We start from the raw sequence: 45,343 nt of genomic DNA, 5'->3' as shown, positions 1-45,343 counted from the left end.
TGATGGAATCGATCAACGGGCTGTACAAGACCGAGTGCATCGGCTCCCGGATCTTCACCCCGGAGCGCTTGGAGTCGATCGTGGACGTGGAGCTGGCGACCATGTCGTGGGTGCAGTGGTACAACACCCGTCGACTGCACTCCACCCTCGGGATGGTCCCACCCGCGGAGCACGAGGAGACCTACTGGGCCGGGCACGCTACAATCACCGAGTCACCTGAGAGGGTGGCTCAGCCAATCTAACGGTGGCAACAAAACCGTGACGGTTCAACTTACTGACCCTCACCTGCGCGACTTCCAAACGCGCATTAACTCATAAAAGGAGAAACCATGCCTGAGAACATCCTTCTAGAAACACGCAACAACGTCGGGTACATCACCCTTAACCGCCCGAAAGCACTCAACGCGCTCAATGATCAAACAATGCGCGAAGTCGTCGACGCAGCACAATCCTATGACAACGATCCAGACGTGAAATGCATCGTCATCACCGGATCTGAAAAAGCATTCGCTGCAGGCGCCGATATCAAAGAAATGGCCAACAAGACCGCCACCGAAATGTACAACGCGGACTGGTTCGCCGGGTGGGACGGTTTAACTCGGGTCCGAATTCCCGTCATCGCTGCCGTGTCAGGCTTTGCTCTAGGCGGTGGGTGTGAGCTGGCTATGATGTGCGACTTCATCATTGCTTCCGATACAGCGAAGTTTGGCCAACCCGAAGTAAACCTTGGCGTGCTCCCAGGCATGGGAGGATCCCAGCGGTTGACTCGCGCCGTCGGTAAAGCGAAAGCCATGGAAATGTGTCTTACGGGACGACACATGGGTGCCGAGGAAGCTGAAAGAGCCGGCCTCGTCTCGCGCGTTGTGCCAGCAGGAGACCTCCTCAACGAAGTGACCAAGGTTGCTGAGACGATAGCCTCAAAATCTCGTGTAGCACTGCAGATGAATAAAGAAGTTGTCAACGCAGCGTTTGATACGACTCTCCAGCAAGGCGTGATGTACGAGCGCCGGGTCTTCCACTCTGTGTTCGCCTCCGCGGATCAGAAGGAGGGCATGACGGCCTTTGCGGAAAAGCGAACCCCTGATTTCCGTGATCAGTAATCGCTTAACGACGAATAGCCCGCTGCCGTGAAGATCTAATAAGTCTTCACAGCAACGGGCTGTTGTCGACTGGATGATTCAACATCACCGAAGTGCGACGATGGGGAGATCATGATTCAGGGCCCAATGATCCCAATAAGAACCTGGATGAGCGGCAAAGAAGTCTGCGAGGCTCTGTTTTTGTTCGGCCTCGGACGCGGTGGGTGAAATGCCTACGTGCTCGCGTAGGGCCGTTGAAAACTTCGGCTCTAGGCAGGCGACGGCGATCCACGTGCTGTCTGCTGCTTGATACATGCCGTAGTAAGCCGAGTTGCCGCCGAGTATCCCGGAGGGACCAGTCAGACCAAATCGGTATGCGGTATTTGTCCACGCAGCGCGCTCTGCCAGAGAGACTTCGAAGAAGGAGCCCTGTCCGGTGTGAGCGTTGTGATAAATCGCCGCAAGAGCAAAGGAAGTGGCTCGTTGAGCACCCGCGAAATCAGCTACGAGCTGCCGGGGAAGTACGCCTGGGACCAATGCTGAAGCTTCCGCCTGATATGTCAGGTCATGTCCCGGAATATTTGCCTCGTCGCCATTGTGGCCTACGATAGCCACATAACCTATGTGCTGATGCCTAGCATGAACCTCGTCAGGGCTGAGCCCGAGCCTTTTCAATGAGTCGGTGCGTGATGAGGTAATAAGAACGTCCGCATCGTCGAGAAGCTGATGCAGGCGGCCGAGACCGGCACGCAAATCGATAGTGATAATCTCCTGCCCCTCGTTGAGCCACTGATAAAACTCCGGACTGTAAGACTGCATCGGATCACCGGCAGGGGATTCAACCTTGATGACGCGTGCGCCGAGCATACGAAGCTCACGTGCTGCTGCGGGGCCAGGCAAATTGGGGGCGATGCTAACGACCGTCTTCCCCCGGAGAATTGTGTCATTCATAAGGAACCTTTCTAAGAAAATGCAGAAGAGGTTGCACAGCTAGGAGCCATGCAACCTCTCTATCACGGGGCTACTAACCCTTCAGGGATGGAAAATCAGTGTCTGCGTATTCATTTTCTGCCTTGGTGGCGCCCTCGTCGGCTGCGTGAATCTCCTGCTCGCGTTTGCGCAGATCAACACGACGGATTTTGCCCGAGATTGTCTTCGGCAGCTCGTAAAACTCCAGGCGGCGGATGCGCTTATACGGTGCCAAGGCGTTGCGGCAATGGCGCAGGATATCTTCCGCTACTTCATCCGATGGCTCTACCCCTGCTACTAGGGCAACGTAGGCTTTGGGAACAGCAAGGCGTACTGGGTCTGGTGATGGGACCACCGCCACCTCAGCGACATGAGGGTGCTCGATGACAGCAGACTCCAACTCGAATGGGGACAGCCGATAATCGGAGGCCTTGAACACATCGTCGTTGCGTCCTACGTAAGTGATATAGCCTTCTTCATCCATTGAGGCGATATCGCCGGTGTGATAGAGGCCGTCGCGGAACGTCTCTGCGTTCTTCTCGTCCTCCCGGTAGTAGCCAGGAGTGAGGCCCACTGGATTGTTGTCTAGCTTCAGGCAGATTTCTCCCTCGGCCGCTGGCTGTTCTGTGACTGGATCGATCAGAACAATGTTCTGGCCCGGTAAGGCTCGACCGACAGCACCTGGCTTCACCTCTTGGCCAGGGGTGTTGGCGATTGCCAAGGTCAGTTCAGTCTGGCCGTACCCGTCGCGAACCGTCGTTCCCCAATGCTTTTCCACCAGCGCAATCATTTCTGGGTTAAGCGGCTCGCCCGCGGAAAGAATCTTCGTGGGTGGAGTCTTGATGTGGTCGAGATCTGCACGAGCCAACATGCGCCACACGGTTGGCGGCGCGCAAAAGCTTGTCACGCCTTCTCGCTCCATATTGTCCATCAAATCGGTGGCAACGAAACGCGAGTAGTTGTACACAAAGATTGTGGCCCAAGCAATCCACGGTGCAAAGAAGTTCGACCACGCGTGCTTCGCCCAGCCTGGAGCCGCCACATTCAGGTGAACATCATCCGCGTTAAGCCCGATCCAGTACATGGTGGTCAGATGGCCTACTGGATATGAAGTATGCGTATGCACGACCAATTTGGCGCGTGAAGTGGTGCCCGATGTGAAGTACATGAGCAGCGTCTCATCTGCCTGAGTTTCCTGTTTCGCTACGTAGACCTCGTCGGCATCGAAGGAGTCAGAATAGTACTGGGTAGGGTGTGCGCTTTGCGCGGGAGTGCCGTGCTCGTCGATTTGGATAACGGTGAAATCACCGGTGACGCCATCAAACTTGGCGGCATCCTCGGAGTTAGCAATGACCCAAGAAATCTCTGCACGTGAGGTACGGTCTTGTAGATCCTCCTCGCCGAGCATTGCTGTTGCTGGATTCAACACAAATCCGCCCTTAATACAGGCCAGCATGGATTCCCAAAGCTCAACTTGGTTGTTCAGCATGAGCATGACACGCTGGCCGCGCTGAACTCCGATGCTTTCCAACCAGTTTGCCAACTGAGCGGATCGACGTGACATCTCGGCAAAGGTCCGCGAGGTACGAGTTCCATCGACTTCGCTAATTACCAAAGCCTCGCGGTCACGTGATTCAGGTGAGGCGCCCAGATAGTCAAACCATTCTAAGGCCCAGTTGAACGTGTCGAAACGAGGCCATTCGAATTCAGCCTTGGCGGTGTCGTAGTCATCGCTGTGCTCGACCAGGAACTGGCGGGCTTCCTGGAATTTGGTGGTGTTTGCTGTGGGGAGGTCATAGGTAATTCCCGAACTTTGTGTGCTCATTGTGGTCCTCCATAGTCGTGGGCGTGACTTTTCTAGTGGCTTGAGACCCATCTCGAAAAGAGTGTGATGTGTATCTCATTGTGGGTTCGATGCTAAATGGAGTGACGGTGAAAATGCGAGCATCTTGGGAAAGTTCGGGCACCGCTGGGGTGAATGCCGTTCTACTAAGGCTGGATTGGAGGAAGGGAAATGCCAGTTAGGAGCATCTTTCCGAGCTCTCTGTACGCCTCGGGGGTAGGGGTTGAGGCTGGGGTCCGTTGCTGTTGAATTGCTTCGAGAGCCGTGCTGACCATGGAGGCGGTGAACTGGGGGTCAAGGCCGCGGAACTCTCCTTCACGAACGCCAACCTCAATCGTGCGAGCCAATTTAACTGCCGCGGCCTGCGTGTTAGTGGAGTAGATTTCGCGTGAAACTTCCTCAGCAGCCATGTCGCGCCAGAAGGTGGCGGAGGCGATGGCCGTGGATTGTGCAATAGCGTCAAAGTATCGTCTGATCGCATCTGTTGGTCCCGTCCCGGAGGCAAGCGCCTCATCGGTGTGCTGAGTGATTTCGCGAAAATATGACACGATCGCACGTTTTACGACATCGTCGCGCGTTGCGCCAAGCGCATACAGGGTGGCTTTAGAGCAGCGGTAGGTGCGCGTTGCGCCGTCGATAGTGAAGCCGGAGAAGCCATGCTCAAGGAAGTCGGAGCGGATTTTGAGTAGTAGTGATTCTTGTCGCGGGGTAAGCATGGGGTCTCCGTGGGGATGGGAAGGGGGTGAATGGCATTCTAGCGCTTAACTTTTGGCGAAACCTATTGTGTTCTAGGTCACGAGCAGTACACTTGGTCATTAAATCGTACAGGTGCTGCGGTGCAGAGATCGCGAGCAAGGAATAGCTGAGAAAGGCGCGTCTATGATTACCCCACAGATGACCAACCAAGACATACTGAGCGACATCACCTTCCCAAACGCGGACATTCTTGAGATGGTCGATCAGCTCGATCCAGTTGAGAGGGAGGAATTTCTCGAGGTTCGTGAATTTCTGCGGACCGAAATTCGACCCCATGTTGGTGAGTATTGGGACCGTGAAGAGCTTCCCTTTGACCTCCTGCCGAAACTGGCGGAACACGGCCTGGGCAACATTGCCTTGTCAGGGCATACAAAACTTTTTAATGGTCTGGTGTACGCGGAGGTCACGCGCGCCGACGTGTCACTTTCTGCCCTCGTGGGTATCCACAATGAGTTAATCGTCGAGCTTATCCATGAGTTGGGGTCTCAAAAGCAAAAAGACACGTGGCTCGACGGCCTGAGCAATTTCACCAAGGTCGGCTGCTTCGGCCTCACAGAGGCAGACCACGGTTCCGACATCGCGGGAGGACTTTCTACCACCGCTGAAAAGACTCCTGATGGATGGGTCATTAATGGCGATAAACGCTGGATCGGCGCGGGTACCTTCGCAGATTTCTGCATTCTTTTTGCTCGCGATGTCGAAGACAACGAAATCAAAGGCTTCTTAGTCGAGCTGGATCGCGAGGGTGTAACCAAGGAGAAAATCAGCCGCAAGATGGGCCTGCGTATTATGCAAAACGCTAACCTCATCTTCGACAATGTGCTCATCCCAGAAGACAGCCTGATTCCTGGCGCAGCATCGTTCAAAGCCACAAACCTTTTTCTGAAGAATTCTCGGGCCTGGGTGGGTTGGCAGGGTGCTGGCGTTCAGCTTGCCATTTTCGATGCGGCACGTGCCTACGCGGTCACTCGAGACCAGTTTGGCCGCAAGATTGCGAAATTCCAACTAGTGCAGGAACCTCTTTCACGCATCTTGGGTAACGCGACAGCATCTCTCGGCCTCATGTGCCAGATCGCGCGTCTGCAGGAAGAAGGCCGTATGGAGATGGTGCACGCCGCTTTGGCAAAATCGACAACAACCAGACTGGCGCGAGAGTCTGCGGCTGCAGGCCGCGGTGTTCTCGGTGGAAATGGCATTCTTACAGACTTTGAGGCGTCCAAACTCATGGCGGATGCGGAAGTGCTGTTTACCTATGAGGGAACTTATGAGGTTAATTCGCTCATCGTTGGTCGTGCCGTTACCGGTCAATCTGCATTCGTTTAAACGACTGCGCCCACGTGACATTTGTACTTAATTAACTTGCACATATTTGAAGGACATCGTTATGACACTTTTTGAAACAAACCCAGTTGCCATCGTGACAGGCGGAGCCTCAGGCCTCGGCGCTGCTACAGCTACCGCATTGAAGAACCGTGGAGCTACCGTCGTCGTTTTTGATCTGCAGGGCAGCATCGATCGAGCCCGGGAGGAAGGTACTGCTGAGGAAGGGATCACCTACCGCGCGGTCGACGTCACCGATTCGGGCCAAGTAGCGGAGGCAGTCGCAGAAGCAGCAGAGCTTGGAGAGTTGCGCATCGTCGTTGCATGCGCAGGAATTTGCCCTTCGATGCGTATTGTCGGCAGAAAGGGAACACACTCGCCGGATGTGTTTGCCACCACCATGAATGTCAACGTGATGGGTACTTTCCATGTCCTCACGGAAGCGGCGGGGCACATGGCCCAGCTCGAGCCACTCGACAGTGGCGAGCGCGGTCTCGTTGTCATGACTGCGTCGGTGGCTGCATTTGAAGGCCAAGTAGGCCAATCGGCATATGCGGCATCGAAGGGAGCGATTCATTCGCTGACCATTACGGCCGCTCGCGACTTGGGCAGTTTGGGTATCCGGGTGAATGCTGTGGCCCCTGGCATCGTCGAAACGCCCATGATGGCTGGGATCAGCGAAGAATACCGGACGGAGCTCGAGGCCAACGTGATTTTCCCTAAGCGAATGGCGCGGCCAGCGGAGTTCGCGCAGCTCGTTGAGGCGATTGCTGAAAACACCTATCTCAACGGTGAAACGATCCGCCTCGACGGTGCATTGCGGATGCCACCGCGTTAAATCCTACCCATAGGGATTTAAACCCCAATAGGGGAAAACGGCCTTCGATGTAGCTTGTAGCGCTATGTCGGGGGCCGTAACTGTCATCTTCCCGGCTTGGTAGTTCGCAAGTGAAGCGTCGGCACCGGCGTCGCCAAATGTGGATGACCCCGCTACACCGATGGTGTCGTCCCAATCGTCGGGCATACGTTCTGAAAGGCCGAGATCAATATCAGCGACAGTTGCCACTACTTGTGTCCAAATCCTAGCAACGGAATCTGGATCATATCCGCCGCCGCCCAAGGCTACCCATTTACCTGAACCGTACTTATCAACCCAACGTGCAAGCGAATCTAACGCAACCTTTTCCGCATCGACGGAGATATTCAGGTGGCTTAGCGGGTCTCGGGCGTGGGGATCGGAACCGTGCTGGCTAATGACTATCTCAGGTTTAAAACTCCGCAAAACCTGAGGCACAATTCCGTGTATTGCATCCAGCCACTCTACGTCTGTGACCTCAGGTGGTAAGGCCACATTCACTGCTGTTCCCAGGGCGTTTGGGCCACCAATCTCATGAGCAAATCCAGTATTAGGGAAAAGATAGATGCCGGACTCATGGACGGAAATGGTAAGGACGCGGGGGTCGTCCCAAAAAATCGCCTCCACTCCATCGCCGTGGTGCGCATCAAAATCGACATATGCAACGCGCTTCGCGCCCTGCTCGAGTAACCAAGTGATGGCAATCGCTGCATCATTGAAGACACAAAACCCTGATTGTTGAGATGGAAAAGCATGGTGGTGCCCGCCAGCCAAATTTACGGCTCGATGGGTCTCGCCCTCCCAGACCAGGCGGGCTGCTTCCACGGTGGTGGAAGAAATAAGCGCGGATGTGGCGGCCAAATCAGGGCGTAGTGGATGGTCTACAGTGCCAATCCCAAAATCTAGCGCCACCTCATTGCGCTGCAGCGCATCCATGTATTCCCTAGAGTGCACAGCCGCCACCAGCTCAGGATCAACGACACCATGGCTACGCATCTCCACAGACTGATCGATACCAAAATGGTGGATTAGCGCCATCGCGTGCTTCAAACGATTGGGCCGCATGGGGTGTTGTGGGCCAAAGTGATATTCATTGAGCGCGGCGTCCCAAAACAAGATCGGGGCCATGGCTTTTCCTCCTAAGAGATAGTTCGGGCCAGCGGGTCACGGTTCGTTGGGAGAGGAGCAATCCGCATTTTCGCTCCAACCACCTCGGTATGATGACTCCCCGCGATTAGCGGTGACAGTTCCACTTCTGCAATGGCGGGGTTATCGTCGTTAAGCGCACTCAAAGCAACAAGGACGTCGCATACCGCGGCCTTGTCCACGCCGGTGACACCGCGATAACCATTGAGCAGCTCCGCAGCTTTCAAACCATCCAGCATTTCTGACGCCTGAGCACGAGTGAGTGGGGGAGTGCGCCAGGTCAGATCCCCCAGCATTTCGGAAGCGATCCCCGTGATCCCCACTGACATCAGAGGCCCAATCGCGCGGTCTTCGAATGCGCGGACAGTCAGAGATGTCCCCGACGGAACATTTTTCTGCACCACAGGGTCTAGGGCGGAGGGGTCTGGACCTAAGCCCAATTCTTTGCTTGTCGACGATAATTGCTCCCAGGCCTCTTGCATCTCGCGACCGTTACGGATGTGCCGAATGACAACTGGGAGTTCAGTCCGGGCTCGGACTTTGGGATTTACACACTTCAGAACAACATCCCACCCCAGCTCTTCACCTGCTGAGCAGGCTTGCTCCATGCTGCTTGCAGCTCTCCACGGCAGAAGCGTGATGCCGTAACACGCCAAGATTTGGGCACATTCATCATCGGTTGCCCAACGACCTTGGGGAGCGTCAGCAACAATGCCTTCGATGATCTCACGCGCAGAAGCTATCGAATCGGAATGATCTGCTGGGGCAGGATCGTCTCCCTCTAAACAGTCAGTGGCAGCATTCGCTTGTCGACGAGCAATCGCCTTCCACACCAACGACAGAGCTTCTAGGGCTTCGGCGTAGGTGTCATAAATGGGCAATTCTCCGCGTGCTTCTGTCCCAGCGGCGTGAGAAGTAGGGATATCAAAGCCAACAAAGCTGGCGGCTAGAGGAACAGTGGTCTCCCGAGCCGTTAACGCAAGGGCCTCGTGTATTTCGTTAAGGGCATTACCGAGTTCGACAGCAGTCACCACAACAGCCCCGATCTTCGGATCATCTAAAGCTGCGTGAACGGCATTCATGATGGCGGGTAGGGAATCGTCGTCAAGCGCTTCGTAGATGACCCCGCGAAGTCCGAAGCGCTGTGCGGACTGCTCCATCTGCTGGGTTAGTCCTGGAGAGTTCGAAATGATAGCGACGGTATCGCTTGTCGGCTCCGGCTGGCGGGCGAGGATTTGCGCAACATCGAACATAGTCTCGCGCCGATTCACAACAATGGCGCCAGCATGCTGAATGACTTCATCCAGTGCAGTCGGCGAGGCCGTATGCAGCGATGGATCAGCGTAGTGCTGAGAAAAGCGCATTGCCCGCGAAGGCATGAAGATGATGACATGTTTCTCTCCTGAGAGACGCCGCAGGATACGGAAAAACTTTCGCGGATTACCGATGGAATCAATCGAGAGCAAACAAACATCTGTGGCATCGTCAACGCTCCAGAACTGCAACGTGTCATTGACTGTGATGTCGGAAAAAGGGCCAGTAGAGATGAAAGTGCTGAGCCCGATCTTGCGCTCAACAGCACGTGAAAGCATGAGCGTTGCCACACCAGCAGTTTGAGCAAAAATCCCGATGCGGCCGTACCTGGGCATCACATGAGGAGAGAGGTTGACGCGTACTCCGGGATGGGTATTGATGAACCCTAAAGACGACGGCCCGAGCATCCGCATCCCTGCGTCACGCACTGTGGAGACGATAGCTCGCGATTCAGCTGGGGTGAGATCTCGATAACGGCCGTCAGTGGCAAACAGCACCCCGTTGGCGCCTTTACTTTTGGCGACACTGACGAGGTCGTCGAAAAGCTCTGAATCATAATCAGAAACGACGAGGTTCACAGGCCCAGCGATTTTTTCTAAGGCCGATAATCGTTCACGGGGGTTGTCTCCCCGGAGCGTATGAATGCTACCTGCAAAGTCATTGTTTTTAAAAGCTGCTGAAGCCAATGCTGAGTGACCGGCTACCGCAATGACTTTCGGAGTGACTAGTCGACGGATTGAATTCGATTCTGAACGAAGCTCGCGCCGCTCCATTTCGCGAGCGGATGAACTACTAGGGGCAATGGGAAAATCAACCGTGATGAAACCATCCTCCAACTGCGGATTCACTTGATAACCTGCGGAGACGAAGACCCACTTCATTTGGCGATTTTGAGTGAGCATTTCTGCCGTAAATCTGTCGATTCCACGCTCACGGCCCACCTCGGCCAAGTGTTCCAACAGAAGAATCCCCACACCGCGACCTTGTTCCTTATCTTGGACGAGGAAAGACACCTCTCCTACTCGCGACGGTAGCAGCGCAGGGATTAATGAATAGCTAGCTACAGCGATAATGTCACCGGCTTCTTCGGCGACCAAAGTGACCTTGTCGTGCCCATCGACGTCAAGCCAGTCAGCAAGATCTTCGTCGGAAAGCTCTGGGTGAGCGGAGAAGAAACGAAAGTACTTCGACTGGTCAGATACTCGCGAATAGAACGCGACCAATTCGTTCTTATCGTCGGGGGTGACGGGGCGGATTGTTGCAACGCTACCGTCATTCAACAAGATGTCAGCTTCCCAGTGGCTGCGAGTACTCATCTGGTCTGTCTCCTCGATAGTCGGGTGGGCGCGAAAGAGATTGCTGGAAAGCTTAGTTAAGTGTCGCGCATGTGGGCAGGGTGAATGCCATTTACCCGCAGGATGTTCTTGCCCTGGTGGAGCTGATGCAGGTAGATAATTTTCATTTAGGAAACGGAGGGGGTGAATTGTGTTTTAGATCAAAGGAGTCATTGCAATGTGATCTGGATTACTGCGATCCTGAGGGTGTTGCAGAAATACCTAACCGAGGTTTATTCCGAGATAGGAGATCATCATGGCCACTATTAATCACTTCCTGGACGGCGCATCCTGGGAAGGCACGTCCAATGAAACCCAAGCAGTGCTCAATCCCTCCACGGGAGCGACACAGGCAGAAGTCCGTCTGGCAAATACCGAGGATGTTAACGCAGTCATTGAGTCGGCCCGAAAGGCACAACCTGCCTGGGCTGCGTATAACCCACAGAAGCGTATTCGCATCATTATGAAGTGGATCCAACTCATCCATGATAACGCGGACGAGCTGGCACGCACCCTGTCGCTAGAGCACGGGAAGACCTTCGCGGATGCAAAGGGGGATATCTCCCGAGGTGTCGACGTACTCGAATTTTCATTGGGCGCCCCGCATCAGCTCAAAGGCGAATACTCCACAGAGGTCGGAACTGGCATCGATACCTACTCATTGCGCCAGCCTCTAGGGGTGGTTGCGGGGATCACTCCGTTTAATTTCCCAGCGATGATCCCGCTATGGAAGGCGGGGCCAGCACTCGCGGCAGGAAATGCGTTTGTGCTTAAGCCGTCGGAGCGAGATCCTTCCGTGCCAGTGCGCTTGGCAGAGCTGTTCCTCGAAGCAGGCGGCCCAGCTGGTGTCTTTAACGTAGTGCACGGCGACAAAGAAGCTGTAGATGCGATATTGCAGTCTCCGGTAATTAAAGCAGTTGGCTTTGTTGGCTCGACCCCGATTGCTCAGTACATCTACGAACAGTGCGCATCGACAGGGAAACGTGCTCAATGTTTCGGTGGTGCCAAGAACCACGCGATCGTGCTACCAGACGCAGATATCGAAGCCACCGCGGACGCCATCGTCGGTGCAGCTTTTGGGTCTGCCGGTGAGCGTTGCATGGCGCTCTCCGTCGCGGTGCCTGTTGGCCAGAAAACCGCGGATAAACTCCGCGAAGCAGTAACTCGGAAAGCGAAAGAACTCACAGTTGGCCATAGCTTGGACCCACAAGCTGACTACGGCCCTCTTGTCACTGGTGAGGCGAGGGAACGTGTTCATTCCCTGATCCAAAGTGGCATCGATGCCGGTGCAGACCTAGTCCTTGATGGACGCGACATCGACATGTCGGAAGCTTCTTATGACGGTGAATCGCTGTCCGATGGCTTCTACTCTGGTCCTACTTTCTTTGACCACGCGACCCGTGACATGGACATCTACACCCAAGAAATCTTTGGCCCGGTGCTGACCATGGTGCGTGTGGACACCCTCGAGGAAGCGATCACTTTGGTGAATGATCACGAATACGGCAACGGCGTCGCAATCTTTACTCAGAATGGCGGGGCGGCTCGTGAATTTGTGAAGAATATAGAAGTTGGCATGGTTGGTGTAAACGTGGCGATTCCTGTTCCGATCGCCTACCACACTTTTGGCGGCTGGAAGCGATCTGGTTTTGGAGACCTCAATCAGCACGGCCCCGATTCTTTCCGCTTCTACACAAAGACTAAAACCGTGACGTCACGTTGGCCTGATGACTCTGATGCAGGTCCGCAGTTCACGATGCCTGTGATGAACTAAAAGATGAACCCCCGGCCTGGGCTTTAACGCCTCAGGCCGCCAATAACGAGAGGAATGACAATGACGACTGTAGCTTTTGTTGGTCTCGGAAATATGGGCGGCCCAATGGCCGCAAACTTAGTAGATGCCGGCTATGCAGTACGCGGGTTCGACGTTGTGGACCAAGCAATTGTCGCAGCACGAGAAGCTGGAATCACTACTTGCTCAACTGCGGCTGATGCCAGTGCAGGTGCCGACATCTTAATCACGATGTTGCCCAACGGCGGGCTAGTCAAACAGACCCACGAAGAGATTCTCCGAGAAAACGGGGAGATTCCAGGTTTAGTCATCGACAGCTCCACCATTGCTGTATCAGAAGCGCGAGACTTGGCTGAAGAGGTAGAAAAAGCCGGTTCTGCATTCATTGACGCGCCTGTCTCTGGTGGTGTGACGGGATCTAAAGCTGGGACTCTTGCATTCATGGTCGGGGGTGATGTTGAAGCGTTTGATCGAGCAAAACCGCTTCTAGATGTGATGGGCCGTTCAGTCACCCACTGCGGCGAGGTCGGCACCGGTCAGGCCGTTAAGGCGTGTAACAACATGATTCTGGCCGTGCACCAGATCGTTTTAGCAGAGGCCATTGTCATGGGCGAGCGCCTTGGGCTGGATCACCAAGCCTTTTTCGATGTCGTCTCGAATGCTACGGGAAACTCTTGGGCGCTGTCTGTCAACGCACCTGTTCCTGGCGTGGTTCCGGACAGCCCAGCGAACAATGAGTTCAGACCAGGTTTTTCCGCAGCACTGATGCTCAAGGACCTCAAACTGGCGATGAACTCCGCTGCCGAAACAGGAACGGAGACTCCGCTGGGGGTGATTGCTGCACAGCAATATGAGCAGTTTGTCGAAGCAGGCAATGGTGGGCTGGACTTCTCCGCCATCATCAACGAAGTGCGGAACTAATTTGGCTCACCATCGACAATGCGCTGAAACTTTGCTCCGTAAAAATCGAGTAAGGATTCAGCGCTGAAAGATGCCAGCATCTCTGGGTCGAGGCGTCGCATAAAAGAAAGCCCAATCAATAACGAAATACCTGCATGCGCGCGAAGTTCCGGAGAAGGATCCGAGAAAGGTGCCTCATCGCGGATTCGTTGCGCAAGCAGCGTATGCAGATCGCTGCGGATCTGCTGCCCAATCGCAGTGAGACTTTCTTGATCTCCACTAGCAATGGAAATGGTTCGTGCCATTGAATAAGGCGCGTTATGCGGCGCATCTAAAGTCTCGGCAACGGCAGTTCGGCCAAGATCAGAAAATTCACCGGAAAAAAGGTTCTGCGCGGAGACAGAGAAATCTAGCGTCTCTACGAATAGAGCACCTTTACTTCCGAAGTGTTTCACGATCAATGCGACGCTGACATCTGCGGCGACAGCAATGTCTTTGAGCGAAACCTTTGCGTAGGACTCTTGGCTAAAGAGTTCCCGTGAGCATTCAAGGATCCGCTGCTTGGTGGCAGATACTCCTGGACGAGAACTGGTGGACATAGACCCAAGGATACTCATTCAGCACTCGTCGAAAGTGTGGATCTGCGTAAAAGGTCTAGAACAGTGTGACAAATCAAGAAGTAATAAATGAAAATGGAAGGTAAACAACGTGGTCATCGCATTTATAGGGGTGGTGGTTTCCCTACTTTTCCTCGTGATTTTTGCGTATAGAGGTCATTCAGTTGTCGTCGTGGCTCCTCTTGCCGCATTAATCGCTGCACTTGCGTCGGGTGCTCCATTGCTGGGAACCTATACGCAAGTCTTCATGCCGGCTCTGGGGAACTTTGTTGTTAAATATTTCCCACTGTTTCTTCTTGGCGCTATTTTCGGCTACCTGATGACATCCACCGGATTGGCTCGCTATCTCGCACGTGGGATTACTGCACTTTTCGGCCCGAAACGAGCGTTGCTATCGACGGTAATCGCTACCGCCTTGCTGACTTACGGCGGCGTGTCCGCGTGGGTCGTGGCTTTCACCATTGTTCCCATCGCAACAGCGTTGTTTCAAGAAGCCGACATCCCTAAACGGCTGATGCCAGCCGCGATTGCTTTTGGCACCATCACGTTCGCGCTTGCCTCCCTGCCAGGCTCTCCGCAGATCCACAATGCTATTCCGACGAGTTACTTCGGCACAAACGTGTATGCGGCCCCTATCTTTGGTGTGGTCGCAGCAGCAATCATGCTGGTGTTGGGGATGGCGTGGCTGGAATTTAGGGTGAGAGCTCTGCATCGCAAAGGCGAACGTTTCGACCCGATTGACGCTGAGGGCAATATCATCGAGCTCCCCCGGGACAGTGGAGCAGCGATGGGGGAGACAGAAGCTGACATCGGTGGTGAAACTTTCAAAGCCGAGGGGACAGTAGATACGGCTGTTGAGCCAAACGTAAAGATTCAAGGCCTGCTCGGCCTGTTGCCCATCGCCGTGGTCATCATCACTAATTTCCTTATGGTCTATGTGGTCGCCGACCTACTGGATGCGGATTACCTTGCAGAAGAGAAGTATGGGGCAACCTCCATTGATGGTGTGATCGGCGTGTGGTCGCCGGTTGTGGCTCTATCGGTCGGTGTACTTGTCATTGTGGCCACGAATCCGCGACGCTTTAGGGAGTCCATCGCAGATTTGTCTGAAGGCGCGAAGAACGCGATTCTGCCGTGTTTCACAACAGCTAGTGAGGTTGGATACGGCGCTGTTGTCGCCTCGCTGGCAGTTTTTGCAACGGTGAAGAACTCCATGTTTGGGATCAGCGATAACGCTTTAGTAATTTCCACGGTGTCCACCGCGGTGATCTCAGGAATTACGGGATCGTCGTCAGGCGGTCTCAGTATTACGATGGAAACCTTGGGTACTCAACTAGCGCAACTCGCCGCTGAACAAGAAATCAGTCCTGAACTGATGCACCGAGTTACTGCAATGGCGTCTGTGAGCTTTGACTCGTTCCCGCACAACGGCGCAATTTTGACCATGCTTATCGTCTGTGGCATGACCCACCGCTTGGCGTATAAAGATATTTTCGTTGTGACGGTGGTTGTCCCGTTAGTAACTCTCGTGGCAATGCTGGGAGTCAATGCCGTAATTCCGCTAGCTTAGGTTCGCTTCAGCGCTCCGCACCGGCGCGTACCATTGAGTGGTGCTTGTTACTGTTCTTTTGTCCATCACCTTCGCCTGCGGGTTGATCATCGCGGGCCTGCACGTGATCAATCGGCTGTTCATCGCGCCGGTTTATGATGTCGTGCTCAACCTGGCCGCGTTCGGGGCGGCCACAGCGTCGAATGCGCTGCTGGGCCAGCCGGTCCCGGCGATTCTGTCCGGCTGCGCGGTCGTGGCGTGGCTCTGGCTGGGTCTGCGCACGTACCGCGCGATCCGCAATGGTCTGGTCGCCGGAGGGGTCCGCGCTTAACGACGAGGCGCCGATAACCCGCCGGGCTAACACTTCCCGGCGCGTTGCTCTACGATGTTCCAAGTGATTGACGCTGGAATTTTGGATCGTGACCCGTACCTGCTGCTACACGCCGACACGCACCTCGTCGACGTCGTCCTACCCACCTTGGCCGCCGACCACGGCCTGAGCGAGCCGACCTGGACCGTCGAGCAGACATTCGCGGACGGCTCCACCCGGACGCGCACGTACCCCGCGCCCACCGGCGACGACTACCCCGTGCGCGTGGGGATCCCCGCCGCATTCACCGGCATTTCCGTGGCGTTGCGCGACGGCGAGGAGGTGCATCACGGCCCCGTCACGTTCCGCGGGCTTAACGACGATTACCCCTTCCTTCTGCTCCATGACGGGGAACGCAGCGTTGACCCGGCCGGTGGGATCCTGCAGCTGAACTACACACTGTTGGCACCGAAGGGCACCACGGTGGACGGCGCTGCGGCAACCCATGAGCATCCGGTGGGGCCGTGGGCGGGGTGGTCGTCGATAAGCGTGGATGCCCACGGCGTGGAGGGACTGACCGTGCACGTGCCGGGTGGGGAACCGATCGAGGTCGCCGTGGCCGGACACCCGGTGTATGAGTGGGACTTTTCGGTGACCACGCTGCCGAACGCCGAGACCGAGGACCGCGAACCGGTGTACACCACCTCCCCGAATATCAACATCTTCGGCGCGGGCCAATGGTTCCTCGAGCTCACCTACGCCCCGCTGGGCGGCGAGCAGGAACTAGTGCACGAAGCCGAGCTGGAACAAGGCGGGCTCTACGAGGTCTTTCCAGCCGATGCTTACGACGAGGCCTGGGTGGGCCGCTACAAGGTGGTGCTCTACAGCGGGGATGATGTCGTCGATACGCGATTCCTGTCGATCGCCGAGGGCCTGCACATGCGCGCCAAGAATGAGGGCCCGAAGGGGACTGACTTCCGCTTCATCGACATCACGGGCGCGCTGTCGCCATTCAGCTATGTGCTGGCGGGCACCAAGGCCAAGCCCATCGGAATTGAGGGCGGCCAGAAGCGCTTCTCCTCCACGGAGACCTCGCGCGTAGAGACCGTCACCAGCGACTCCGGCTACGAACTCACCTTCGTCGTCGTACCCGAAACCCTGCGCACCCGCGTAATCTACGAGGGCGCCGAACCCGCCGAATTCCGCGAAAAGATCACCATCCCCGCCGCGTGCCTTGCCGCCGGGGAAAAGTTCACCGTGTACTCGCCCCGCCCGCTGCCACTGGCCAAGCTGGTCACGCTCGACCCGCTGCAGGGCGTGAAGAACTTGGTCAACACACTAGGCACTGACGAAGCCGTGGTCTCAGTCAGCGTGACGAACAAGGCGCTGGCGCGCACCGTGCGCGAGAAGCCTTCGTGCGAGCTCTACTTGCTGTGGAGCGAAGTCACTTACGACGAATACCTCGACGGGCTGGGGGAGAAGGCGCGGGCGGTGCACCTGAAGCGCTCCCAGGAACACCGCGTGATGGAATACGAGGCGGAGGCCTCCCAGCACCTCATCTATGCGGCCCTGGCCACGGTGGAAGCGGGCGAGGAGGAGTAATCGTCGCTAAGCGCCGTGCTGGGAAACGCGCGCGACCGGGCGGATCGAGACCAAGCACACCAGGATGCCGGCGCCCAGCACCCACGCGTAGGCGTGCGGCCCGGCAAGACCGGTGGTGGCGGACAGGGCGGACACGGCCAGCGAGATCATGAACGGGATGAAGAAGCCGACATAGGCCAGCGAATAGAAGATGCCGACGACCGCGCCGAACTGGCCGGGCGGCGCAATCTTCTCCGCCTCGATCAGCCCGCCGACCATCATGATGCCGTAGGAACCGCCCATCACCGCGGCGGCCAGCCACATCACCCACGCCGAAGCCGTGAGCGCTGCCGCGATGCTCACGATGAGCCCGAGGATCGCGATGCTTAATCCCAGCACCGCCAGCGGACGCGTACCACCTGCGCTGACGCGCGTGGCCAGCGGCTGGATCAGCACGCCCGCGGCCATGCCGGTGCCGGCGAGCAGGCCGAGGAAGGCGGTGGGCCAGCTCAGCGCGACAGGCACGTTGCTGGGGGTGGCGGTGAAGGCGGTGGTGGCCACGCCGAAGGTCCAGGGCGCCCAGGCGGCGATCGTCCAGAAGAACCGGCGCGTGCCGACGATCGGCGGAAACACTTGGTGCGGCCCCTCACCCGAGGTCTGCGTTTCCGGAACCCGCCACGCCAATATAAGGGCGAGGCAGGCTAAGACAATGTGGACCACGTAGGGCGTGAGCTCCGGGGCAGGGGCGAACTGGGCGACCAGGCCCGAAAACGCGGGGCCCAGACCGAAACCTGCGGACACCGCGATCGTCGCCCGGCGCGGGCCGGCCGCCGCATTGCCCGCCGACAGTTCCTTAATCCACGCCGAGCCCGAAGCCATCCCCATCCCCACGGCGACACCAATGATGATGCGCCCAACAAACAACGGCCACGACCACCCCAGCGCGCCCAATGCCAGGATCACCGACCCGACCACGGAGATCATCAGCCCGGGCAGCAGAATGGGGCGCCGCCCGAGCGAATCGGACCGCGCCCCGAAAAAGAGCAGCGCCGGGATCAAGCCCACCGCATACACGCCCATCATGGCGGTCAGCGTGGACTCCGGGCTGCCGTGCTGCTCACGGTAGACCTGCAGCATCGGCACGAAGAGGTTCGCGCCGAAGCCCAGGCTGAACATGGCGAAGCCGATGCGCATCCAGGCACGCGGAGGGAACTTTAGGGGCGTCTCCATGCGTAGAGCCTACAAAGAATCCGCCCCGGTTGTGCGGGATTAGAGCGGGATGTTGCCGTGCTTGCGCGCCGGGCGGGTGACGTTCTTGTCCGCGTACAGGCGCAGGTTGCGTGCGATCACGCCGCGGGTCTCCGAAGGCAGGATCACGGCGTCGATTAGCCCGCGCTCGGCGGCGAGGTACGGGTTGAGCATGAAGTCCTCGTACTCGCGCTCGAAGCTCTTGGCCAGCTCGTCGACGTCGAGGCCCTTCTCGCGCGCCTCGGCCAGCTCCTTGCGGTAGATGAATCCGACGGCGCCGGCGGCACCCATGACGGCGATCTGGGCGGTCGGCCACGCCAGGTTCACGTCGGCGCCCAGGCCCTTTGAGCCCATCACGCAGTACGCGCCGCCGTAGGCCTTGCGCATGGTCACGGTAATCTTCGGCACGGTCGCCTCACCGTAGGCGTAGAGCAGTTTCGCTCCACGACGAAGGATGCCGCCGTATTCTTGGCCGGCACCAGGCAGGAAGCCGGGGACGTCGACAAGCATGACGATCGGGATGTTGAAGGCGTCGCAGGTGCGCACGAAGCGGGCGGCCTTCTCCGAGGAGTCGATGTCCAGGCAGCCGGCGTAGACGCTGGGCTGGTTGGCGACGAAGCCGACGGACTGGCCCTCGATGCGGCCGAACGCGATAACGACGTTCTCGGCGCGCTGCTCCATGATCTCGAGGTATTCGCCGTCGTCGGTCAGCTTCTCGATGACCTCGCGCACGTCATAGGGCTGGGTGGGGGAGTCGGGGATGATCTCGTCCAGTGCCAGGTCGTCGGCGGTGATGTTCTCCTCGACCGCGCCCTCGTCCTTGGAGTGCTGCTCCAGGGGTGCCTTCGCGCGGTTATTGGAGGGCAGGAAGCCGACCAGGTCGGCCACGTAGTCGAGGGCGTCCTCGTCGTTCTGCGCAACATAGTGGCAGTTGCCGGCGGTGGTCATGTGCGTCATCGCGCCGCCGAGCTCTTCCTGGGTGATTTCTTCGCCGGTGACGGTCTTGATCACGTCAGGGCCGGTGACGAACATCTTGGACTTCTGGTCCACCATCACCACGAAGTCGGTCAGCGCAGGCGAGTACGCGTTGCCGCCGGCGCAGGCGCCCATGATCACGGAGATCTGCGGCACGACCCCGGAGGCCTTGATGTTCTGGTAGAAGGTCTGGGCGATCCAGTCCAGCGACACCGCGCCGTCCTGAATACGCGCGCCGGCGCCTTCGTACAGGCCGATCAGCGGGCGGCCGGTGGTGATGGCCAGCTCCATGATCTTGACCATCTTCTCGCCGTAGACTTCGCCGAGCGCGCCGCCGAAGACGGTGCCGTCCTGGGAGAAGATGCACACCTCGCGGCCGTCGATGGTGCCCCAGCCGGTGACGATGCCGTCGGTCACCGGGCGCTTGGCCTGCATGTTGAAGTCGTGCGTACGGTGGCGTGCCAGCTGATCCGTTTCGACGAAGGACCCCTCGTCGAGCAGGTAGTCGAGGCGCTCGCGGGCGGTGAGCTTGCCTTTGTCGTGGACTTTCTCAATGGCTTTCGCGCCCATGGGCCGGTGGGCTTCCGCGCGGCGCTTTTTCAGGTCCGCGATTTTGCCGGCGGTGGTGGAGGTGTCGGCAATGTTCTCGAGATCCGTGAAACTTGAGGAAACTGTCATGTTTTGGGAGTGTAATCACTTTTGAGGTGAAAAGCCATCGCCACGCCGGTGTGTTTTGCATCACTAGGGTGCGGTGCGGGGGTGGGGCAGAAGAATTCGTCGAAAAGCGCCCGCGCGGGCGACGCCGTATATTAGCGTCACTTCCTAACGGCACGGGGTGCCCCTCGCACAACGCGAGGCGCTGAGATTACACCCGTTGAACCTGATTCTAGTTAGTACTAGCGAAGGGATTGTCCCATGCAACATGTGCATCATTGCCCTGCGCGCGCCAGCATTCCGCGCGTTCTGTCCATCGCCGGCACCGACCCCACCGGAGGGGCCGGCATCCAGGCCGATATCAAGGCGATCACCACCGCCGGCGGCTTCCCCTATAGCGTGGTCACCTCGCTGGTGGCGCAGAACACGTGCGGGGTCCGCGAGATCCACACCCCGCCGCTGGAGTTTTTGCGCTCCCAGCTGGACGCCGTCTTCGATGACGTGGCGGTGGACGCGATCAAGATCGGCATGCTGGGTTCGGCGGAGATCGCGGAGCTGGTCGCGGAGCTCGTCGCCACGCGCGAGTGCCCGGTGATCCTCGATCCGGTGATGGTGGCGTCGTTTGGCGATCACTTGCTTGCCGACGATGCCACCGCCGCACTCATTGCCCTGGCGCAACACGCCGACGTGCTCACCCCGAACCTGCCGGAACTTGCGGTGCTTATCGACGATCACCCCGCCACCACCATGGACGCCGCCATCGAACAGGCCCGCATCCTTGCGGCGAACACTGGGGCCGTGGTGGTGGCCAAGGGCGGGCACCTGCAGGGACCCCAAGCCGATAATGCCGTGGTCACCCCGGCTGGCGAGGTTACCCGCATCGCGGTGCCGCGGGTGGACACGCGCAACACACACGGCACGGGCTGCTCGCTGTCCTCGGCGATCGCCACCCGCCTGGCCTGGGGACACGGCCCCGTAGACGCCGTGCGCTGGGCCACCCGCTGGCTCCACGAATCCATTCGCGCCGCCGACGCCCTGCAGATCGGCAAGGGTAACGGGCCCGTCGACCCACTCACACACGGCCCGCCGCCTGCAAGAAGTGGCCCGGGCAAGCACCACGTGGTCGTCGACAAGCGAACCGGCTCGCGCGCGGATCGCCCCCGTCGGCCCGCACACCGAGGCCCTGTGGGAGGTTGCCGCGCCGTGGATGACCGATATTCTGGCGCTGCCGTTCATCCGCGACCTTGCCGACGGCACCCTGCCCGCCGAGGATTTCCGCTTCTACCTGGGACAAGACGCCCCCTACCTGGTCAGGTACGCCGCCGCGCTCACTGCGCTGGGCGGGGCCTGGGCGGAGGACGCGCGCGGGGCGATCGCCGACGAGCAACTCATGCAACGCACCTGGCTTGCCGACGAACCGCCCGCCCAACCCTCGACCGTCACGCAGGCGTACACCGACTTCCTGCTGGCCAGCGTCCACAGCCAGCCCGCCGCGGTGGGGCAGGCCGCGGTGCTGCCGTGCTACTGGCTCTACGCCGAGGTCGGCGTGCGCCTGGCCGAGGCCAACCACCCCGACCACCCCTACCACGGCTGGCTGGCCACGTACGCCGGCGATGATTTCACCGAGGCGACCACCGCGGCCCTGCACCGGGTCGAAGCCACGCTGGCCGCTGATCCTTCGCTTGCCGACGAGGCCGCCCGCGCTTGCCGCATCGCATCGCGCTACGAACTGGACTTTTTCGCCCAGGCCGACCGCGCCTGGACCGCCACCCCCGACGAAAGGGCCGCCCATGAGCGCTAAACCGCCCCTTGACCTGCGCTGCTACGTCATCACTGCGGACCCGGCGCGCGCCGCCGAAGTCGCCGCTGCCGCCGCCCGTGGGGGTGCAGGGGTGGTGCAGGTGCGCAGCAAGCCGATCTCGGCGCGCGATCTGACGGACCTGGCGGCGTCGGTGGCCGATGCCGTGTGTGCCGCGAATCCCGCCACGCGTGTGCTTATCGACGACCGCGTGGATGTTGCCGCAGCGCTCATGCCCACCCACCATATTCATGGCGTTCATATTGGGCAGGATGATCTGGACCCGCGGTTGGCGCGCGCGGTGCTGGGCCCGGAGGCGATCATTGGGTTGACCACGGGCACGCTCGAGTTGGTGCGCGCCGCTAACGCCTATGCGGGTGTGATTGATTATGTGGGTGCCGGCCCGTTTCGGCCCACCCCGACGAAGGATTCCGGCCGCCCGCCCCTTGGTGTGGAGGGCTACCCGGCGCTGGTGCGGGATTCAGAGGTACCTGTGGTGGCGATCGGCGATGTGCGTGTCGACGACGTCCCCGCCCTTGCCGCCACCGGGGTTGCGGGGGTGGCGGTGGTCCGGGAGATCGGCAGCGCGGCCGACCCGGAGGCGGTGGCGCGTCGCATCGTAGAGGGGATGGGGCCTCGTGGCTGAACATGTGATCGTCGGGGCGGGCATCATCGGCCTGACCACCGCCTTCGAGCTTGTCGACGCCGGCGTGGACCCCGCGGCGGTGACGATCATTGATCCGGACCCGATCAGCGGGGCCACCTGGGCGGCCGGCGGCATGCTCGCCCCGATCGCGGAAGTGCAGTACAAGCAGGAACCGCTCTACCCGCTGATGGTGGAGGCCGGGCGCATCTTCCCGGACCTGATTCGCCGCCTCACCGCCGCCGGCGCGGGCCCGCTGGGGTATCGGACCGAGCCCACCTTCGTCGTGGGTGCCGACCGCGCCGACGCCCACCACCTCACCGACTTGACCCAGCATCAGCACGCCCACGGCATGGAGGTAAACCGGTTGACGGTGCGCCAGGCCCGCCGCCTCGAGCCCGGCCTGCACCCGCGCATCGCCGGGGCGGTGGAGATTCCCACCGATCACCAGATCAACCCGCGGATGTATACGCGCAGCCTCTTTGACCTGCTCCTCGACCGCGGGGTACGCCATCTTCCGGTGGCCGTCGACACGCTTGTCATGGACGGCTCCCACTGCGTGCGTGTGCAGGCGGGCGAGGGCATCGTCGTCAAGCAAGCAACCGTGTACCTGGCCAACGGGCTGGGCGCGGCACAGCTTGCCCCGTGCCGGCTGGAGCTGCGCCCGGTGCGCGGCGACATGCTGCGGCTGTGCGTCCCCGACGGCCAGGAAGCGCCGGTGGGCCGGGTCGTGCGCGCTTTCGTGGAGGATCGGCCGGTGTACATCATTCCGCGCACTGACGGCACCATCGCCGTGGGGGCGACCTCGCGCGAAGACGGGCGCACGCTGCCCGCCGTCGACGGGGTCTTCGCCCTGCTGCGCGATGCCATCCGCATCGTGCCTGGTCTGGAGGACTGCGAGCTACTCGACGCGACCGTCGGCGCCCGCCCCGGCACGCCCGACGACCTGCCCTACCTGGGGCGCGTCGGCGAGAACCTGATTATCAGCACCGGCTATTTCCGCCACGGCATCCTGCTGTCCGCGCTGGCCGGGGAGGTCGGCGCGCGGCTGGGCACCGGTGGCGCGGCCGGCTTCGACATCTCAGCCTGCGACCCACTACGACACACCTAAGGAGACAGTATGAACATCACCCTCAACGGACAGATCCACCAGACGGACGCGGCGGACGTCGGCACGCTCGTCGCGGAAGTCACCGGCGGCTCGACCGGCATCGCCGTGGCCGTTAACGGTCAGGTCGTGCCCGCCAGCGACTGGTCGCGCCCGCTTGCCGACGAGGACCGCGTCGACATCCTCACCGCCGTCCAAGGAGGCTAAACGTGCTCACCATCGCAGACCGCACCTATGACTCCCACCTGATCATGGGCACCGGCGGGGCCAGCAGCCATGCGCTGCTGGAAGAATCGCTGCGCGCCAGCGGCACCCAGTTGACCACCGTGGCGATGCGCCGCTACACCGCGGCCACCAGCACCGGCGGCGAATCGATCTTCGAGCTGCTGCGCCGCCTGAACATCGACCCGCTGCCGAACACCGCCGGCTGCCACACCGCCCACGACGCCGTGATCACCGCCCGCCTGGCCCGCGAAGCGCTGGGCACCAACTGGATCAAGGTGGAGGTGATCGCCGACGACCACACCCTGCTGCCCGACACCACCGAACTGATCGACGCGTGTGAGCAGCTCGTCGCCGAAGACTTCGTCGTCCTGGCCTACACATCCAACGACCCGATCGTGGCCACCCACCTGGAAAACGTGGGCGTGCACGCGGTGATGCCGCTGGGCTCGCCGATCGGCACCGGGCTGGGCATCTTGAACCCGCACAACCTCGAGCTGATCTGTGCGCGCGCCACCGTGCCCGTGCTTCTCGACGCCGGGGTGGGCACCGCCGGCCGCATTCCCCGCCGCACCCACGCCGACCAGGTGCTGTAGCCATGAGTGAACGCCAGATCCTCCTGCCCGGCTTCGGCCCCACCGGGCAAAGTAAGCTCCGCGACGCCCACGTGCTCGTCATCGGCGCCGGCGGCCTCGGCTGCCCGGCTCTGCAGACGATGGTGGCCACGGGCATCGGCACGATCACGCTTATCGACGATGACGTGGTCGCTTCCTCCAACCTCCACCGCCAAATCCTGTTCACTCCCGAAGATGTGGGCCAGCTCAAAGTTGAGGCGGCCGCCCGTCGCCTCAAAGCGATGCAGCCCGAGCTCACGATCCACGCCATAGAGGGCCGGGTGCATCGTCGAAACGCGATCGAACTGTTCGCGGGCGTGGACGTGGTCGTCGACGGGTCCGATACCTTCGCCACCAAATACCTGTCCGCCGACGCCGCCGAAATCACCGCCACGCCCCTGGTCTGGGGGACCGTGCTGCGCTACGGCGGGCAGCTGGCCGTGTGGCGCTCCGGGGCCGGCGAGCGCGGGGTGGGGCTGCGCGACCTCTATCCCGACGCGCCCGACCCGGCCGACGCCCCCGACTGCGCCACCGCCGGCGTCCTCGGCGTGACCACAAGTGTGATGGGCAGCCTCATGGCCACCGAGACCGTTAAATATATTGCGGGGCTGGAACCGGCCTCCCAGCAGGTGGGCCGCCTGCTCACCTACGACGCGCTCACCTCCAGCGTGACCAGCTTCACCGTCGCCGTCGACCCCGCCCGGGCGCTCGCAACGGCGTTGCCGGAACCAGAAGGCGCCGACACCTTGCGCACCGCCCTGGCCGAGGGCTGGCAGCTACTCGACGTGCGCGAGCCCGAAGAGAAAGCCGCCCGCGACCTGCCCGCGCAGTCGCCGACGCTGCACTATCCGGCGTCGCGCTGGGACAAGGATTCTCCGCCGGCCGGGCTGGACGACACCGTGCTTGTGTACTGCGCCTCGGGTCAGCGCTCCGCCCGCTTCATCGACCGCTTCGGCCCGCGCGCCGCCGCCAAAGGGGTGCGCCTAGTCAATCTCCCCGGCGGCACCAATGCGCACGGCGAGGCGCGCTAGACTTTCGGCATGACCATCGACATCCAGCGTCTCCGCGCGGCCACCGGATTCAGCATTGAGTACGTGCCGACGACCGGCTCTACCAACGCCGACCTGCTCGCCCACGGCACCCCCGGCACCGTGCTGATCGCCGGCACCCAAACCGCCGGCCGGGGGCGCTTGGGGCGACAGTGGTCCTCACCGGAAGGGGCGTCCATTGCGCTGTCGGTGCTTATCGACGAGCCCCCCGTCGACCGCCTCGGCCTGCTGCCCTTGGCGATGGGCCTGGCCGCCTGCGACGCGATTACCGGCACCCAGCTGAAGTGGCCCAATGACGTGCTGGTGGGGGAGAAGAAGCTGGCCGGCATCCTCGCCCAGGCCGACTTCAATGAGGCGCCGCGGGTGGTCGTGGGCATCGGCATCAACGTCAGCCTCACCGCCGACCAGCTCCCCGTCCCACACGCCACCTCCTTAGCACTGGAAGGCATGGAGGCAGACCCCACCGCGGTGGTGGAGAAGCTATTGGGCGCGTTCGATCGTCGACAAGCACAATGGAAAGCCGGGGACGCGCAGCTTCTCGACGACTACCGCGCAGCCTGCGTGACCATCGGCCAAGAGGTGCGCCTGGACGCGCCGGGCGGGGAGATCACCGGGCGCGCCGACGGGGTGAGCGAGCGCGGCGAAATCATCGTCGACGGCACCGCCTACTCCGCCGGCGACGTCACACACCTGCGGACGGTACAATAACGGCCCATGGCACGGTTTCAACTAGGAAGAGGCGAATACGCGCGCGCCGACATGTGCGCGCCGCTAGGCACCCTGGTGTTCCCGTTTCTGGAATTGCTGCTGATCACGGGGGTGGCGTGGATCGTCATCGGGTTCATGGACCAGCCGGGGACATACGTTAACGTGCAGCTGCGCAACGCCGTGGTTCTTGTGTGGGCGGCGCTGGGGGTGTGGCGCTTCGTACTGCCGCTGATTCGCTCGCGCAGGCAACGCTTCGTCGTGACGAATAAGCGGATCCTTGCGCGTTCCGGGGAACTGCGGCCGCGCGTCGATTCGATCCCGCTGGGCCAGATCCACTCCGTGCGGCGCCACAAAGGCGGCATTTCCGTGGCGATCTACGGCTTCGACCGTCCCGTCTACTTCCCGCACGTGGGCCGGGCGAAGCGCGTCGAACAGATTCTGCGCCGGCCCCCGCGCTACTAGCCCTTTATTCTTTGACCTCGGTGGAATGGATCTGCTCGTCCAGGTCATCCGGGGCCAGATTGCCACGGGCGAACTCGGCGGTCAGCGGCAGGCGCAGATCCAGGTCGGTGCCAGGGCACAGCTCGATCGTCGCCTCGCGCACCGTGTAATCCAGCACATGCCCGCCGGCGCTGCGCTCATCGTCGACGAAGTGCACGTGGCAGCCCGGCACGCCGATGCCCTTCTCATAGATCGGGGTGCGGAACCCGCCGATCACCCCGCGCACGTTGCGGAAATGCAGCTCCGCGTCATCGCCCACGGCCTCCGTCATGGGTTTATAGGGCTTTTCCTGGCGGGTCACGGTGCGGGTGGTCACGTCGTCGAAAAGCCCGCTGATGCGCACCGCATACATGTAGTTGGCGGAAGGCTCCAGCTCGTCGATGAATGCGGATAGTGCGTCACGACGCATCCCGCGCGGCGCCTCCGCCGTGATCCTTGGGACGAAGTTGGTGGCCACCGCAAACGGGCTTTTGTCGCCGAGTTCAGCGATGGTGGCGGTGCCGTCGCCGCGCAGCCGGTAGCAGACGCCGTCGAGGATCATCATCTCGCCGTCGAGGGCGTTGAACGTGCCCAGGCCGAAGTTGCCGTGTCCGAGGATTTCGCCGACGGTCATTTCTCCGTCGTAGATGCCGTCGAGAAGCCCCGACATCAGTGAGTTCTGAAAAATGGTATGTCGCACAATATCCTTCATGCTCCCCAGGCTACTAACATTGCCGATATGACTACTGTGACTGTGATCGGCGACGGTCAGCTCGCCCGCATGATGCAAACCGAAGCCATTGAACTGGGCATCCACCTGCGCCTTCTGGCCGGCGCGAAAGACTCGTCGGCGGCCCAAGTGATCCCGGACACGGTGCTGGGGGACTACACCCACCTGGACGACCTGCAGCGCGCCGCCCGCGGGGTGGTCACTTTCGACCATGAGCACGTGCCCACGCAGCATCTCCACACGCTTATCGACGAGGGCGTGGCCGTTCACCCCGGCCCCGACGCTTTGGTGCATGCCCAGGACAAGCTGGTGATGCGCCGCAAACTGCGCGAGATCGGAGCGCCGGTGCCGGAGTTCGCGGGCGTAAAATCGGCGGCGGAGGCGCTGAAGTTCTGGGACAGCGTGGACGGCCAGGTGTGTCTCAAGGCGACCCGCGGCGGCTACGACGGCCACGGCGTGTGGTTCCCGAAGAGCCGTGAGGAGTGCGAGGCGCTCGTCGATAAGCTGCTGGGCGAGGGCGTGCCATTGATGGCTGAGCGCAAAGTCCCGTTTACCCGCGAGCTGTCGGCGATGGTGGCGCGGCGGCCGAGCGGGGAGACGCGCGCGTGGGCCGTGGTGGAATCGGTGCAGCGCGACGGGATCTGTGTGGAGGCGATCGCTCCGGCGCCGGCGCTTTCCGACGAGCTGGCCGCCAACTGCCAGGAGCTGGCCACGCGCATCGCTGAAGAACTGGGGGTGACCGGTGTGATGGCGGTGGAACTGTTCGAACACGATGGCACGGTGAGCGTTAACGAGCTGGCCATGCGGCCGCACAATACCGGGCACTGGACCCAAAACGGCTGTGTGACCAGCCAGTTCGAACAGCACCTGCGCGCCGTGACCGACCTGCCGCTCGGATCCGTTGAGCCAATCTCCGAGGTCACCGTGATGGCCAACGTCCTCGGCGGCGACACCGACCCGGAGATGCCGATGGAGCAGCGTATCGCGGAAGTGATGCAGCGCTACCCGGAGGCAAGCATCCATCTCTACGGCAAGTCGTGGCGCGCCGGGCGCAAACTAGGGCACGTGAACGTGCGCGGCCGCGACGTGGAGGCCACGCGCGAGGCCGCACAGGACGCCGCGCACTTCCTCGTGACGGCCAACTGGCGCTAACCCGCTAGAGTAAAGCCCATGCAACCACTTGTTGGCCTGATCATGGGCTCTGATTCTGACTGGGATACAGTCGCTCCCGCCGCCGAAGTACTCGCCGAGTTCGGCGTGCCTTTCGAGGTGGGCGTGCTGTCTGCTCACCGCACTCCGGAACGCATGCTGGCGTATGCGAAGTCCGCGCACGAGAAGGGCCTGAAGGTCATCATCGCGTGCGCCGGCGGTGCGGCCCACTTGCCGGGGATGGTCGCGGCGGCCACCCCGCTGCCGGTGATTGGGATCCCGCGGGCGCTGAAGGACCTGGACGGGTTGGACTCGCTGCTGTCGATCGTGCAGATGCCCGGCGGGGTGCCGGTGGCCACAGTGAGCATTGGCGGGGCGAAGAACGCGGGCCTGCTGGCGGTGCGGACCCTGGCCACGGGCGATGAGCGCCTGATGCAGCGCATGGTCGACTACCAGAAGCGCATGGCCGACGAGGTCGAGGCCAAGGACCAGGCGCTGCGCGATCGCCTGATGGGGCAGTAGGTGACAGATCCGATCGTGGTGCTGGGCGCCCGCACCCATGATGGCCGGCCCAGCGGGTTTTTGGAGTGCCGGCTTGAACTGGCGGCGCGGCTCTATGAGTCGTCGTCACGCCCCGTGATTGTGTCCGGGCGTGGCGAAGCGCCCGTGATGGCGCGATGGCTGGCCGAACACGGGGTGGATCCCGACGATATCGTGGAGGAAAAGCGCGCGACGAGCACGAACGAGAACCTGGAATACTCCCGGGCGCTCGCCCCTGATGCAAACGCCCTGCACGTTGTCACCAATAATTTTCACGCCCTGCGCACCCGGGTGTGGGCGTGGCATCTGGGCGTGCCGGTGCGCATCCACCAGGCCGACACACCCGTGGACTCCCGCGCCTGGAACTACACGCGCGAGATCTTCGCCCTGCCGCATTCGATCCTTCGGGTGCTGTGGCGAAAAATCAGAGAGTAGCTAGGGCCTCCTTCATCGCGCGGACCGCACGCAGCGCGCCACCTTTGGCCGCACGGTGCTGGTTCAGGCGCGGCCGACCGCCAAACGCCGGCACCCAGTAATCTAAGCCGCCAAGCTTTTCGACGTGCCCGTACATCGGTTTGTCCCGGTCATCGTCGTTGCGCCCGTTGTGGAACCCGCACAGCTTCGTGCTGTTTCCCAGCGTGGTCGGCCCGCCGTGTTTGTAGGCTTCGATGTGGTGGTTCTGGCAGTCGTCGGCACCCACCGAGCAGTTAATGCCTGCGCACACGGGCGTCAGCAGCGCCTGGATCTGGCTTTCCTTCGGGTTGAGGTGGCGCTTGCCCTCGTCGGTTTTATAGATCTCAATGGGGTCGCCGGAGTATTCGTCGATAAGCAACGCCAGCCCGTGGCGCGAGAGGCGCTGGCGGACCAGGTCTTTGCCGTTGATGACGGTGCCGTTGGTGAGCGAGAGCTGTACTTCGCCGCCGGAGATGCGCCGCCAGGATTCCACCGTGTCGCCGACGGGGATGATCAGCGCCGGGACGATCTCTGGGCCGTCGAGTCCGTCGGAGGAGGTGGCTGCGCGCAGGATCGCCTCGGCCGCGTGCATGCCCTCCACTCCTTCGGCGCCGTCCAGGGCCGCTTTGACCAGGTGGGAGGGGGCGCGCAGGGTGAGGTCGGTGAGGTCGGAATCGGGGACCGCCCGGTGGGACACGCGTGGCTGCGGCGCTTCCTTCGTGGCCACTCCGTACTCCTGCTCAAGCTCTGCGGCTCGGTCTTCGAGCGCGCGGGTGTTCGGCCACACCTGGCACAGTTCGACGCGCATGTCCCAGCGGTGTTTGGTGGGTACGCGGCCGACGAAGCGTTCGATGTCGCCGAGCGTGGCCAGGGTGTGTCCGGTTGCGATGGCGGCGGCCCGCGCTAGTTCCTGCTTGCGCGGGGCGGCCTTGGAGCGGAAATACACCTCCGCGTAACGGTCTAGTTGTTTGGCCGTCTTGGAGTCGATGCCGAGCGCGTAAAGGTCGGCAAGGCTGCAGCCCGCCACCTCTTCCAGCGCGCCCATAATGCCTGTCCAGGAGGCTGCGAATTGTTCTAAAGTGTTCATGGCCCTGACGATAAAGCCTTTCGCAACCCGGCGCGCAGCGCACCCGGCAGACCTGTGGATAACTCCGAGTTATCCACAGAAAACGCCGCTTTCAGACTTTCGGGTTGCGGGCGGTGACCTTCTCGGTTATAGCGATCTCGTCGAGCCGATCCGCGGACACCATCCCCGCCACGACCACCACGGACCCGCCCGCGGCCAGTGGCGCCAGGACTTGGCTTTGGAAGTCGCTTGTCGACGACCACCCCCTGACCAACCAGCGCTCCGCACCAATGGCGTCGGTGGCAAAGTCACTCAACTGCGCGGATTCGCCGTAGTACTGGTCCCCATAGAATCGCACCGTCGGGCCGAAATCCACAGCGCCGAGCGGCAGTTCACCGCCGGCTTCCTCCACGCCGCGGCCGAAGGGGTCATCGGAAACAACCACGACATCGTCAGCATCCGGCCAGTCGTCGAAACGCTCCACAGTGGTGAAGACGAGGTCGCCGGGGCCTTCGTCGTAAAGCGGAGTGAGCCGGGCCGCGAACGTGCCGATGCCGATCACCGCCGCCTGCCAGCTGACGGGCAGATCGACGCGGATGGTGGTGTCGGGGGTGGCGTCGAACTCGTCGACGAGCATGTTGGCGATCTTGTTGGCCCAATTGTCTAAGGTGACGCCGGAAAATTCCATGCGGGCGCCGGTGGTTTCGTCGTAGACGGTGAGGCGGGGACTGGCGGGGTCGGTGGTCAATAGAGGTGCAAGCATGCTCATGGCCACCATCGTAGGCAATTCCAGATTGGAGGGAACCGAAGCGGGGGCTCGGCAGTCTAATACGGGTGACACACTCACTGTTTTGAAAGGATCACCCGATGTCAAGAATGTCTTCCGGCCGGAAGCGCCGTGTCCTGCGCCGCGTCCGCCGCCGTATCGACGAGTGGGCGCGCACTCAGGAACCCGGTGTGAGATGGGTCAGCGATACGCAGCTGGAGTTTCCCAGCGGGGCGGTGCTGGATGTGCGCAACATGGTCCGCCAGATCGAGGGCCTGCCGCGGGAGGTGGAGGAGCAGATCGTCGAGCACTACCTCAGCGGGTTCCTGCAGTCGCATGAGCTGCTGCAGCGTTTTCAAGATAAGGGGGAGTTCACGCCGGAGGAGGTGATGGGGTACGCGGTGAAGGTGATCGTGCCGGCGGGAGATCTGGATGAGATTCCCACGACGCGTCTCGACGATCACCTCAGCTGGGCGTGGGGCCTGGATTTTGACGGGGTGCTGGTGATGCAGCCGCTGGAGGACCTGGAGGCGATTGTGGGGCACGCCCGTCTTGAGGCGGCTGTGGAGGAGAACATTAAGGAGCATGCCCGCCAGTGCGAGGTGGTCGATTTCGGGGAGGGGCTGGTGCTCACGGGCTCGTCGAAGGTGCTGCCGTCGGTGGCGCTGTACCTGGCGAAGTGTGCGCGCATTGTGGGGTTGCCGCCGTGCGCGGAGGGCTATTTTGTGGGGATGCCTTCGCGTACGGAGTTGATCATTGTGCAGGGTGATCGCCGCGATATTCTGCCGGCTTTGCTGTCTTTCACCCTCGACTTGTTTGCGCGGTCGAATCAGCCGATGTCGCCGTGGCTGTTCCACACGGACGGCGACGGGGTGATCACGAACCTGCGCGACGTCCCCGAGCGCGCTAGTTGACCTAGTTGACGCAGCGTGGGCCGTCGCCGCCGGCGGTGATTTCTGGGGCGACCTCGGCGTTGCCGAAGTCCTCGCCCGGGGTGCCGACCGGCTCGGAGGAGCTCGGGGTATCCATGGTGTCGGTGGCTTCGGACTGTGGCCCGGAGTAGTCGTCGTGCGTGACGACGATCAACGAGTCCGGATTGAGGCCCTCATTGGAGGTGATGGGTAGCCCGCCGAGGCGCTCGGCCAACTCGATGGCAGCGGGGTCGGTGGGGTCAAGGGCGACAACCTGGCTGAAGGAGTAGATGCCGGCCATGGCATTGGTCACCTCGGCAACAGTGATGCCTTGTTCTTCCAGCAAAGCTCCGACGCCACCGGCCTGGCCGGTGGTTGCGCCAGCGTTGAGCACGTGGACTTCATAGCCGTCGAAGGTGGTGTCCGCGGGGGCCGCTTCCTCGGCCGGTGCCTCTGGTTCCTCTTCGGGGGCAAGCAGCTCGTCCATGAAGTTGTGGACTTCGTTGACGTCGACGGTCACGATTGATTCGCCGTAGTCACCGACGCCATCAATAGAGGTCACGGGAATGGTGGTGAAGGTGACGTTGCCGCCGGCCAGGTTGGCAAGTTCGGTGGCGAAACTTAAAATGTCCCAGTCCTGGTCGATCACGACGGAACGCTCCACGGCCTTGGCCAGCTCATTCAGCTTTGCTGGGTTGGTCAGCACGCCCGCGCTGAGCACCTTGTTCACCAGCGATGCCATGTAGGCCTGCTGGCGCACGATGCGGTCAAGGTCGCCGCGGGGCAGGCCGTGGCGCTGGCGGACGAAAGCTAGAGCTTCGGTGCCGTCCAGGGTGGACACGCCGGCGGGGAAGTCCGCACCAGAGAATTCGTCTTGGACGGGCGCGTTCAGACAGACCTCGACGCCGCCGATGGCATCGGTCAGCAGGACGAAGCCCAACAGGCCGACCTCGGCGTAGTGGTCCACCTTGATGCCGGTGAGGTCCGCCACGGTATCGATCAGGCCCTGCTGCCCCGCAGAGGCCACGCGTTCTTCCAGCCTCTTGCCTTCGTTGGCCCCGTCGGCGATAAGTTCTTCGCGCTTGGCGGCCGCGTGTTCGGCGTACACGCCGTTGATCTTCAGGTTGCCGAACTCCTCGGTGTGCACGTATGTATCGCGCGGGATGGAGACGGCGGTGGCCTTGGAACCATCGTTGGGCACGCGGATTACCATCATGGTGTCGGTGTTGCGCTCGCCGTCGGCTTCACCAGCGTTAAGTCGGGCCAGTTCTTCGTCGGAAAGCGGATTGCCCTGCGCATCGGTGCGCGAATCAGAGCCGACAAGCAAAATGTCGGTGGCGCCGTCCGCGTGCTCCCCCTTCGCGTTGGTGCCGCCGCCGAGGGAAAGCTCAGAGGCGGAGATCTCATTGCCGAGGCGGCCGACGGTGGACCAGCCAATCGCGGTGACAGCCACGACGATCACGGCCAGGACTGTGAGCAGCACCTTTACGACGACATTGCCCGACTGGGTGATGTCGCGCTGGGCTGACGGCGCGGCCTGGATATCGCGGATCTGCCGGTACGATTGGCTCACGTTCGTCACGCACCTTACGTAGTGGGGGAATAGTGAGGAGAAGGTCGGCCCAAATTATACGACACGCCTAGGCGAAATGGTGATCCGTAGCCTCAAGTTTGCGGACCGACTGGGTAAGCTAAATCCATTGTGTCTGAACCAAACAACGCCCCCATCGCAGTCGTGTCGGTGACGTATTCGCCCGGCCGGCACCTGAGCGCGTTCCTCGATTCGCTGCCGCGCGCCACCGAAAGCACCGGCCGCGACACTTTTGTGGTGCTCGCCGACAACGGCTCTGCAGACGGGGTTCCCCAACAGGCTGCGCGTGACGACGAGAACGTGGCCTTTCTCCCCACGGGCGGAAATATTGGCTATGGTGCTGCGATCAACGCGGCGGCGCGGGCCCTCGTCGATAAGCGAGAAGCGGGCCTGATCAATCCGGACTACTTCATTATTTCTAACCCGGATGTGGAATTTCTGCCGGGCGCGATTGATGCGCTGGCGGATTGTCTTGATCGGCGCCCGAGCGCGGGTGCGGCGGGCCCGCGGATCGAGGAGGCGGACGGGTCGGCGTATCCCTCGGCGCGCGCGGTGCCCACGCTGGTCACAGGTGTGGGCCATGCCCTCTTAGGTGGAATCTGGCCAAAGAATCCTTTCTCGCGGGCCTACCGCGATGACGGCGATATGGAGAACGAACGTGTCGCCGGCTGGCTGTCCGGGTCGTGCCTGGCGGTGCGCTGGGAGGCCTTCGACGCCGTGGGCGGTTTCGACGAGCGCTACTTCATGTATCTAGAAGATATTGACTTTGGCGACCGGTTGGCGCGCGCCGGCTGGGACAACGTATTCTGCCCGGCGGCCCGGATCCAGCACGATCAGGGCCATGCGGCGAATAAGCATTCGCGGGTGACGGTGCCGGCGCACCATGATTCGGCGTTCCGGTTCCAGGCGGATCGGCACCCGGCCTGGTGGCAGGCGCCGCTGCGTGCCGCGCTGTGGGCTGGGCTCCGGCTGCGGGGCGTGGTGGCCGGGGCGAAGGCGCGGCGGGCTGCGGGCTCGTAGGCGTGTAAAGATGAAGCAAAACACACAAGTGAGAGGTTGAGTACACGATGGCGGATCCTTCTTCGACGGACGCGGTGATCCTGGTGGGAGGGCGCGGCACGCGTTTGCGCCCTCTGACGGTGAACACCCCGAAGCCGATGCTGCCGACGGCGGGCTTCCCATTCCTGGCACACCTGTTGGCGCGTATTAAAGAGGCGGGCATGACGCATGTCGTGCTGTCTACCTCCTTTAAGGCGGAGGTCTTCGAGGAGCACTTCGGCGACGGCGCGGACTTCGGCCTGGAGATCGAGTATGTGGTGGAAGAGGAAGCGCTGGGCACCGGCGGCGGGATCCGCAACGTGTACGACAAGCTGCGCTATGACACCGTGATGGTGTTCAACGGCGATGTGCTGTCGGGGGCGAACTTGGGCGAGATCCTGGAGACACATACGAAGAAGGACGCGGACATCACGCTGCACCTTGTGCGCGTGCCGGATCCGCGGGCTTTCGGCTGCGTGCCCACCGATAGCGATGGCAACGTGGAGGCCTTCCTGGAGAAGACGGAGGATCCGCCGACCGACCAGATCAACGCGGGCTGCTACGTGTTCAAGCGCGAGGTGATCGAACAGATCCCAACCGGGCGTGTGGTCAGCGTGGAGCGCGAGACGTTCCCGAAGATGCTGGAAAATGGCGCGAAGGTGGTGGGCCACGTCGATACGTCCTACTGGCGCGACATGGGCCGCCCGGATGATTTCGTGCAGGGCTCTTCGGACCTGGTGCGCGGGATTGCGTATTCGCCGCTGCTGCAGGGCAAGACGGGGGAGAGTTTCGTCGATGAGTCGGCGGGCATTGCCGGGGGAGTGATCCTGGTCGGCGGCACCGCGGTTGGGCGCGGGGTGGAGGTCGGCGCGGGTTCGCGTATCGACGATTCCGTGCTCTTTGATGGCGTGACCGTGGAGCCGGGCGCTGTGGTGCGGAACTCGATTATTGCGGCGGGGGCGAAGATCGGCGCCAATGCGCGGATCACGGACTGCGTCATCGGCGAGGGCGCGTCGATCGGTGCGCGCTGTGAGCTGTTGGGCGGCATGCGTGTGTGGCCAGGGGTGGAGATTCCGGATTCTGGAGTGCGCTTTTCCCCGGATGCGTGAGCGACACGCCGATAGCGGCGATGACTAGTTGCCGGTATGCCCCACCGGCACTACATGTAGTACCCCCGGCCCATGCCCCCGAATCGTAGAACTTGTGACTGGTGTGACTCGTGTGGCGAGTCACCTGGCAATTCCCTTAAAGGCCTGCGCAAACGCGTTGGTGGGGTTGACGCTATTTGTGGCCCTCGTGTTGAATCACAGTTATGTAGTTACAGCCCACCGCGCCGCGAAAGCGCGCGTATAGTGGGTTTCTAGATCAACGCGATCAGTTAAACCATTGGAGAAAGGGACAAAGCGTGGAAGACATGGCTCATAACGCTGTTCTCCGTGGCGGAGTCGCAGGCGACATGACTTTTGATGAGTTATTTAGCACTGTTGAGCAGGAATGGCAGGATCAGGCACTGTGCGCGCAGACAGACCCTGAGGCCTTCTTCCCTGAAAAGGGTGGCTCCACACGAGAAGCGAAACGCATCTGCCAAGCTTGCGCTGTGCGAGACGACTGTCTCGAGTATGCCCTCGAGAATGATGAACGCTTCGGAATCTGGGGCGGGCTCTCCGATCGTGAGCGCCGCCGCCTGAAGAAGCAGATCGGCTAAAAATCGAACCGGGGATCGAGGTCCTCGGGCGCCATATTGAGGTAGTTGGCAACCAAAGCGGTCAGAATCCACGTGAGGAGTTCTGCCCGCTCTTGCGCGTTTGTGCACCGGTGTTCCACGGGTGCGCGAAAAACGACGATGCGGGCGCGCGTCGGCTGGCCCTGGGGATCCACCCCGGCTTGAAGTAGACGTCCTAGCGGGACGGGCCCGTCGGCCACGATGTCGTCGGGAAGCACCGTCATGTCCGCACGCAACCGCATGCGCGGAACCGCATCCACGGCCAGGTCAACGTTGGCCAGCTGTTCGAAATAAGCATTTTGCAGCGGGGCGTACGCCTCCAGCACCGCCTGGTCGAAACGCAGGGAGCGCGTGCGGTAGCGGGGGATGGCTACCGGCAGCAGCGGTCCGCGCAGGCCGCGCCCGTGACGGCTGGGGCGTGCGCGCAGGTGCGAGGGGGTGCTCATGACTCCTTATAGTAGGGCGGTTCGACGCGCTGCGGGGCGCGAAACACGCCGACCGGTTCACAAAACTCAAGTTGGGGTTTAGACTTGGCAGCTGTGAGTAAATTTCGTCGTTGTTGCCGGACCGGGTGTGGCAAGCCAGCAGTCGCCACACTGACCTACGCCTATTCTGAATCGACCGCCGTGGTGGGCCCCTTGGCCCCGGTGGCGGAGCCGCATTCCTGGGACCTGTGCGAATCCCACGCCAGCCGCATCACCGCTCCACTGGGCTGGGAGATGCTGCGCGTCGACCATATTGACATTGACGACGAGGGCGAAGACATCACGGCCCTGGCCGAAGCCGTGCGCGAGGCGGGGCGTGTGACCACCGGTTTGGTCGAGCCGGGCGAGGACCCGATCGACTACGCCGGACAGCGCGACTACACCGACCCCGATACTTCCCGGCACCCCGTCTACCGTACGAAGCGGATGGAGCAGTACAAGCAGGTACGTCGCGCGCACCTGCAGGTCGTGCCGGATCCAGAGGAAATCGCAGAGGAGCCCGACGGCGAGGGACACCAGCCCACCGAGTAAACGGGAGGTAAACTTACCTGTTGGTTTAATCATTACTCACAAAAGACAGGTGTACCCGATGCGCTCAATCGAATCCGTCCGCCAGGTGATCAAGGCCTATGACGTGCGAGGCGTTGTCGGCGAGGACATTGATGCCGATTTCGTCCGCGATACCGGCGCCGCCTTCGCCCACATCCTGCGCGGCGAGGGCGAAACGACGATCGCCGTGGGCTATGACATGCGGCCATCTTCGCCGGAGTTGGTAGCCGCCTTCGGCGAGGGCGCAACCTCCCAGGGGCTCAACGTGCTGGATCTTGGCTTGACCTCCACCGATGAGCTCTACTACGCGGCCGGTACCTTTGGCTGCGCCGGCGCGATGTTCACCGCCAGCCACAACCCCGCCAAGTACAACGGCATCAAATTATGCCGCGCGGGGGCCACTCCTGTCAGCCAGGATTCGGGTTTGGCGGAGATTACGCAGATGCTTGTCGACGAGATCCCCGCCTACTCGGGGGCCCAGGGTGTCGTCGAAAAGCGAAATGTGTTGGATGACTATGCTGCGTTCCTGCGCGAGCTCGTGCCGGTGGATGGCGCCGGCATGGTGGTCGCCGTGGATGCGGCCAACGGGATGGCCGGGCTGACGGTGCCCGCAACGCTGCATGATTTCGATGTGCGCGATCTCTACTTTGAGCTGGATGGTACTTTCCCGAACCACGAGGCGAATCCCCTGGACCCGAAGAACCTGGTGGATTTGCAGAAGTTCACCGTGGAGCAGGGCGCGCAGGTGGGGCTGGCGTTCGACGGGGATGCGGACCGCTGCTTCGTCGTCGATGAGCTGGGCCAGCCGGTGAGTCCTTCGGCGATTACGGCGCTGGTCGCGGAGCGTTACCTGCGTGACGCGCCGGCTGGCACGCCGATTATCCACAACCTGATTACCTCGCGCGCGGTGCCGGAGATCATTGCGGAAAACGGTGGCACGCCGGTGCGCACGCGCGTGGGCCACTCCTATATCAAGGCGGAGATGGCGCGCACCGGGGCGCTGTTTGGCGGGGAGCATTCGGCGCACTATTACTTCACGGAGTTCTTCAACGCGGATTCCGGGCTGCTCGCGGCACTGCACGTTCTGGCCGCGCTGTCTGAGTTCGACGGCCCGCTATCGCAGCTCATGGCGAAGTATGAGCGCTACGTGGCCTCTGGTGAGCTGAACTCCACCGTCGAGGACCAGGCCGCCGCCACCGACGCCGTGCTCGACGCTTTCGCCTCGCGTATCGACGAAGTGGACCACCTCGACGGGGTCACCGTCACCTTGAAGGGCACCAAGGCCTGGTTCAACGTGCGCGCCTCCAACACGGAGCCGTTGTTGCGCCTCAACGTGGAGGCGGAGTCCCAGGAAGAGGTTGACACGCTTTCGGCAGAAATCCTTGGCGTTATTCGCAGCGAGCACCCCTAGGGTGGCGGTCGATGAATTCTGATATGGATACAAACAGCTATTACGAGGGTGCCGGCGACTATGACCGCGAAACGGTGCGCTTTTTCGACGTCGCCCACGAAGGCGCCCAGTTGCGCGCGATCGCAGGAAGGCTGCAGGGGAAGTTTGAGCAGCTCCGTGGCTTGAATCCGCGCAGCGTGGTGATCGTCGGTACCGACCAGATCGCGCGAGCCGCTGCCCGCTATGTGGTGCAGCTGCGCTCCCCGTTGCGCTGCCCAGTGGTGGTCGTCGATACGCTCCCGGCGTATCTCGGGGCGCTCGACGTGGTCATCATGGTGGGCGACGCCGCCGACAACGACGACTTCTCGCGCGACATCATCTCCGCCGGGCAGCGCGGTGCCACCACCATTTTCGCGGGGCCTGCGCAGGGTCCGCTTATCGACGACGTCCCGGACTCTGCACTTGTCATCCCGGCGCTGCCTACTGCGGTGGGTGCATCGCCGGCGCGCACGATCGGGGTCGTGGCCGCGGTGTTGGATCTGTTGGAGCAGCCAGTATCCATCGTCGAGCAGAAACTCCAGGACCTAGCCGAGCAGATCGATGAGGAACTGACCAGCCTGTCCCCGGAACGCGATGCCACCGTGAACCCTGCCCGTCAGCTGCGCGAATTTGTCGCTGGCGCGCGGATCTTGCACACCGGTGTGAACCGCACCGGCATGGCGGTGGCCGAATTCGTCGCAACGCTGTGGTCGGTGCGCGGGCTGCCTGGTGGCTTCTGCCATCCCGACGAAACGACCCGTGCGCTGGAGCGGCCACCGGCCGCCGACGACATTTTTCACGACCCAATCCTCGACGGCCCGAGCGGGCTGGTACCGTTGAAGGCCATTGTGTGGGCCCATGAGGAGGCCCCGTGGCCGAACGCGCGCCCCGAAACCAGCCTTGTTCCCGGGCTGGGGGATACTGCTTCGGCCCTTCGGTTGATCACTCGAGCGTTCGCCGCCACGACTCTCGACGATTAGCGCCGCTAGACGCATGCCCGTTGTTGAAAGAACACAGATCGGAAACACAGCCTTGGAGATTTTGACAGGTGCCCTGCGCAATTACCCGTGGGGTTCGCGCACCATGTTGGCTGACCTGCGTGGACTTCCATCGCCGACGCCCACCGCGGAGGCGGAGCTTTGGTATGGCGCCCACCCAGGTGATCCCTCGCGAATCGGGGAGCGCACGCTGGATGAGATCATCGCCGCGGATCCCGTGGGGCAGTTGGGCCAGCGCGTCGTCGATAAGTTTGGTGAGGAACTACCTTTCCTACTGAAGCTGCTGGCAGCCGACGAGCCATTGAGCCTGCAGGCGCACCCATCGCTGGAGCAGGCGCGCGAAGGCTTCGCGCGGGAGAATGCTGACCGCATCCCGCTGGATGACCCGAACCGCAACTACAAGGACCCCAACCACAAGCCTGAGCTGATCGTCGCGCTGAGCGAATTTCACGCGCTCGCCGGCTTCCGGCCCCTGCACCAGACCCGCGAGCTCTTCGAGGCGATGGGGTGCGCACCGCTGGATCGCTACCTCACGATGATCGATCCCGATCACGAAGAGGCCAGCCTGCGCGCCCTGTTCACCACGTGGATCACGATTCCGCGCTCGGTACGCATCGCGCTTCTCGACGACACCAACACCGCCTGCCAGGAAATCGCTGACCGCGATGACTGGATCGGCCGGGTCGCGCGCACCTTCATCGACCTGAATCAGCAGTACCCGGACGACGTCGGCGCTTTGGCCGCTTTGCTGCTCAACCATGTCACCCTGCAACCGGGGGAGGCGATCCATCTGCGCGCCGGCCAGCTGCACGCCTACCTGCACGGGTTGGGGGTTGAGATCATGGCGAGCTCCGACAATGTGCTGCGCGGTGGGTTGACCAGCAAATATGTCGACGTGCCCGAGTTGGTCCGCGTGCTGGACTTCGGCACGCTGGCACGCCCAGAAGTCGACGTGACAGAGGCGGGCGGGGCCACCGACTATCCCGTCACCGTGGACGATTTCATCCTCTCGCGCCACCAACTGGGCCAAGCCGACCTGGTCGTCGACACGGACGGGCCGGCGATCGTGCTGTGCACCGCCGGTGTCGCCACCTGCGGCGACGTAGAGCTGACCCCGGGTGCCGCCGCGTGGATCCCAGCGAGCGATCCTGCGTGCACCTTCAGCGGTGAGGCAGACGCGGAAGTCTTCTTTGCGCGTGTCTAGCGGCCGAACAGACCACTGGTGAGCTGCCGCCAGAACGGCAGCGGTTCAGGTTGGCTACCAGAGCTGCCCGGGCGTGAGTCCGGGATGTGCTGCTGCACGGGCTCGTCCGCCTCGGGCGCCTCTGGAGCTGTGGGGGCTGGGGACTCACTGGTCGCTGTCGGTTCAGCAGGCCGTCCTGGCTGGGGCGGGCTGGCTGGCTGGGCGGGGTCCTCAGGCTCGGTTACCGGGGTGGTCGGGGTTGCCGGCGCGGGCGCTGTTGGCTCCGCAGGGCCGGCAGGCTGCTGCGACGGCGCGGTATTGGTGTCGGGTTCGGCAGGCGCGCCATTTGGCGTGGTGGTTCGCGAGTCGGCCAGGGGATCGTCGTTAAGCGCGCTAGGGGCCTGCTGTGAGTCGTCGCCGATGACAGGCACGACATTCGTGGGCCGATAGACGACGGTCGGTGCGGTGTGGCCCTGCGGGGCGTCGACGACGGCGTTCGGCGGCAGGAACGGGTCCTGGGCGCGAGGCTGGGCCGCCTGAGGCCGCGGCGCGCTGGTCTCGGTGGCGGTCGCCTCAGGCTCCGCGAGATGCGTCACATTTTCCGAGGACTCGGTGACGTCCTGGTTGGAGGATTGGGCCACGCCGGTGGAACGGGTCTCCTTGGACGCGGGTGAGCCCGCGAACCAAACGAGCCAACCGACCAGGGCAGCGACGAGGATGCCGGCGATGATGAAGGCGATGACACCAGTTCTCTGTTTCTCCATGGCGATCCTCCTTTCACGCACACGGCAACAAATGGTCACAAACAGATAACAAGTTATCAGAGTAATATCCAAATTTTCGGCTGGACACCATTTGATTACACACCTTTGAGGGGAGGAATCGGCGTGCGACCACGTAATGGCCTGAAGGATTGCCAATAATCGCGGAAAACTTGGCTGCGCAGTGGACAAAACTATGCCGAAGCAAGTAGGCATTAGTACTGGGAGCCGATTGTCGGACTCACCGCTGACTTTTATGTGAGGAGCACATTATGAGCACGTGGGATGATGAAATCTTCGCCGAAGACATCAACGTCGATTTTCTTGACGAGCTTGCTGAACTTGACGACGAGGAGGTAGTCGAAGCTGTAAGCGATGCCTGCCTGCTTGCCGCCAACCAGGACAACGTCACCGAAGACGAACTACTCAACGGACAAGCCGCAGCGACCATCGCGGCGATCTGGGCTGGGGCGCCCTTCTCCGCGGGAGATGTGGCGGAAGAGTACCCATTCATTCGCTCGCTGATGGGGGAGGGCTCCGAAGCCTTGTCGGAAGCTGCCGTCACTGTGCTGGAAAACGCAGACACTGAGCACGATATTGATCAGTTCATCGAGGCGCTCGCCTAAAACCTGCCCGCTTGGCTGTTCGTTGATCTTGCTGACAGGTCTCAGTGGGATCTGCAAGGAGGGAAAACTTCGGGCTAGAGTGGTGTTGTTTTCAAAGAACACGTTTTAGACACCATTTTTGGCAAGGAGTTTTACCTACATGGCTTTTGACTACAAGATCGCAGACATCAATCTCCACGAGGTTGGTCGCAAGCAGATCGACCTGGCAGAGCACGAGATGCCGGGCCTGATGGCCCTGCGCGAGGAGTACGCCGACGAGCAGCCATTGAAGGGCGCCCGGATTGCCGGCTCTATCCACATGACTACCCAGACCGCGGTGCTCATCGAGACGTTGACCGCGCTGGGCGCAGAGGTCCGTTGGTCCTCGTGCAACATCTTCTCCACTGAGGATCCGGCTGCGGCGGCAATCGTCGTCGGCAAGAACGGCACGCCTGAGGACCCACAGGGCGTTCCCGTGTTCGCCTGGAAGGGCGAGACCCTGGAGGAGTACTGGGACTGCGTCAATGAGATCTTTAGCTGGGGCGAAGGCGTCTACCCGAACATGATCCTGGACGATGGCGGCGACGCCACCATGGCCGTGATTAAGGGCGCCGAGTTCGAGCAGGCCGGTGCAGTGCCATCGCCACAGGACGGCGACTCCGACGAGCAGGTCGTCTTCTACGCCATGCTGAAGCGCACCCTGGAAGAGGGCGGCAAGAAGTGGACCGAGACCGCGAAGTCCGTCAAGGGTGTCACGGAAGAAACCACCACTGGTGTCCACCGCCTCTACCACTTCGCACGCGAGGGTGTTCTGCCTTTCCCAGCGATGAACGTCAACGACGCGGTGACCAAGTCCAAGTTCGATAACCGCTACGGCACCCGCCACTCGGTGATCGACGGTCTGAACCGCGGCACCGACATGCTGATCGCCGGCAAGAAGGCGCTGGTGTGCGGCTACGGTGACGTGGGCAAGGGCGTTGCTGAGGCACTCGACGGTCAGGGCGCAATCGTCGCCGTGACCGAGGTTGATCCGATCAACGCGCTGCAGGCCCTGATGGACGGTTTCGATGTGGTGCTTACCGACGAGGCCATCGGCGAGGCGGACATCGTGATCACCGCAACCGGCAACAAGGACATCATCACCTTCGAGCAGATGCAGAAGATGAAGGACCACGCGGTCCTGGGCAATATCGGCCACTTCGACAACGAGATCGACATGGCTTCCCTGATCCACCGCGATGATGTCACGCGCACCAACATCAAGCCACAGGTGGACCTGTTCACGCTTCCAAACGGCAACTCCATCATCGTGCTGTCGGAAGGCCGCCTGCTGAACCTGGGTAACGCCACCGGCCACCCATCGTTCGTGATGTCGAACTCCTTTGCTGACCAGACGATCGCGCAGATCGAGCTGTTCCAGAACGGCGACAACTACGACAATGAGGTCTACCGCCTGCCGAAGATTCTGGACGAGAAGGTCGCGCGCGTCCACGTCGAGGCGCTCGGCGGCCAGCTCACAGAGCTGAGCAAGGAGCAGGCAGAGTACATCGGTGTGGACGTGGCTGGCCCATACAAGCCGGAGCACTACCGCTACTAATGATCATCACGATTGAAGGCATCGACGGGGCCGGCAAGAACACTCTTGTGCAGGCCCTGCGTGCCGAGCTTTCGCAGGACTTCGTCGAAGTAGCCACCCTGGCTTTTCCGCGTTACGACGAGTCCATCCACGCTCAACTTGCCCAGGAGGCTCTCCACGGGCGGATGGGCGATCTCACGGACTCCGCCTACGCCATGGCCACCCTGTTTGCTTTAGACCGTGGCGGGGCGAAGTCCCGGCTGGATGACTATGCGCGTGCCGACGATCGCCTGTTGCTCTTGGACCGCTATGTCGCCTCGAATGCTGCCTACACGGCGGCGCGCACCGGCGACTATGGGGTGATCGACTGGGTGGGGCAGCTCGAATTTGGGCGGCTGGAATTGCCACGCCCGCAGCTGCAGATCTTGCTTGCCACTGCCCCGGAGGAAGCGTCGAAACGCGTACAAAAGCGGGAAGCGGCGGACGTGACCCGCACGCGGGACCGCTATGAGCGCGACGGCGGGCTGCAACGGGCCACGTATGAGGCGTATCTTCACCTTGCCCAGACTAACTGGGAGGGTCGGTGGGTGCATTCGGATGATTCGGGCGCTATTCTGCAAGAGATCCGAAAACTGAACCGTCACGGGTTTCTTGCCGCCTTCCGATAAGGAAGGATCACCAGCATGAAAAAGTCCTACGACCCCGAGTTCAAGACCCGGGCCGTCCGGATGGTCCAGCAGCACCGCGAGGACTACCGATCACTGACCGCCACCTGCACCGCCATCGGCAGCGAGCTCGGGGTATCCCGGGAAACCCTGCGCAACTGGGTCCGGCAGGCCGAGGTCGACGCCGGCACCGCCCCCGGTGTCACCACCGAGGAAAACGAGGAAATGGCCCGGCTGCGCAAGGAGAACAAGCGGCTGCG

44 protein-coding genes, 2 pseudogenes and 1 riboswitch are annotated in these 45,343 nt (G+C 61.6%); of the genes and pseudogenes, 32 read left to right on the top strand and 14 right to left on the bottom strand.

Going from position 1 to position 45,343, the window contains the following annotated elements; genetic code table 11:
• A partial coding sequence (locus tag B097_RS12520; RefSeq protein WP_018581423.1) for an integrase core domain-containing protein occupies positions 1-242 on the top strand: 242 nt, incomplete at its 5' end.
• 87 nt (positions 243-329) lie between these two features.
• The gene (locus B097_RS0104865) at positions 330-1,100 is read left to right on the top strand and encodes an enoyl-CoA hydratase (RefSeq protein WP_018581422.1); all 771 of its coding nucleotides are present in this window, start codon (positions 330-332) and stop codon (positions 1,098-1,100) included.
• A gap of 84 nt (positions 1,101-1,184) precedes the next feature.
• Here B097_RS0104865 and B097_RS0104860 read toward each other — a convergent pair whose 3' ends face one another.
• From B097_RS0104860 to B097_RS0104850, 3 genes are all read right to left on the bottom strand, one after another.
• Entirely contained in the window at positions 1,185-2,030 is an 846-nt protein-coding gene (locus tag B097_RS0104860; RefSeq protein WP_018581421.1) for a CoA transferase, read from the bottom strand.
• A 73-nt stretch (positions 2,031-2,103) separates the two neighbouring features.
• Complete coding sequence (locus B097_RS0104855; protein WP_018581420.1) at positions 2,104-3,873, bottom strand: AMP-binding protein; 1,770 nt, start codon at positions 3,871-3,873, stop codon at positions 2,104-2,106.
• A 164-nt stretch (positions 3,874-4,037) separates the two neighbouring features.
• The gene (locus B097_RS0104850; RefSeq protein WP_018581419.1) at positions 4,038-4,607 is read right to left on the bottom strand and encodes a TetR/AcrR family transcriptional regulator; all 570 of its coding nucleotides are present in this window, start codon (positions 4,605-4,607) and stop codon (positions 4,038-4,040) included.
• Between the two features lie 163 nt (positions 4,608-4,770).
• On the opposite strand from B097_RS0104850, the gene B097_RS0104845 reads away from it, so the two are divergent.
• Both B097_RS0104845 and B097_RS0104840 read left to right on the top strand, forming a co-directional pair.
• On the top strand, positions 4,771-5,970 hold the full coding sequence (locus B097_RS0104845) for an acyl-CoA dehydrogenase family protein (protein WP_018581418.1): 1,200 nt from the start codon (positions 4,771-4,773) through the stop codon (positions 5,968-5,970).
• A 61-nt stretch (positions 5,971-6,031) separates the two neighbouring features.
• Positions 6,032-6,805, top strand: a complete 774-nt coding sequence (locus tag B097_RS0104840) for an SDR family NAD(P)-dependent oxidoreductase (protein WP_018581417.1) — start codon at positions 6,032-6,034, stop codon at positions 6,803-6,805.
• A gap of 3 nt (positions 6,806-6,808) precedes the next feature.
• Here B097_RS0104840 and B097_RS0104835 read toward each other — a convergent pair whose 3' ends face one another.
• Both B097_RS0104835 and B097_RS0104830 read right to left on the bottom strand, forming a co-directional pair.
• Complete coding sequence (locus B097_RS0104835) at positions 6,809-7,951, bottom strand: acetoin utilization protein AcuC (RefSeq protein ID WP_018581416.1); 1,143 nt, start codon at positions 7,949-7,951, stop codon at positions 6,809-6,811.
• An 11-nt stretch (positions 7,952-7,962) separates the two neighbouring features.
• A complete protein-coding gene (locus B097_RS0104830) occupies positions 7,963-10,599 on the bottom strand; it encodes a GNAT family N-acetyltransferase (protein WP_018581415.1) in 2,637 nt (878 codons plus the stop codon).
• A 274-nt stretch (positions 10,600-10,873) separates the two neighbouring features.
• On the opposite strand from B097_RS0104830, the gene B097_RS0104825 reads away from it, so the two are divergent.
• Together B097_RS0104825 and mmsB are read left to right on the top strand one after the other, a co-directional pair.
• Complete coding sequence (locus B097_RS0104825) at positions 10,874-12,391, top strand: CoA-acylating methylmalonate-semialdehyde dehydrogenase (RefSeq protein WP_018581414.1); 1,518 nt, start codon at positions 10,874-10,876, stop codon at positions 12,389-12,391.
• 60 nt (positions 12,392-12,451) lie between these two features.
• A complete protein-coding gene (gene mmsB / locus B097_RS0104820; protein ID WP_018581413.1) occupies positions 12,452-13,330 on the top strand; it encodes a 3-hydroxyisobutyrate dehydrogenase in 879 nt (292 codons plus the stop codon).
• Here the strand turns inward: mmsB and B097_RS0104815 are convergent.
• Positions 13,327-13,908 (bottom strand): TetR/AcrR family transcriptional regulator, encoded by a 582-nt coding sequence (locus tag B097_RS0104815; RefSeq protein ID WP_018581412.1) that lies wholly within the window; start codon positions 13,906-13,908, stop codon positions 13,327-13,329. The genes mmsB and B097_RS0104815 overlap by 4 nt on opposite strands.
• 109 nt (positions 13,909-14,017) lie before the next feature.
• Here B097_RS0104815 and B097_RS0104810 point away from each other — a divergent pair, with 109 nt between their 5' ends.
• The 3 genes from B097_RS0104810 (at position 14,018) to B097_RS12515 (ending at position 17,387) form a co-directional block, all read left to right on the top strand.
• The gene (locus B097_RS0104810) at positions 14,018-15,496 is read left to right on the top strand and encodes a GntP family permease (RefSeq protein WP_018581411.1); all 1,479 of its coding nucleotides are present in this window, start codon (positions 14,018-14,020) and stop codon (positions 15,494-15,496) included.
• 40 nt (positions 15,497-15,536) lie between these two features.
• Complete coding sequence (locus B097_RS0104805; protein ID WP_115324642.1) at positions 15,537-15,806, top strand: hypothetical protein; 270 nt, start codon at positions 15,537-15,539, stop codon at positions 15,804-15,806.
• Positions 15,807-15,869: 63 nt separating this feature from the next.
• Complete coding sequence (locus B097_RS12515; protein WP_147287118.1) at positions 15,870-17,387, top strand: hypothetical protein; 1,518 nt, start codon at positions 15,870-15,872, stop codon at positions 17,385-17,387.
• A gap of 6 nt (positions 17,388-17,393) precedes the next feature.
• On the opposite strand, the gene B097_RS0104795 is transcribed toward B097_RS12515, so the two are convergent.
• Positions 17,394-18,596 (bottom strand): MFS transporter, encoded by a 1,203-nt coding sequence (locus tag B097_RS0104795; protein WP_026254314.1) that lies wholly within the window; start codon positions 18,594-18,596, stop codon positions 17,394-17,396.
• A 39-nt stretch (positions 18,597-18,635) separates the two neighbouring features.
• Positions 18,636-20,267 carry an acyl-CoA carboxylase subunit beta gene (locus B097_RS0104790; RefSeq protein ID WP_018581407.1) on the bottom strand — a complete coding sequence of 544 codons (1,632 nt, stop codon included), beginning with the start codon at positions 20,265-20,267 and terminating at the stop codon, positions 18,636-18,638.
• A gap of 143 nt (positions 20,268-20,410) precedes the next feature.
• Positions 20,411-20,515, top strand: a riboswitch (TPP riboswitch).
• 16 nt (positions 20,516-20,531) lie between these two features.
• Between B097_RS0104790 and B097_RS13900 the strand changes: the two are divergent.
• The 8 genes and pseudogenes from B097_RS13900 to B097_RS0104750 all read left to right on the top strand — a co-directional run.
• A pseudogene (locus tag B097_RS13900) lies at positions 20,532-22,044 on the top strand (bifunctional hydroxymethylpyrimidine kinase/phosphomethylpyrimidine kinase); the annotation flags it as partial.
• Positions 22,034-22,687 carry a thiamine phosphate synthase gene (locus B097_RS0104780; protein WP_018581404.1) on the top strand — a complete coding sequence of 218 codons (654 nt, stop codon included), beginning with the start codon at positions 22,034-22,036 and terminating at the stop codon, positions 22,685-22,687. The pseudogene B097_RS13900 and the gene B097_RS0104780, both read left to right, overlap by 11 nt.
• Positions 22,680-23,795, top strand: coding sequence for a glycine oxidase ThiO (gene thiO, locus B097_RS0104775; protein WP_018581403.1), 1,116 nt, complete (start codon positions 22,680-22,682; stop codon positions 23,793-23,795). The genes B097_RS0104780 and thiO overlap by 8 nt, the downstream gene beginning before the upstream one ends.
• 9 nt (positions 23,796-23,804) lie before the next feature.
• Positions 23,805-23,999, top strand: coding sequence for a sulfur carrier protein ThiS (gene thiS, locus B097_RS0104770; RefSeq protein ID WP_018581402.1), 195 nt, complete (start codon positions 23,805-23,807; stop codon positions 23,997-23,999).
• A gap of 2 nt (positions 24,000-24,001) precedes the next feature.
• Positions 24,002-24,568 (top strand): annotated as a pseudogene (locus B097_RS0104765) (thiamine biosynthesis protein ThiG); the annotation flags it as partial.
• A gap of 44 nt (positions 24,569-24,612) precedes the next feature.
• Positions 24,613-25,659 carry a ThiF family adenylyltransferase gene (locus tag B097_RS0104760; RefSeq protein ID WP_018581400.1) on the top strand — a complete coding sequence of 349 codons (1,047 nt, stop codon included), beginning with the start codon at positions 24,613-24,615 and terminating at the stop codon, positions 25,657-25,659.
• A 9-nt stretch (positions 25,660-25,668) separates the two neighbouring features.
• Positions 25,669-26,385, top strand: coding sequence for a biotin--[acetyl-CoA-carboxylase] ligase (locus tag B097_RS0104755; protein WP_018581399.1), 717 nt, complete (start codon positions 25,669-25,671; stop codon positions 26,383-26,385).
• 6 nt (positions 26,386-26,391) lie between these two features.
• Positions 26,392-26,847 (top strand): PH domain-containing protein, encoded by a 456-nt coding sequence (locus tag B097_RS0104750; RefSeq protein ID WP_040429386.1) that lies wholly within the window; start codon positions 26,392-26,394, stop codon positions 26,845-26,847.
• A gap of 4 nt (positions 26,848-26,851) precedes the next feature.
• Here the strand turns inward: B097_RS0104750 and budA are convergent, their stop codons facing one another.
• Positions 26,852-27,577, bottom strand: a complete 726-nt coding sequence (gene budA / locus B097_RS0104745; RefSeq protein WP_026254313.1) for an acetolactate decarboxylase — start codon at positions 27,575-27,577, stop codon at positions 26,852-26,854.
• Between budA and B097_RS0104740 the strand changes: the two genes are divergently transcribed.
• The 3 genes from B097_RS0104740 to B097_RS0104730 are packed head-to-tail and all read left to right on the top strand — an operon-like array spanning position 27,557 to position 29,719.
• The gene (locus B097_RS0104740) at positions 27,557-28,747 is read left to right on the top strand and encodes a 5-(carboxyamino)imidazole ribonucleotide synthase (RefSeq protein WP_026254312.1); all 1,191 of its coding nucleotides are present in this window, start codon (positions 27,557-27,559) and stop codon (positions 28,745-28,747) included. The genes budA and B097_RS0104740 overlap by 21 nt on opposite strands.
• An 18-nt stretch (positions 28,748-28,765) precedes the next feature.
• The gene (purE, locus tag B097_RS0104735) at positions 28,766-29,266 is read left to right on the top strand and encodes a 5-(carboxyamino)imidazole ribonucleotide mutase (RefSeq protein WP_018581395.1); all 501 of its coding nucleotides are present in this window, start codon (positions 28,766-28,768) and stop codon (positions 29,264-29,266) included.
• Entirely contained in the window at positions 29,267-29,719 is a 453-nt protein-coding gene (locus B097_RS0104730; RefSeq protein WP_018581394.1) for a YdcF family protein, read from the top strand.
• Here the strand turns inward: B097_RS0104730 and B097_RS0104725 are convergent.
• Positions 29,709-30,824: a hypothetical protein gene (locus tag B097_RS0104725; protein WP_018581393.1), complete on the bottom strand. Its 1,116-nt coding sequence runs from the start codon at positions 30,822-30,824 to the stop codon at positions 29,709-29,711. The genes B097_RS0104730 and B097_RS0104725 overlap by 11 nt on opposite strands.
• A 91-nt stretch (positions 30,825-30,915) precedes the next feature.
• Positions 30,916-31,572 (bottom strand): TIGR03089 family protein, encoded by a 657-nt coding sequence (locus tag B097_RS0104720; protein ID WP_026254311.1) that lies wholly within the window; start codon positions 31,570-31,572, stop codon positions 30,916-30,918.
• Between the two features lie 98 nt (positions 31,573-31,670).
• Between B097_RS0104720 and B097_RS0104715 the strand changes: the two genes are divergently transcribed.
• On the top strand, positions 31,671-32,483 hold the full coding sequence (locus B097_RS0104715; RefSeq protein WP_147287121.1) for a hypothetical protein: 813 nt from the start codon (positions 31,671-31,673) through the stop codon (positions 32,481-32,483).
• A gap of 1 nt (position 32,484) precedes the next feature.
• On the opposite strand, the gene B097_RS0104710 is transcribed toward B097_RS0104715, so the two are convergent.
• Positions 32,485-34,053: an LCP family protein gene (locus B097_RS0104710; protein WP_026254310.1), complete on the bottom strand. Its 1,569-nt coding sequence runs from the start codon at positions 34,051-34,053 to the stop codon at positions 32,485-32,487.
• A 129-nt stretch (positions 34,054-34,182) separates the two neighbouring features.
• On the opposite strand from B097_RS0104710, the gene B097_RS0104705 reads away from it, so the two are divergent.
• From B097_RS0104705 to B097_RS0104695, 3 genes are all read left to right on the top strand, one after another.
• Positions 34,183-35,091, top strand: a complete 909-nt coding sequence (locus tag B097_RS0104705) for a glycosyltransferase family 2 protein (protein WP_018581389.1) — start codon at positions 34,183-34,185, stop codon at positions 35,089-35,091.
• A gap of 47 nt (positions 35,092-35,138) precedes the next feature.
• Positions 35,139-36,218, top strand: a complete 1,080-nt coding sequence (gene manB, locus B097_RS0104700; RefSeq protein WP_018581388.1) for a mannose-1-phosphate guanylyltransferase — start codon at positions 35,139-35,141, stop codon at positions 36,216-36,218.
• 305 nt (positions 36,219-36,523) lie between these two features.
• Positions 36,524-36,814 carry a WhiB family transcriptional regulator gene (locus B097_RS0104695; RefSeq protein ID WP_394282183.1) on the top strand — a complete coding sequence of 97 codons (291 nt, stop codon included), beginning with the start codon at positions 36,524-36,526 and terminating at the stop codon, positions 36,812-36,814.
• On the opposite strand, the gene B097_RS0104690 is transcribed toward B097_RS0104695, so the two are convergent.
• Positions 36,811-37,278, bottom strand: a complete 468-nt coding sequence (locus B097_RS0104690) for a metallopeptidase family protein (protein ID WP_018581386.1) — start codon at positions 37,276-37,278, stop codon at positions 36,811-36,813. The genes B097_RS0104695 and B097_RS0104690 overlap by 4 nt on opposite strands.
• Positions 37,279-37,371: 93 nt before the next feature.
• Between B097_RS0104690 and B097_RS0104685 the strand changes: the two genes are divergently transcribed.
• Genes B097_RS0104685 through manA form a run of 4 tightly spaced genes read left to right on the top strand, consistent with a single transcriptional unit; the run spans position 37,372 to position 41,497 of the window.
• Positions 37,372-37,848 (top strand): DUF3499 domain-containing protein, encoded by a 477-nt coding sequence (locus B097_RS0104685; RefSeq protein ID WP_081618005.1) that lies wholly within the window; start codon positions 37,372-37,374, stop codon positions 37,846-37,848.
• Positions 37,849-37,906: 58 nt separating this feature from the next.
• Entirely contained in the window at positions 37,907-39,277 is a 1,371-nt protein-coding gene (locus B097_RS0104680; protein WP_018581384.1) for a phosphomannomutase/phosphoglucomutase, read from the top strand.
• A gap of 11 nt (positions 39,278-39,288) precedes the next feature.
• Positions 39,289-40,275 carry a hypothetical protein gene (locus tag B097_RS0104675; RefSeq protein WP_018581383.1) on the top strand — a complete coding sequence of 329 codons (987 nt, stop codon included), beginning with the start codon at positions 39,289-39,291 and terminating at the stop codon, positions 40,273-40,275.
• A gap of 52 nt (positions 40,276-40,327) precedes the next feature.
• The gene (gene manA / locus B097_RS0104670) at positions 40,328-41,497 is read left to right on the top strand and encodes a mannose-6-phosphate isomerase, class I (protein WP_018581382.1); all 1,170 of its coding nucleotides are present in this window, start codon (positions 40,328-40,330) and stop codon (positions 41,495-41,497) included.
• On the opposite strand, the gene B097_RS0104665 is transcribed toward manA, so the two are convergent.
• The gene (locus B097_RS0104665) at positions 41,494-42,240 is read right to left on the bottom strand and encodes a hypothetical protein (RefSeq protein ID WP_018581381.1); all 747 of its coding nucleotides are present in this window, start codon (positions 42,238-42,240) and stop codon (positions 41,494-41,496) included. The two genes, manA and B097_RS0104665, sit on opposite strands and share 4 nt — an antisense overlap.
• A gap of 269 nt (positions 42,241-42,509) precedes the next feature.
• On the opposite strand from B097_RS0104665, the gene B097_RS0104660 reads away from it, so the two are divergent.
• The 4 genes from B097_RS0104660 to B097_RS0104645 all read left to right on the top strand — a co-directional run.
• Complete coding sequence (locus B097_RS0104660) at positions 42,510-42,863, top strand: DUF4259 domain-containing protein (protein ID WP_018581380.1); 354 nt, start codon at positions 42,510-42,512, stop codon at positions 42,861-42,863.
• A gap of 139 nt (positions 42,864-43,002) precedes the next feature.
• A complete protein-coding gene (ahcY, locus tag B097_RS0104655; RefSeq protein ID WP_018581379.1) occupies positions 43,003-44,439 on the top strand; it encodes an adenosylhomocysteinase in 1,437 nt (478 codons plus the stop codon).
• Complete coding sequence (locus B097_RS0104650) at positions 44,439-45,086, top strand: dTMP kinase (protein ID WP_018581378.1); 648 nt, start codon at positions 44,439-44,441, stop codon at positions 45,084-45,086. The genes ahcY and B097_RS0104650 overlap by 1 nt, the downstream gene beginning before the upstream one ends.
• Before the next feature lie 15 nt (positions 45,087-45,101).
• The coding region (locus B097_RS0104645; RefSeq protein WP_018581377.1) for a transposase at positions 45,102-45,343 on the top strand (242 nt) is incomplete at its 3' end.

This window comes from Corynebacterium pilosum DSM 20521 = CIP 103422, from assembly GCF_000373805.1.
In the GTDB taxonomy this organism is placed as follows: Bacteria; Actinomycetota; Actinomycetes; order Mycobacteriales; family Mycobacteriaceae; genus Corynebacterium; species Corynebacterium pilosum.
Note: the sequence above shows the minus strand (reverse complement) of the source record. Positions and strands in the feature narration are given on the sequence as shown.

Excerpts from the sequence above, each read along its gene's own strand:
- B097_RS0104865 (WP_018581422.1), top strand. The coding sequence starts at position 330 with ATGCCTGAGAACATCCTTCTAGAAACACGCAACAACGTCGGGTACATC.
- B097_RS0104860 (WP_018581421.1), bottom strand. The coding sequence starts at position 2,030 with ATGAATGACACAATTCTCCGGGGGAAGACGGTCGTTAGCATCGCCCCC.
- B097_RS0104855 (WP_018581420.1), bottom strand. The coding sequence starts at position 3,873 with ATGAGCACACAAAGTTCGGGAATTACCTATGACCTCCCCACAGCAAAC.
- B097_RS0104850 (WP_018581419.1), bottom strand. The coding sequence starts at position 4,607 with ATGCTTACCCCGCGACAAGAATCACTACTACTCAAAATCCGCTCCGAC.
- B097_RS0104845 (WP_018581418.1), top strand. The coding sequence starts at position 4,771 with ATGATTACCCCACAGATGACCAACCAAGACATACTGAGCGACATCACC.
- B097_RS0104840 (WP_018581417.1), top strand. The coding sequence starts at position 6,032 with ATGACACTTTTTGAAACAAACCCAGTTGCCATCGTGACAGGCGGAGCC.
- B097_RS0104835 (WP_018581416.1), bottom strand. The coding sequence starts at position 7,951 with ATGGCCCCGATCTTGTTTTGGGACGCCGCGCTCAATGAATATCACTTT.
- B097_RS0104830 (WP_018581415.1), bottom strand. The coding sequence starts at position 10,599 with ATGAGTACTCGCAGCCACTGGGAAGCTGACATCTTGTTGAATGACGGT.
- B097_RS0104825 (WP_018581414.1), top strand. The coding sequence starts at position 10,874 with ATGGCCACTATTAATCACTTCCTGGACGGCGCATCCTGGGAAGGCACG.
- mmsB (WP_018581413.1), top strand. The coding sequence starts at position 12,452 with ATGACGACTGTAGCTTTTGTTGGTCTCGGAAATATGGGCGGCCCAATG.
- B097_RS0104815 (WP_018581412.1), bottom strand. The coding sequence starts at position 13,908 with ATGTCCACCAGTTCTCGTCCAGGAGTATCTGCCACCAAGCAGCGGATC.
- B097_RS0104795 (WP_026254314.1), bottom strand. The coding sequence starts at position 18,596 with ATGGAGACGCCCCTAAAGTTCCCTCCGCGTGCCTGGATGCGCATCGGC.
- B097_RS0104790 (WP_018581407.1), bottom strand. The coding sequence starts at position 20,267 with ATGACAGTTTCCTCAAGTTTCACGGATCTCGAGAACATTGCCGACACC.
- B097_RS0104780 (WP_018581404.1), top strand. The coding sequence starts at position 22,034 with ATGAGCGCTAAACCGCCCCTTGACCTGCGCTGCTACGTCATCACTGCG.
- thiS (WP_018581402.1), top strand. The coding sequence starts at position 23,805 with ATGAACATCACCCTCAACGGACAGATCCACCAGACGGACGCGGCGGAC.
- B097_RS0104760 (WP_018581400.1), top strand. The coding sequence starts at position 24,613 with ATGAGTGAACGCCAGATCCTCCTGCCCGGCTTCGGCCCCACCGGGCAA.
- B097_RS0104755 (WP_018581399.1), top strand. The coding sequence starts at position 25,669 with ATGACCATCGACATCCAGCGTCTCCGCGCGGCCACCGGATTCAGCATT.
- B097_RS0104750 (WP_040429386.1), top strand. The coding sequence starts at position 26,392 with ATGGCACGGTTTCAACTAGGAAGAGGCGAATACGCGCGCGCCGACATG.
- B097_RS0104740 (WP_026254312.1), top strand. The coding sequence starts at position 27,557 with ATGTCGCACAATATCCTTCATGCTCCCCAGGCTACTAACATTGCCGAT.
- budA (WP_026254313.1), bottom strand. The coding sequence starts at position 27,577 with ATGAAGGATATTGTGCGACATACCATTTTTCAGAACTCACTGATGTCG.
- purE (WP_018581395.1), top strand. The coding sequence starts at position 28,766 with ATGCAACCACTTGTTGGCCTGATCATGGGCTCTGATTCTGACTGGGAT.
- B097_RS0104725 (WP_018581393.1), bottom strand. The coding sequence starts at position 30,824 with ATGAACACTTTAGAACAATTCGCAGCCTCCTGGACAGGCATTATGGGC.
- B097_RS0104720 (WP_026254311.1), bottom strand. The coding sequence starts at position 31,572 with ATGAGCATGCTTGCACCTCTATTGACCACCGACCCCGCCAGTCCCCGC.
- B097_RS0104715 (WP_147287121.1), top strand. The coding sequence starts at position 31,671 with ATGTCAAGAATGTCTTCCGGCCGGAAGCGCCGTGTCCTGCGCCGCGTC.
- manB (WP_018581388.1), top strand. The coding sequence starts at position 35,139 with ATGGCGGATCCTTCTTCGACGGACGCGGTGATCCTGGTGGGAGGGCGC.
- B097_RS0104695 (WP_394282183.1), top strand. The coding sequence starts at position 36,524 with ATGGCTCATAACGCTGTTCTCCGTGGCGGAGTCGCAGGCGACATGACT.
- B097_RS0104690 (WP_018581386.1), bottom strand. The coding sequence starts at position 37,278 with ATGAGCACCCCCTCGCACCTGCGCGCACGCCCCAGCCGTCACGGGCGC.
- B097_RS0104680 (WP_018581384.1), top strand. The coding sequence starts at position 37,907 with ATGCGCTCAATCGAATCCGTCCGCCAGGTGATCAAGGCCTATGACGTG.
- B097_RS0104675 (WP_018581383.1), top strand. The coding sequence starts at position 39,289 with ATGAATTCTGATATGGATACAAACAGCTATTACGAGGGTGCCGGCGAC.
- B097_RS0104665 (WP_018581381.1), bottom strand. The coding sequence starts at position 42,240 with ATGGAGAAACAGAGAACTGGTGTCATCGCCTTCATCATCGCCGGCATC.
- B097_RS0104660 (WP_018581380.1), top strand. The coding sequence starts at position 42,510 with ATGAGCACGTGGGATGATGAAATCTTCGCCGAAGACATCAACGTCGAT.
- ahcY (WP_018581379.1), top strand. The coding sequence starts at position 43,003 with ATGGCTTTTGACTACAAGATCGCAGACATCAATCTCCACGAGGTTGGT.
- B097_RS0104650 (WP_018581378.1), top strand. The coding sequence starts at position 44,439 with ATGATCATCACGATTGAAGGCATCGACGGGGCCGGCAAGAACACTCTT.